Source organism: Streptomyces sp. NPDC004435 (assembly GCF_042873895.1).
Classification (GTDB): domain Bacteria; phylum Actinomycetota; class Actinomycetes; order Streptomycetales; family Streptomycetaceae; genus Streptomyces.
This window is the reverse complement of the sequence record NZ_JBIAMB010000019.1, coordinates 57,134-113,133: the sequence shown is the minus strand read 5'-3', so window position 1 is coordinate 113,133 and position 56,000 is coordinate 57,134. Positions and strand designations below refer to the sequence as shown.

At 72.1% G+C, this 56,000-nt stretch carries 52 protein-coding genes (2 of these 52 running past the window's edge); 15 read left to right on the top strand and 37 right to left on the bottom strand.

The window, feature by feature from the left end:
- Together ACFYT9_RS29790 and ACFYT9_RS29785 are read left to right on the top strand one after the other, a co-directional pair.
- A protein-coding gene (locus ACFYT9_RS29790; protein ID WP_376597160.1) for a hypothetical protein crosses the window boundary here: on the top strand, positions 1–234 show its 3' portion. The gene continues 6 nt to the left of window position 1, outside the view; 234 of the gene's 240 nt are visible here — the last part of the coding sequence; its start codon lies beyond the left edge, outside the window; its stop codon occupies positions 232–234.
- A gap of 45 nt (positions 235–279) precedes the next feature.
- Positions 280–1,530: a TerD family protein gene (locus ACFYT9_RS29785; protein WP_387280310.1), complete on the top strand. Its 1,251-nt coding sequence runs from the start codon at positions 280–282 to the stop codon at positions 1,528–1,530.
- 52 nt (positions 1,531–1,582) lie between these two features.
- On the opposite strand, the gene ACFYT9_RS29780 is transcribed toward ACFYT9_RS29785, so the two are convergent.
- The 4 genes from ACFYT9_RS29780 to ACFYT9_RS29765 all read right to left on the bottom strand — a co-directional run bounded on the left by ACFYT9_RS29780 (position 1,583) and on the right by ACFYT9_RS29765 (position 6,508).
- Positions 1,583–2,602, bottom strand: coding sequence for a 1-aminocyclopropane-1-carboxylate deaminase (locus ACFYT9_RS29780; RefSeq protein ID WP_376597163.1), 1,020 nt, complete (start codon positions 2,600–2,602; stop codon positions 1,583–1,585).
- Positions 2,603–2,642: 40 nt separating this feature from the next.
- The gene (locus ACFYT9_RS29775) at positions 2,643–3,338 is read right to left on the bottom strand and encodes a GntR family transcriptional regulator (protein WP_376597165.1); all 696 of its coding nucleotides are present in this window, start codon (positions 3,336–3,338) and stop codon (positions 2,643–2,645) included.
- A 122-nt stretch (positions 3,339–3,460) separates the two neighbouring features.
- Positions 3,461–4,912, bottom strand: a complete 1,452-nt coding sequence (locus tag ACFYT9_RS29770) for an alkaline phosphatase PhoX (RefSeq protein ID WP_387280304.1) — start codon at positions 4,910–4,912, stop codon at positions 3,461–3,463.
- Positions 4,913–5,059: 147 nt separating this feature from the next.
- Complete coding sequence (locus ACFYT9_RS29765; RefSeq protein ID WP_389168830.1) at positions 5,060–6,508, bottom strand: hypothetical protein; 1,449 nt, start codon at positions 6,506–6,508, stop codon at positions 5,060–5,062.
- Between the two features lie 240 nt (positions 6,509–6,748).
- Between ACFYT9_RS29765 and ACFYT9_RS29760 the strand changes: the two genes are divergently transcribed.
- Positions 6,749–8,587, top strand: coding sequence for an endonuclease/exonuclease/phosphatase family protein (locus tag ACFYT9_RS29760; RefSeq protein ID WP_389168828.1), 1,839 nt, complete (start codon positions 6,749–6,751; stop codon positions 8,585–8,587).
- Between the two features lie 14 nt (positions 8,588–8,601).
- On the opposite strand, the gene ACFYT9_RS29755 is transcribed toward ACFYT9_RS29760, so the two are convergent.
- Positions 8,602–9,315 (bottom strand): antibiotic biosynthesis monooxygenase, encoded by a 714-nt coding sequence (locus ACFYT9_RS29755; protein ID WP_389168826.1) that lies wholly within the window; start codon positions 9,313–9,315, stop codon positions 8,602–8,604.
- A gap of 93 nt (positions 9,316–9,408) precedes the next feature.
- On the opposite strand from ACFYT9_RS29755, the gene ACFYT9_RS29750 reads away from it, so the two are divergent.
- Complete coding sequence (locus ACFYT9_RS29750) at positions 9,409–9,852, top strand: GNAT family N-acetyltransferase (protein WP_389168824.1); 444 nt, start codon at positions 9,409–9,411, stop codon at positions 9,850–9,852.
- 84 nt (positions 9,853–9,936) lie between these two features.
- Positions 9,937–10,818: a 4-hydroxy-tetrahydrodipicolinate synthase gene (gene dapA / locus ACFYT9_RS29745; protein ID WP_389168822.1), complete on the top strand. Its 882-nt coding sequence runs from the start codon at positions 9,937–9,939 to the stop codon at positions 10,816–10,818.
- Here the strand turns inward: dapA and ACFYT9_RS29740 are convergent.
- From ACFYT9_RS29740 to ACFYT9_RS29685, 12 genes are all read right to left on the bottom strand, one after another.
- Complete coding sequence (locus ACFYT9_RS29740) at positions 10,810–11,028, bottom strand: hypothetical protein (protein WP_376595989.1); 219 nt, start codon at positions 11,026–11,028, stop codon at positions 10,810–10,812. The two genes, dapA and ACFYT9_RS29740, sit on opposite strands and share 9 nt — an antisense overlap.
- Before the next feature lie 193 nt (positions 11,029–11,221).
- Positions 11,222–12,208: a 2,3,4,5-tetrahydropyridine-2,6-dicarboxylate N-succinyltransferase gene (gene dapD / locus ACFYT9_RS29735; RefSeq protein WP_376595990.1), complete on the bottom strand. Its 987-nt coding sequence runs from the start codon at positions 12,206–12,208 to the stop codon at positions 11,222–11,224.
- A 44-nt stretch (positions 12,209–12,252) separates the two neighbouring features.
- Entirely contained in the window at positions 12,253–12,849 is a 597-nt protein-coding gene (locus tag ACFYT9_RS29730; protein WP_389168820.1) for a TetR/AcrR family transcriptional regulator, read from the bottom strand.
- A complete protein-coding gene (locus ACFYT9_RS29725; protein WP_360312850.1) occupies positions 12,849–13,169 on the bottom strand; it encodes a multidrug efflux SMR transporter in 321 nt (106 codons plus the stop codon). The genes ACFYT9_RS29730 and ACFYT9_RS29725 overlap by 1 nt, the downstream gene beginning before the upstream one ends.
- Before the next feature lie 133 nt (positions 13,170–13,302).
- Entirely contained in the window at positions 13,303–13,641 is a 339-nt protein-coding gene (locus ACFYT9_RS29720) for a metal-sulfur cluster assembly factor (protein ID WP_376595993.1), read from the bottom strand.
- Positions 13,638–14,111 (bottom strand): Fe-S cluster assembly sulfur transfer protein SufU, encoded by a 474-nt coding sequence (gene sufU, locus ACFYT9_RS29715; RefSeq protein ID WP_376595994.1) that lies wholly within the window; start codon positions 14,109–14,111, stop codon positions 13,638–13,640. Before sufU ends, ACFYT9_RS29720 begins: the two co-directional genes overlap by 4 nt.
- A gap of 12 nt (positions 14,112–14,123) precedes the next feature.
- On the bottom strand, positions 14,124–15,392 hold the full coding sequence (locus ACFYT9_RS29710; protein ID WP_169085948.1) for a cysteine desulfurase: 1,269 nt from the start codon (positions 15,390–15,392) through the stop codon (positions 14,124–14,126).
- Positions 15,389–16,153: a Fe-S cluster assembly ATPase SufC gene (sufC, locus tag ACFYT9_RS29705; RefSeq protein WP_376595995.1), complete on the bottom strand. Its 765-nt coding sequence runs from the start codon at positions 16,151–16,153 to the stop codon at positions 15,389–15,391. Before sufC ends, ACFYT9_RS29710 begins: the two co-directional genes overlap by 4 nt.
- Positions 16,154–16,160: 7 nt before the next feature.
- Complete coding sequence (locus ACFYT9_RS29700; RefSeq protein ID WP_030322524.1) at positions 16,161–16,478, bottom strand: bifunctional 3-phenylpropionate/cinnamic acid dioxygenase ferredoxin subunit; 318 nt, start codon at positions 16,476–16,478, stop codon at positions 16,161–16,163.
- Positions 16,478–17,659: a Fe-S cluster assembly protein SufD gene (gene sufD, locus ACFYT9_RS29695; protein WP_360312841.1), complete on the bottom strand. Its 1,182-nt coding sequence runs from the start codon at positions 17,657–17,659 to the stop codon at positions 16,478–16,480. Before sufD ends, ACFYT9_RS29700 begins: the two co-directional genes overlap by 1 nt.
- 68 nt (positions 17,660–17,727) lie before the next feature.
- Entirely contained in the window at positions 17,728–19,143 is a 1,416-nt protein-coding gene (gene sufB, locus ACFYT9_RS29690; protein ID WP_189850670.1) for a Fe-S cluster assembly protein SufB, read from the bottom strand.
- A complete protein-coding gene (locus ACFYT9_RS29685; protein WP_376595996.1) occupies positions 19,140–19,865 on the bottom strand; it encodes a helix-turn-helix transcriptional regulator in 726 nt (241 codons plus the stop codon). Before ACFYT9_RS29685 ends, sufB begins: the two co-directional genes overlap by 4 nt.
- 170 nt (positions 19,866–20,035) lie before the next feature.
- Between ACFYT9_RS29685 and ACFYT9_RS29680 the strand changes: the two genes are divergently transcribed.
- The 3 genes from ACFYT9_RS29680 to ACFYT9_RS29670 all read left to right on the top strand — a co-directional run bounded on the left by ACFYT9_RS29680 (position 20,036) and on the right by ACFYT9_RS29670 (position 22,875).
- Entirely contained in the window at positions 20,036–20,980 is a 945-nt protein-coding gene (locus ACFYT9_RS29680; RefSeq protein WP_389168816.1) for an ABC transporter ATP-binding protein, read from the top strand.
- Positions 20,981–21,068: 88 nt separating this feature from the next.
- Positions 21,069–21,833: an ABC transporter permease gene (locus ACFYT9_RS29675; protein ID WP_389168814.1), complete on the top strand. Its 765-nt coding sequence runs from the start codon at positions 21,069–21,071 to the stop codon at positions 21,831–21,833.
- Positions 21,834–21,906: 73 nt separating this feature from the next.
- The gene (locus ACFYT9_RS29670; RefSeq protein WP_376596013.1) at positions 21,907–22,875 is read left to right on the top strand and encodes a heme A synthase; all 969 of its coding nucleotides are present in this window, start codon (positions 21,907–21,909) and stop codon (positions 22,873–22,875) included.
- Positions 22,876–22,902: 27 nt separating this feature from the next.
- On the opposite strand, the gene ACFYT9_RS29665 is transcribed toward ACFYT9_RS29670, so the two are convergent.
- The 3 genes from ACFYT9_RS29665 to ACFYT9_RS29655 all read right to left on the bottom strand — a co-directional run bounded on the left by ACFYT9_RS29665 (position 22,903) and on the right by ACFYT9_RS29655 (position 25,601).
- Positions 22,903–23,982, bottom strand: coding sequence for an amidohydrolase family protein (locus ACFYT9_RS29665; RefSeq protein WP_389168812.1), 1,080 nt, complete (start codon positions 23,980–23,982; stop codon positions 22,903–22,905).
- Between the two features lie 230 nt (positions 23,983–24,212).
- Positions 24,213–24,557 carry a hypothetical protein gene (locus ACFYT9_RS29660; RefSeq protein WP_376596000.1) on the bottom strand — a complete coding sequence of 115 codons (345 nt, stop codon included), beginning with the start codon at positions 24,555–24,557 and terminating at the stop codon, positions 24,213–24,215.
- Between the two features lie 90 nt (positions 24,558–24,647).
- Positions 24,648–25,601: a heme o synthase gene (locus ACFYT9_RS29655; RefSeq protein ID WP_376596014.1), complete on the bottom strand. Its 954-nt coding sequence runs from the start codon at positions 25,599–25,601 to the stop codon at positions 24,648–24,650.
- Positions 25,602–25,944: 343 nt separating this feature from the next.
- Here ACFYT9_RS29655 and tkt point away from each other — a divergent pair, with 343 nt between their 5' ends.
- From tkt to pgl, 5 genes are read left to right on the top strand one after another with little or no spacing between them, the layout of a single operon-like run.
- A complete protein-coding gene (tkt, locus tag ACFYT9_RS29650; RefSeq protein ID WP_387275867.1) occupies positions 25,945–28,032 on the top strand; it encodes a transketolase in 2,088 nt (695 codons plus the stop codon).
- Between the two features lie 36 nt (positions 28,033–28,068).
- A complete protein-coding gene (tal, locus tag ACFYT9_RS29645) occupies positions 28,069–29,193 on the top strand; it encodes a transaldolase (RefSeq protein WP_387275869.1) in 1,125 nt (374 codons plus the stop codon).
- Between the two features lie 5 nt (positions 29,194–29,198).
- A complete protein-coding gene (gene zwf / locus ACFYT9_RS29640; RefSeq protein ID WP_376596003.1) occupies positions 29,199–30,731 on the top strand; it encodes a glucose-6-phosphate dehydrogenase in 1,533 nt (510 codons plus the stop codon).
- Positions 30,728–31,804 (top strand): glucose-6-phosphate dehydrogenase assembly protein OpcA, encoded by a 1,077-nt coding sequence (gene opcA / locus ACFYT9_RS29635; protein ID WP_389168809.1) that lies wholly within the window; start codon positions 30,728–30,730, stop codon positions 31,802–31,804. The genes zwf and opcA overlap by 4 nt, the downstream gene beginning before the upstream one ends.
- Entirely contained in the window at positions 31,801–32,583 is a 783-nt protein-coding gene (gene pgl, locus ACFYT9_RS29630; protein ID WP_376596005.1) for a 6-phosphogluconolactonase, read from the top strand. The genes opcA and pgl overlap by 4 nt, the downstream gene beginning before the upstream one ends.
- 33 nt (positions 32,584–32,616) lie before the next feature.
- Here pgl and ACFYT9_RS29625 read toward each other — a convergent pair whose 3' ends face one another.
- The 15 genes from ACFYT9_RS29625 to ACFYT9_RS29555 form a co-directional block, all read right to left on the bottom strand.
- Positions 32,617–34,167, bottom strand: coding sequence for a PH domain-containing protein (locus tag ACFYT9_RS29625; RefSeq protein ID WP_389168807.1), 1,551 nt, complete (start codon positions 34,165–34,167; stop codon positions 32,617–32,619).
- Positions 34,164–34,664: a PH domain-containing protein gene (locus ACFYT9_RS29620; RefSeq protein WP_387275876.1), complete on the bottom strand. Its 501-nt coding sequence runs from the start codon at positions 34,662–34,664 to the stop codon at positions 34,164–34,166. Before ACFYT9_RS29620 ends, ACFYT9_RS29625 begins: the two co-directional genes overlap by 4 nt.
- 3 nt (positions 34,665–34,667) lie before the next feature.
- Complete coding sequence (pgi, locus tag ACFYT9_RS29615; protein WP_389168805.1) at positions 34,668–36,332, bottom strand: glucose-6-phosphate isomerase; 1,665 nt, start codon at positions 36,330–36,332, stop codon at positions 34,668–34,670.
- 155 nt (positions 36,333–36,487) lie between these two features.
- Positions 36,488–36,823 (bottom strand): RNA polymerase-binding protein RbpA, encoded by a 336-nt coding sequence (locus ACFYT9_RS29610; protein ID WP_003957010.1) that lies wholly within the window; start codon positions 36,821–36,823, stop codon positions 36,488–36,490.
- 77 nt (positions 36,824–36,900) lie between these two features.
- Complete coding sequence (gene secG / locus ACFYT9_RS29605) at positions 36,901–37,131, bottom strand: preprotein translocase subunit SecG (RefSeq protein WP_017238647.1); 231 nt, start codon at positions 37,129–37,131, stop codon at positions 36,901–36,903.
- A gap of 107 nt (positions 37,132–37,238) precedes the next feature.
- Positions 37,239–38,015 carry a triose-phosphate isomerase gene (tpiA, locus tag ACFYT9_RS29600; protein WP_376596009.1) on the bottom strand — a complete coding sequence of 259 codons (777 nt, stop codon included), beginning with the start codon at positions 38,013–38,015 and terminating at the stop codon, positions 37,239–37,241.
- A gap of 7 nt (positions 38,016–38,022) precedes the next feature.
- Complete coding sequence (locus ACFYT9_RS29595) at positions 38,023–39,234, bottom strand: phosphoglycerate kinase (RefSeq protein WP_387275880.1); 1,212 nt, start codon at positions 39,232–39,234, stop codon at positions 38,023–38,025.
- A 116-nt stretch (positions 39,235–39,350) separates the two neighbouring features.
- Positions 39,351–40,361 (bottom strand): type I glyceraldehyde-3-phosphate dehydrogenase, encoded by a 1,011-nt coding sequence (gap, locus tag ACFYT9_RS29590; RefSeq protein WP_376596011.1) that lies wholly within the window; start codon positions 40,359–40,361, stop codon positions 39,351–39,353.
- A 221-nt stretch (positions 40,362–40,582) separates the two neighbouring features.
- The gene (locus tag ACFYT9_RS29585) at positions 40,583–43,537 is read right to left on the bottom strand and encodes a M14 family zinc carboxypeptidase (RefSeq protein ID WP_389168802.1); all 2,955 of its coding nucleotides are present in this window, start codon (positions 43,535–43,537) and stop codon (positions 40,583–40,585) included.
- Between the two features lie 220 nt (positions 43,538–43,757).
- Entirely contained in the window at positions 43,758–44,747 is a 990-nt protein-coding gene (gene whiA / locus ACFYT9_RS29580; protein ID WP_030746080.1) for a DNA-binding protein WhiA, read from the bottom strand.
- On the bottom strand, positions 44,738–45,778 hold the full coding sequence (gene yvcK, locus ACFYT9_RS29575; protein WP_376604332.1) for a uridine diphosphate-N-acetylglucosamine-binding protein YvcK: 1,041 nt from the start codon (positions 45,776–45,778) through the stop codon (positions 44,738–44,740). Before yvcK ends, whiA begins: the two co-directional genes overlap by 10 nt.
- Positions 45,775–46,791 (bottom strand): RNase adapter RapZ, encoded by a 1,017-nt coding sequence (rapZ, locus tag ACFYT9_RS29570; protein ID WP_376604330.1) that lies wholly within the window; start codon positions 46,789–46,791, stop codon positions 45,775–45,777. The genes yvcK and rapZ overlap by 4 nt, the downstream gene beginning before the upstream one ends.
- The gene (gene uvrC, locus ACFYT9_RS29565) at positions 46,788–48,770 is read right to left on the bottom strand and encodes an excinuclease ABC subunit UvrC (RefSeq protein ID WP_387275886.1); all 1,983 of its coding nucleotides are present in this window, start codon (positions 48,768–48,770) and stop codon (positions 46,788–46,790) included. The genes rapZ and uvrC overlap by 4 nt, the downstream gene beginning before the upstream one ends.
- Positions 48,771–48,937: 167 nt before the next feature.
- Positions 48,938–49,792, bottom strand: a complete 855-nt coding sequence (locus tag ACFYT9_RS29560) for a hypothetical protein (RefSeq protein ID WP_389168800.1) — start codon at positions 49,790–49,792, stop codon at positions 48,938–48,940.
- A gap of 2 nt (positions 49,793–49,794) precedes the next feature.
- Positions 49,795–50,418 (bottom strand): papain-like cysteine protease family protein, encoded by a 624-nt coding sequence (locus ACFYT9_RS29555; protein WP_389168798.1) that lies wholly within the window; start codon positions 50,416–50,418, stop codon positions 49,795–49,797.
- 244 nt (positions 50,419–50,662) lie between these two features.
- On the opposite strand from ACFYT9_RS29555, the gene ACFYT9_RS29550 reads away from it, so the two are divergent.
- Positions 50,663–51,592, top strand: a complete 930-nt coding sequence (locus ACFYT9_RS29550; protein ID WP_376605341.1) for a hypothetical protein — start codon at positions 50,663–50,665, stop codon at positions 51,590–51,592.
- A 14-nt stretch (positions 51,593–51,606) separates the two neighbouring features.
- Here the strand turns inward: ACFYT9_RS29550 and ACFYT9_RS29545 are convergent, their stop codons facing one another.
- Together ACFYT9_RS29545 and uvrA are read right to left on the bottom strand one after the other, a co-directional pair.
- The gene (locus tag ACFYT9_RS29545; protein WP_387275892.1) at positions 51,607–52,044 is read right to left on the bottom strand and encodes a Rieske (2Fe-2S) protein; all 438 of its coding nucleotides are present in this window, start codon (positions 52,042–52,044) and stop codon (positions 51,607–51,609) included.
- Positions 52,045–52,396: 352 nt separating this feature from the next.
- A complete protein-coding gene (uvrA, locus tag ACFYT9_RS29540; RefSeq protein ID WP_389168796.1) occupies positions 52,397–55,447 on the bottom strand; it encodes an excinuclease ABC subunit UvrA in 3,051 nt (1,016 codons plus the stop codon).
- 208 nt (positions 55,448–55,655) lie between these two features.
- Between uvrA and ACFYT9_RS29535 the strand changes: the two genes are divergently transcribed.
- Positions 55,656–56,000, top strand: the 5' portion of a protein-coding gene (locus tag ACFYT9_RS29535; protein WP_389168794.1) for a maleylpyruvate isomerase family mycothiol-dependent enzyme. It continues 345 nt past the right edge of the window; 345 of the gene's 690 nt are visible here — the first part of the coding sequence; it begins with the start codon at positions 55,656–55,658; its stop codon lies beyond the right edge, outside the window.

Genomic DNA, 56,000 nt, shown 5'->3' with positions numbered 1-56,000 from the left:
CGACCTCAGGGATTCAGCTACGAAGAGCGCAAGGACGGCTCGGTCGTCCTCACCCACCACGGCAGGCCCGCCGGGGTCCTGCGCGGGGCGAGGGCGGCGAAGTTCCTCGCCGAGGCGGAGTCCGGCGACCTCCAGCTGCTGATGGCCCGCTGGACCGGGGCGTACCGTTTCGGCAACGAGCGCCAGGCGCGGAACCACCCCCGTAACCAGGGTGGCGCAACCCGTCGTGGGTAAGGGAACGGCAAAGCGGCCCGGATCGTTGAGCCTGGCATGACCGCAATGACCCCCGGCTCGAACCTCCCGCTCACCGGCCCCCGTGTGGCGGTGGACGTCGCCGCCCCCGTGCGGCTCGACGTCTCGGGCCTGCTGCTCGGCGCCAACGGCAAGGTGCGCTCGGACGACGACTTCATCTTCTACAACCAGCCCGCGGGCCCCGGCGTCACCTACCGCTCCGGCGGCGGTGCCGCGCCGGACGCGATCCTGGTGGACACCGGCGGCCTGCCCGCCGGCATCGAGAGGATCGTGGTCACGGCCAGCCCCGACGCCGCAGGACAGACCTTCCAGGGCATCGAGCCCACCGCGACCGTCCGCGACGCCGACAGCGGCGCGGTCATCGCCACCTTCACCCCGCCGCAGCTGGCCACCGAGACGGCCCTGGTGGTCGTCGAGATCTACCAGCGCAACGGCGCCTGGAAGGTCCGCGCCGTCGGCCAGGGGTACGCGAACGGCCTGGCCGGCATCGCGACCGACTTCGGCGTCTCGGTGGAGGAGGAGCCCGCCGCCGCCCCCGCCGCCCCGGTCACCCCGGCCCCCGTCGCCCCGCCCGCGCAGTCCGGGCACACCCTGCCGTCCTTCACTCCCCCGCCGATGCCGCCGGCTCCCCCGGCGGACCCCCGGCTCGCCGCCGCGGCCCCGGCCGCCCCTGCCGCCCCCGCCGCCCCGGCTCCCACCGGAAAGATCAACCTCGACAAGGGCCGGGTCAACCTCCAGAAGAACCAGACGGTGTCGCTGGTCAAGGGCGGCCGGCCGCTGCTCTCCCAGGTGAAGATGGGCCTCGGCTGGGAGCCCGCCTACCGGGGCAAGGACATCGACCTGGACGCCTCGGTCATCGCGTACGGCCCCCAGCGCAACCACCTGGACAGCTGCTACTTCGGCAAGCTGACCATCCTGGGCGGTGCCGTCCGGCACTCCGGGGACAACCTGACGGGCGAGGGCGCGGGCGACGACGAGGTCATCACCGTCGACCTGGGCCGGCTGCCGGCCGACGCCACCGGCCTGGTCTTCACGGTGAACTCCTTCTCCGGACAGAAGTTCACCGAGGTCGCCAAGGCGTACTGCCGGCTGATGGACGCGGCGACCGGCGAGGAGCTGGTCCGCTTCGACCTGACCTCCGCCGAGCCGCAGACCGGCGTGATGATGGCCAAGCTCATCAAGCAGTTCTCCGGCGAGTGGGAGATGACCGCGATGGGCGAGTTCGTGAAGTCCCGGACGGTCCGGGGCATGGTGAAGCCGGCCGCCCAGGCACTCTGAGCGGCCGGCCGCGGCCGGCCGCGGCCGGCCCGCCGGGCGAAGGGCCGGCCCGCTAGGAGAACAGCGCGCTGTAGGCGTTGAGAGCGGGCTGGCCGCCGAGGTGGGCGTAGAGCACGGTCGCGTCGCGGCCGATCTCGCCGCGGTCCACCAGATCGATGAGGCCGGCCATCGACTTCCCCTCGTAGACGGGGTCGGTGACCATCCCCTCGGTGCGGGCGGCGAGCCGCATCGCGTCGAGGGTGGCCTCGTCCGGGACGCCGTAGACGCCGGCGTGGTAGCGGTCGTCCAGCTCCACGTCGGCGGCGGTGAGTTCGCGCTCGACGTCGATGAGGGCGGCGGTGCTCCGCGCGATCCGGGTGATCTGCTCGTGGGTCTCCGCGGGCTTCGCGGAGGCGTCGATCCCGATGATCCGGCGCGGCCGGCCGCCCTCCTCGGCGAGGGCGGCGAAACCGGCGACCATGCCGGCCTGGGTGGAGCCGGTCACCGAGCAGACCACCACCGTGTCGAAGAAGACCCCGAGCTCCCGCTCCTGCTCGGCCACCTCGTAGGCCCAGTTCGCGAAGCCGAGCCCGCCGAGCGGGTGGTCGGAGGCGCCGGCCGGGATGGCGTACGGCTTCCCGCCGCCCTCCTCGACCTCGCGCAGCGCCTGCTCCCAGCTCTCCTTGAAGCCGATCCCGAATCCGGCCCGCACCAGCCGCACGTCGGCCCCGGCGAGCCGGCTGATCAGGATGTTGCCGACCTTGTCGTAGACGGCGTCGGGCCACTCGACCCAGGACTCCTGCACCAGCACGCAGCGGAGCCCGGCGCGGGCGGCGACCGCGGCGACCTGGCGGGTGTGGTTGGACTGCACGCCGCCGATGGAGACGAGGGTGTCGCAGCCCTGTGCGAGGGCGTCCGCGACCAGGTACTCCAGCTTGCGGGTCTTGTTCCCGCCGTAGGCGACCCCTGAGTTGCAGTCCTCCCGCTTGGCCCAGAGCGTCGCGCCGCCGAGGTGGTGGCCGAGCCGTTCGAGGGGGTGGACCGGGGAGGGTCCGAAGAGGAGCGGATAGCGGTCGAAGTCGGTGATCGGCACGGGCGGCTCTCCCTGGGGTGGCGGACGGGGTCGAGGGGCCTTACGGCTCCGGCGGCGCGGGGATGCCCGTGACCTCGGCGACCTCGGTGGCGTCGTCGGCCAGCTGCTCCAGCGCGGCCCAGATCTCGCTGGTGATCCTGACCGCCTCGTCCGCGTCCCCGGCGGCGCAGGCGTCGATGAGGCGGGCGTGGAGCTCGGCGGAGGCGCAGCTGCCGGCGTCGCCGAAGAGCCGGCGCTCGATCCGGCGGATCAGCGGGGTGTAGCGGTCGATGGTGGCGGCGGCCGCGTGGTTGCCGCTGGCGCCGACGAGGACCTGGTGCAGTTCGTCGTCGGCGTCGAGGGCGGCCTCGACGTCGGAGGCGCGGACGGCGGCGGCGAAGCGCTCGTTGGCCTCGCGCATGGCGCGGATGGCCTCGGGTCCGAGCAGGGGCACGGCGGTGCGGGCGGCGAGTTCGTGCATCACCCGGACGACGGAGGCGGCGTCCCGGACGATCCGGCTGACCGGCCGGGTGACCCGGGTGTAGCTCTGCGGCTTGGTCTCGACGAGGCCCTCGACGGTGAGCCGGGCGAGGGCGTCGCGGACGGGGGCGCGGGAGAGCCCGAGCCGGTCGGCGAGGTCGGCGTCCTTGAGGAGGGCGCCGGGGGCGAGTTCGCCGCGCACGATCGCCTCGCGCAGCGACTCGTAGGCCCGGTCGCGCAACAGGGTCCGGCCCACCGGCATCAGAACGTCTTCCATGGACTGACAGGTTAGATGTCAGTCCACGGGGCGGACAGAGGATCTTGGAACCTGGCGGGAACCCGTCGCGAACCCGACGGGATTCCTCACAGTTCCCGTGAGGCCGGGGCCGCCGGCCGGGGTCAGCGGCGGGGCTGGCGGCGCCAGGGGCCGGTGATGGCGACCATGATGCCCGGGTTCTGGATGCTGGCGTAGAGGGTGTCGCCGTCGGGTGAGAAGACGACGCCGGTGAACTCGCTGTCGTTGAGGTCGTTGCGCGCGATCGGGTAGGTGCGGCCCGAGTCGGTGGCTCCGAAGAGGTGCGACACGCCCTCGCCGTCCTCGGCGAGGACGAGCCCGCCGTAGGGGGAGACGGTGATGTTGTCCGGGCCGTCGTAGGCCCCGTCCTGGTCCGGCGCGGTGTTGACGCCGAGCAGCACCTTGAGGGTGAGGGTCCGGCGCTTGGGGTCGTAGAACCAGACCTGGCCGTCGTGGGCGGCGCCGGGGCTCTCGTCCCGGGCGTAGGAGGAGACGACGTAGGCGCCGCCGTCGCCCCACCACATGCCCTCCAGCTTCCGGGCGCGGGTGACCCCGCCCTCGGCGAACTGCTTGCGCACGGGCGTGGTGCGGGCGTCGCGGTCGGGGACGTCCGCCCAGTCGACGCCGTAGACGGTGCCGATGCGGGTGGCGCGGGAGAGGTCGTCGACGAACCGGCCGCCGGAGTCGATGCAGCGGGCGGCCTGGAGGACGCCGGCGTCGTCGGCGAGCGGGCGGTACCGGCCGCGGCCGTGCTCGAAGCCGCGCGGGGGGACCCAGCGGAAGAGGAGGCCGTTGGGGTTGGAGGCGTCCTCGGTGAGGTAGGCGTGGCCCCGGCGGGGGTCGACGACGACGGCCTCGTGGTCGTAACGGCCGAAGAACTTGAGGGGCTTGGGGTCGAGGTTGGCCCGGTGGTCGCGGGGGTCCACCTCGAAGACGTACCCGTGGTCCTTGGTCATGCCGTTCTTGCCGGCGAGGTCGGAGTTCTCCTCGCAGGTCAGCCAGGTGCCCCAGGAGGTCCGGCCGCCGGCGCAGTTGGTGGAGGTGCCGGAGACGCCGACCCACTCGGCGGTGGTGCCGTCGCGCCGCACCTCGACGACGGTGCAGCCGCCGGCCGCGGCCGGGTCGTAGACGAGGCCCTCGGTGAGCGGGACGGGGTGGGCCCACTGGGAGCGGGCGCCCTTGAGCTCGTGGTTGTACACGATGTACGTGGTGCCGCGGGGGCCCGCGAAGGTGGCGGCGCCGTCGTGGTTGGAGGGGGTGAACTCGCCGCTCTCCAGGCGGGTGACGCCGGTGCGGGTGACGACGCGGTAGGCGAAGCCCTCGGGGAGGGCGAGGATGCCGTCGGGGTCGGCGGCCAGCGGGCCGTAGCCGAGGCGGTCGTGGCAGTGCCCGTGACCGCGGTCGTCGTCGTGGTCGTCGTCGCGGCCGGGGCCGCCGTGGGCGCGCTCGTCGCTCGCGAGGGCCTCGGGGGCGGTGGCGAGGACCCCGACGGCGCCGGTGAGGGCCAGACCGGCGACGGTGGACTTCTGGGTGAACTCTCTGCGGTTGAGCGCCATGGTGTGCGGACTCTCCCCAAGCTGAGGGCCGGATGTCGCGGACACCATCGCGCGCCCGCGGGAACGGCGGCTGAACGACGCGGGAACGGCCGCGGAGCGCCTTCCCCCGCTCCGGGGGAAGGCGCCGGGCGGCCGTCGCGGGAGGGGTCAGGCGGAGCCGGCGCGGGAGCGGGCCTTGAAGGCGGCCTTGCGGGCCTCCTTGGCGGCCGCCTTGTCGGGGTGGAGCCGGCCCATGGCGTCGAGGACGTCGGCGGTGGCGGGGTGCTCGACCCTCCAGGCGGTCTCCAGGAAGCCGGTGTGGCGGCTCGTCAGGCCCTCGACGAGTTCCTGGAGCTCGGCGAGGTCGCCGCCGGTGTCGAGCTGGGCGGCGATGGTGTCCACGGCGAGCCAGAAGATCATGGACTCCGGCGGCGGGGGCACGTCGGAGGCGCCGCGCTCGACGAGCCAGACGCGGGCGAGGCCGCCGAGCTCGGGGTCGTCGAGGACGGCGCGGACCACCGGCTCGGCGTCGGCGCCGACGAGGGCGAGGGCCTGCTGGCAGTGGAGGCGGCGGAGCGGGGACTCGGGGTCGGAGCCGCGGGCGGCGGCGAGGAGTTCGGCGGCGGCGGGCACCGGCTCGCGGCCGGCGAGCCACGCCTCGGTCTCGGCGCGGGCGGCGGACTCGGGGTAGCCGGTGAGGCCGGCGAGGAGGGCGTCGGCGTCCTTCTCCGCGAGGTCGCCGACGGCGGGGGCGTCGACGCCGGCCTCCAGCATGCGGGTGCGGACGCCGTAGAGGCCGAGCGGGGTGAGCCGGACCATGCCGTAGCGGGAGACGTCCTCGTCGTCGGCGGGCGGGGCGGGCTCCTCGCCCTCCTCGGCCATCAGGGCCTCGTCGACGGGCTGGTACTCGACGAGGCCGATCGGCTCCAGGAGCCGGAACTGCTCGTCGAGCCGCATCATCGCGTCGGAGACCTGCTCCAGGACGTCGTCGGTGGGCTCGCCCATGTCGTCGGGGACGACCATGGAGGCGGCGAGCGCGGGCAGCGGTACGGGGCCCTCGCCGGGGCCGCCCTCGCTGACGGTCAGCAGGTAGAGGTTGCCGAGGACGCCCTCCAGGAAGTCGGCCTCCGCCTCGGGGTCCCAGTCGAGGGTGTCGAGGTCGAGGCCGCCGTCCTCGTCGAGCAGCGGCTCCAGGTCGTCGAGGACGGGGGCCACGGCGTCGGCGAAGACGGCGTCGAAGGCGTCGAGCCAGATGCCGAGCACGTCCCGGGGTGCGCCGCCGGTGACGACGGCGAGGTTCTCGCCGGGGGCGGCGGTGCCGGGGGTGTCGTCGTCGGCGCCGTCCTCGACGTCGACCAGGCCGGTGTCGACGGCGAGCCGCCAGGCGTCGCCCGCCCAGTACTCGGCGTCCTCGTCGTCGCCGAGGCCGAGGACCGCGGCGGCGTCCGGCAGCTGCTCGTCGGCGAGTTCGCCGCCCGCGCCGACCCGGGTGTCGGGTCCGGCCCAGCGGGCGAGGCGGACGGCGTGGGAGAGGAGGGGGGCGGCCAGGGCTTCCCGAGCCAGCTCCGCGTCCGAGGGCAGCCGAACGGGGGGAAGGGTGGGGTGCTCCGCAGCCATGTGGGGGATCTCCTCGACGCGTGCGTGGATCGGTGGGGACGGGGTGCGGTCCGGAGTCGGACCGGTGGGGGCCGGCGGGCCGGCGTCCTCAGCGTAGACGCATCCGGGAGACCGTCCGCGGGTTCATGGAGCCGTCAGCCTTCGTACACCCGTCGACCCTTGACAAGTGGGGCGCTCTCACAAGAGATTGACGCGCGTAGATCTCTCTGCCGTTCCTCCAAGCAACCTCGGAGCCTCCTGATGTCTTCCTCCATACCGAGAACCGCCGCCGTCTCCGCGGTGGTCGCGGCCGCGCTCGCGGCCGGATTGCTCGCCGGCTCGCAGAGCGCCGCGGCCGAGGACACCGCCCCGGTCCGCATCCACGACGTCCAGGGCACCACCCGGGTCTCGCCGCTGGCCGGCCGGCAGGTCACCGGTGTGACGGGCGTCGTCACCGGCGTCCGCGGCTACGGCTCCTCGCGCGGCTTCTGGATGCAGGACCCGCGGGGTGACGGCGACCCGGCCACCAGCGAGGGCCTGTTCGTCTTCACGAGCTCCGCCCCCACGGTGGCGGTCGGTGACGCGGTGAGCGTCGACGGCACGGTCACCGAGTACGTCCCCGGCGGCGTGAACTCCGGCAACCAGTCGCTGACCCAGCTCTCCCGCCCGAAGGTCACCGTGGTCTCGCAGGGCAACGCGCTGCCCGCCCCGGTCACCATCGCGCCCTGGTCGGTGCCGGACGCGTACGCCCCCGAGGGCGACCCGGCGAACGGCGGCTCGATCAACGCCCTGCCGCTGGAGCCCGACGCGTACGCCCTGGACTACTACGAGTCGCTGGAGGGCACCAACGTCCGCGTCTCCTCCTCGCGGGTGGTCGGCGCCACCGACCCGTACTCCGAGCTGTGGGTCACGGTGAAGCCGTGGGAGAACCGCAACTGGCGCGGCGGCACGGTCTACGGCTCGTACGAGTCCCAGAACACCGGCCGGCTCCAGATCCAGTCGCTGATCCCGCTCGCCCAGCAGCCGTTCCCGAAGGCGAACGTGGGTGACTGGCTGGTCGGTTCGACCGAGGGCCCGCTCGACTTCAACCAGTTCGGCGGCTACACCCTGACCGCCCGCACCCTCGGCAAGGTCGTGGACCTCGGCCTGAAGCGCGAGGTCACGCAGAAGCAGCACAAGAACGAGCTGGCCGTGGCCACGTACAACGTGGAGAACCTCGACCCGACCGACCCGCAGGAGAAGTTCGACGCGCTCGCGAAGGCGGTCGTCGAGAACCTCGCCGCGCCGGACGTCCTGGCCCTGGAGGAGATCCAGGACGACAACGGCGCCAAGAACGACGGCACGGTCTCGGCCGAGCAGACGCTGAAGAAGTTCACGGACGCGATCGTGGCGGCCGGCGGCCCGGCGTACGCGTGGCGCTCGATCGACCCGGAGAACAACAAGGACGGCGGCGAGCCCGGCGGCAACATCCGTCAGGTCTTCCTCTACAACCCCGAGCGGGTCTCCTTCGTGGACCGCGCGGGCGGCGACGCGACCACCGCGACCGGTGTCACGGGCTCGAAGGGCCGCGCCGCCCTCACCCTCTCCCCCGGCCGGATCGACCCGGCGAACGCGGCCTGGGAGGCCAGCCGCAAGCCGCTCGCGGGCGAGTTCAGCTTCCGCGGCCGCACGGTCTTCGTCATCGCCAACCACTTCGGCTCGAAGGGCGGCGACGAGTCCCTCGTCTCCCACCACCAGCCGCCGAACCGTTCCTCCGAGGCCAAGCGCCTCCTCCAGGCGCAGGCTGTCAACGCCTTCGTGAAGGAGATCACGGCGGTCGACAAGCACGCGGACGTGCTCGTCGTCGGCGACATCAACGACTTCGAGTTCTCGGCGACCACCGAGGCGCTCACCGACGGCGACGTGCTCTACCCGGCCGTGGAGTCGCTGCCCCGCTCCGAGCGCTACTCGTACGTCTACCAGGGCAACAGCCAGGTTCTCGACCAGATCCTGACCAGCCCCGGGGTGCGCCGCTTCGAGTACGACAGCGTGCACATCAACGCCGAGTTCGCGGACCAGAACAGCGACCACGACCCGCAGGTGCTGCGCTTCCGCCCGTAGTCCGGCAGGCCCCGCTACGCGCCCGCGCTCAGGCTGAGCGCGGGCGCGTACCTGCGCACCCGGCCGCCGGCGAGCGCCGGGTGGTGGTGCACCCGCGCCCACGCCTCGCTCAGCGGGGCCTCGTCCGCCAGCCACTCCTCGTGGGCCCGCTCGCTCTCCCACTCGGCGTAGTTGAGGACCCGGCCGCCGTCGGTGGAGAGGTGGAACCGGCCGCTGATCCCGCCGGGCACGGGCCGCCTCACCGCGTCCTCCTCCAGGGCCTCGAACACCCGGTCCACCCACTCCTCCCGGCGCCCCGCGTCGGACGGGTCGAAGTCGGCCTCGACGATGACGACGACCCCGGGCAGCCTCTCCGCGTCCGGCCCGCTCCGGACGGTGGAGCGGTGGATCGGCCCGTAGCGGCGGAGCTCGACCCGCTCGATGTCCGGCACGGCGGCCTCGATCTCGGCGTTCCGGTCGTCGCGGTAGGTGCGGACGTAGTCGTCGTACGCCTGCTGCCCGGTCCACTGCGAGTAGTGCAACAGCGTCTCCCCGTCGGTCCCGGCGAGGACGCTGTACGAGAGCAGCCCGAGGTCCGGCCACGCGCGGCTCTCCCACGCCTTCCGGATGGCCTCGACGGCCGCGCGCTGGCGCTCGGGGGTGCCGACCCTCCAGGTGCTGACGAGGACGGCGCCGACCCCGGGACGGTCGAGGTCGGGGCGGGCATCGGGGTGTGCGACGGCGTTCATGGGGTGTCTCCTCCTGCTCGGTGCGGACGGTTCGACCCTCCACCCTCAACCTTGGTCGAGGTCAAGGGGGTCCGCCGTGGAAGACTGCGCGCCATGATCCTTCGCCCCGCCACCCGCGCCGAACTGCCCGCCGTCCTCGCCCTGCTCGCCGACGAGGACCGGGTGGTGGACCCCGCCTCGGTCCCCGTCACCGAGGCGTACGAGCGGGCCTTCGCGGCCGTCGACGCCGACCCGCGCAACGAGATGCTGGTCCTGGTCGACGACGGCCTGGTCCTCGGCTGCCTCCAGGCCACCTACGTCCCGGGCCTCGGCAGGGGCGGCGCCGAGCGGGCCCTGATCGAGGCGGTCCGGATCCGGGCCGACCGGCGGGGCGGCGGCCTGGGCCGCCTGCTGATGGACCTGGCGGCGGACCGCGCCCGGGCGCGCGGCTGCACCCTCGTTCAGCTGACCAGCGGAAAGGCCCGCGCCGACGCCCACCGCTTCTACGCCTCGCTGGGGTACGCCCGCAGCCACGAGGGGTTCAAGCTCGCCCTCTGACCGGGGTCCGTTCACTCGAACTGAACGTTCCGCCCAAGAAGATCTAAGTGGACCTGAACGATGGCGTCCGCCCAGACTTCCCCCATGAGCACTCCAGGAACGCACCGCCCGTTCGGCCGCAGCCTCTGCGCGATGGTCACCCCCTTCACCGACTCCGGCGCCCTCGACCTCGACGCGGCCGGGAAGCTGGCCGCCCGGCTGGTCGGGGAGGGGTGCGACGGACTGGTCCTCAACGGCACCACCGGGGAGTCCCCGACCACCTCGGACGCCGAGAAGACGGCGCTGGTCCGGGCGGTCCGGGAGGCGGTCGGCCCGGCGCCCGCCCTGGTCGCCGGCGTGGGCACGGCGGACACCCGGCACACCGTGGAGCTGGCCCGCCGGGCGGAGGCGGCCGGGGCCGACGGGCTGCTCGTCGTCACCCCGTACTACAGCCGCCCGCCGCAGGACGCGGTCGCCGCCCACTTCCTGAAGGTCGCGGACGGCACCGGACTCCCCGTGATGGTCTACGACATCCCCGGCCGCACCGGCACCCGCGTCGAGCCCGACACCATGCGCCGGCTCGCCGCGCACCCGCGGATCACGGCCGTCAAGGACTGCTCGTACGACCTGCTCGCCGCGGCCCGGCTGATCGCCGAGACCCCGCTCGCCTACTACTCCGGCAGCGAGGAGCTGAACCTGCCGCTGTACGCGGTCGGCGGCGCCGGCTTCGTGAGCACGGTCGCCAACGTGGCGCCGCGTCAGACGGCCGCCGTCCTCGACGCGTACGACGCGGGCGACACCGCCCTGGCGGCCCGGCTGCACGCCCGCACGCTCCCGCTCGTCGAGCGGATGATGGCGGCCGGCCTGCCGGGCACCGTCACCGTGAAGGCGCTGCTCGGCGGCCCGGTGAGGGAACCGCTGCGGCCCGCCGGCCGGGAGACGGCCGACGAGCTGCGCGCGCTCCTGGAGGAGCTGGTATCAGCCTGAGTCGACGGTGGAGGTGCGGCCGAGGATCGCCGCGTGCTCCAGCACGTCCTCCAGCGGGTCGTCGATCTGACCGGTGTGCAGGCTGAGGCTGGGACCGTTGGTCACGGTCGGCCCGTTGTGCGTGTGCGTCTCGTCGGCCCGGGCGGCCCCCGCCGGCAGCAGCACAGCCGCCGCGGTGAGCACCCCCGCGACCATCGGCTTCGTCCTCATGTCCACTCCTCGCCTCGTCTCTCGGCGGAGCACCACGCTCCGTAGTGACAACGCTCCGTGACCGGAAGGGTTGTCGTCCGGTCGCGGGCGTTCCGGAGGACGGGCCCCGAGGCACGCCCTCGCGGGCGCTCCACGGGGAGCGGCCGACCGTCCTCCCGGCCGGCCGGGCCTGGCCGGGAGGACGGCCGGGCCGTCAGTTGTGGCTGTGCAGGATGTCGTTGAGGCCGCCCCAGACCGCGTTGTTCGGGCGGGCCTCGACGGCGCCGGTGACCGAGTTGCGGCGGAAGAGGATGTTCGAGGCGCCGGAGAGGTCACGGGCCTTGACGACCTGGCCGTCGGGCATGGTGACCCGGGTGCCGGCGGTGACGTACAGACCGGCCTCGACGACGCACTCGTCGCCCAGCGCGATGCCGACGCCCGCCTCGGCGCCGACGAGGCAGCGCTCGCCGATGGAGATGACGACGTTGCCGCCGCCGGAGAGGGTGCCCATGGTGGAGGCGCCGCCGCCGATGTCGGAGCCGTCGCCGACGACGACGCCGGCGGAGATGCGGCCCTCGACCATGGAGGTGCCGAGGGTGCCGGCGTTGAAGTTGACGAAGCCCTCGTGCATGACGGTGGTGCCGGCGGCGAGGTGGGCGCCGAGGCGGACCCGGTCGGCGTCGGCGATGCGGACGCCGGCGGGCGCGACGTAGTCGGTCATGCGGGGGAACTTGTCGATCGAGGTCACCTGGAGGTGCAGGCCCTCGGCGCGGGCGTTGAGCCGCACCTTCTCGATGTCGTCGACGGCCACGGGGCCGAGCGAGGTCCAGGCGACGTTGGCGAGCAGGCCGAAGACGCCGTCCAGGCTCTGGCCGTGCGGCTTCACCAGGCGGTGGCTCAGCAGGTGGAGGCGGAGGTAGGCGTCGTGGGCGTCGAGCGGCTTCTCGTCGAGCGAGGCGATGGCGGTGCGGACGGCGACCACCTCGACGCCGCGGCGGGCGTCCACGCCGAGGGCCTTGGCGGCGCCCTCGCCGAGGGCGTTCACCGCCTCGTCCGGGGAGAGCCGCGTGGTGCCGGCCGGGCCGGGCTCGTCGGTGAGCTCGGGGGCGGGGAACCAGGTGTCGAGGACGGTGCCGTCACCGGCGATGGTGGCGAGGCCGGCGGCGACGGCGCCGGTGGTGCGAGGAGCAGTGGTGGTCATGACGGAAAACCTAACGTCCGGGGCACCGCGCGGGCCAACCGGTCTCAGGGGCCGGTCGGGCGGACCGGAGCTTCCGACGAGTCCCGGACCGGCTCGTCCGTGCCTTCGTTCAGGATCCGCGCGATCATCTCGCGCGTGTACGCCTCGTCGTACGGCGTGTCGGTGAGCAGCGCCTGGAGGCCGATGCCGTCGATGAGGGCGACGAGGGCGCGGGCGGTCGCCCGTCCGGTGTGCGGGGCGAGGACGGTGACGACCTCCTCGGCCCATTCGGCGGCGACGGGGCGCAGGGCGGGGCGGCGCAGGGCGGCGAGGTAGATCTCGTACTCCAGCTCCACCTGGCCCCGGTCGGCCCCGAGCCACCCGCCGAGCAGCCGGGCGATCCCGGCGGGGAGCTCCTCCCCCGCGCGCAGGGTCGCGCCGCGCAGTTCGGCGGCCCAGCTCGTGTTGAGCTTCCGCAGGGCGGCGACGAGGAGTTCGTCGAGGGAGCCGAAGTGGTACGTGGTGGAGCCGAGCGGCACGTCGGCCTCGGCGGCGACGGCGCGGTGGCTCAGCCCCGCGATCCCGTCCCGCCGGACCACCCGCAGGGCGGCGTCCACGATCCTCTCCCGGCGCTCGGGGTCGTAGCGGCGGGCCCGGGCCATCAGTGCGCCCCGCCCAGGTTGAGCACGGCGACCCCGGCGACGATGAGGACGATCCCGGCGATCTTGGCGAGGCTCAGGGTCTCGCCGAGGAAGAGGATCCCGATGCCGGCGACGGCGGCCGTGCCCACGCCGGACCAGATCGCGTAGGCGGTGCCGACCTGGAGGGTCTTGAGGGCCTGGGCGAGCAGCGCGAAGGCGATGACGTACCCGGTACCCGTGAGGAGCGAGGGCCAGAGCCTGGTGAAGCCCTCGCTGTACTTCATGGAGGTGGTGGCGATGATCTCGGCCGCGATGGCCCCGGCGAGCAGTCCGTAACCCATGTGTACGAGGGTACACATCATTGTGTACAGGTGTACACAACGATCGCGGGCGGCCTGGTCCGGCAGCCGGGGCGAGCGGACGCGAAGAGGCCCCCGGCGCGATGCCGGGGGCCTCTCCTCGTACCGTCGTCGATCAGACGTTGAAGCCGAGCGCGCGCAGCTGCTCGCGACCGTCGTCGGTGATCTTGTCCGGGCCCCACGGGGGCATCCAGACCCAGTTGATCCGCAGCTCGTTGACGATGCCGTCGGTGGCCGCGCGGGCCTGGTCCTCGATGACGTCGGTCAGCGGACAGGCCGCCGAGGTCAGCGTCATGTCGAGCGTCGCGATGTTCGCGTCGTCGATGTGGATCCCGTAGATCAGGCCCAGGTTGACGACGTCGATGCCCAGCTCGGGGTCGACGACGTCGTACAGCGCCTCGCGGACTTCTTCCTCGGAGGCCGGCTTCATCGTGGCCTCGATGTTCTCGGTCATGCCGACTTCCTCACAGACTTCTGGTCGTCTCCGCCCAGGGCCTGGGCGGTCGCGTCCTTCCACGCCATCCAGCTGAGCAGCGCGCACTTCACCCGGGCCGGGTACTTGGAGACGCCGGCGAACGCGACCGCGTCCTCCAGGATCTCCTCCATGGCGTCGTCCGGCTCGATCTGGCCCTTGGACTGCATCAGCTCCAGGAAGGTGCCCTGGATCTTCTGCGCCTCGGCCAGCTCCTTGCCGACCAGCAGCTCGTTGAGGACGGAGGCCGAGGCCTGGCTGATGGAGCAGCCCTGACCCTCGTACGACACGTCCTCGATCCGCTCGCCGTCGTACTTCACGCGGAGCGTGATCTCGTCGCCGCACGTCGGGTTGACGTGGTGCACCTCGGCGTCGCCGTCCCGCAAGCCCCGCCCGTGCGGGTGCTTGTAGTGGTCCAGGATGACGTCCTGGTACATCGAATCCAGCTTCACAGCTCAGCCGCCCTATCCGAAGAAGTTACGGACGTGCTCCAGCCCCTCGACCAGGGCGTCGACCTCGGCCGGAGTGGAGTACAGGTAGAACGACGCCCGCGTGGTCGCAGGAATTCCGTACCGCAGGCAGACCGGCCGCGCGCAGTGGTGGCCGACTCGGACCGCGATGCCCTGCTCGTCGAGGACCTGGCCCACGTCGTGCGGGTGGATGTCGCCGAGCGTGAAGGAGATCGCCGCGCCGCGGTCCTCGGCCGTGGTGGGGCCGATGATCCGCAGGTCCGGGACCTCCTGGAGGCGGCGGACGGCGTACTCGGTGATCGCGTGCTCGTGACGCGCGATGTTCTCCATGCCGATCGCCGACAGGTAGTCCACGGCCGCGCCGAGGCCGACGGCCTGGGCGATCGGGGGCGTACCCGCCTCGAACTTGTGCGGGGCCGGCGCGTAGGTGGAGGAGTGCATCGAGACGGTCTCGATCATCTCGCCGCCGCCGAGGAAGGGCGGCAGGTCCTCCAGGAGCTCCTGCCGTCCCCACAGCACGCCGATGCCGGTCGGGCCGCACATCTTGTGGCCGGTGAAGGCCACGAAGTCGGCCTGGAGCGCCTGCACGTCGAGGACCTGGTGCGGGGCCGCCTGGGAGGCGTCGATGCAGACGAGCGCACCGACCTCCTGGGCGCGCCGGACGATGGTCTCGACCGGGTTCTGGGTGCCGAGCAGGTTGGAGACCAGCGTGAAGGAGACGATCTTCGTCTTCTCCGTGATGACCTCTTCGATGTTCGACAGGTCGAGACGGCCGTCGTCGGTGAGGCCGAACCACTTCAGCTTCGCGCCGGTGCGCTGCGAGAGCAGCTGCCACGGGACGATGTTGGAGTGGTGCTCCATCTCCGTGATGGCGATCTCGGTCTCGTGGTCCACGCGGTAGGGCTCGTCGGCCCAGCCCAGCATGTTGGCCACGAGGTTGAGCGACTCGGAGGCGTTCTTGGTGAAGATCACCTCGTTGCGGCTCGGCGCGTTGATGAAGGCGGCGACCTTGTCGCGGGCGCCCTCGTACAGCGCGGTGGCCTCCTCGGCGACCGTGTAGACGCCGCGGTGGACGTTGGCGTTGTGACGCTCGTAGTAGGCGTTGAGCGCGTCGAGGACCTGCCGCGGCTTCTGCGAGGTGGCCGCGGAGTCCAGGTACACGATCTTCTTGCCGTCGTGGACCGTGCGATCCAGGAGCGGGAAGTCCTTGCGGATCGCCTCGGTGTCGAGGAGGCCGGTCAGCCCCTGATGGGCGGAAGTCACGCGGATGCGCCACCCTTCACGTACTTGTCGTAGCCCTCGTTCTCCAGCTGGTCGGCGAGCTCGGCACCGCCGGACTCGACAATGCGGCCGTTCGCGAACACGTGCACGAAGTCGGGCTTGATGTAGCGCAGGATGCGCGTGTAGTGGGTGATGAGGAGGGTGCCGACCTCGCCCGTCTCGCGGACGCGGTTGACGCCCTCGGAGACGATGCGCAGGGCGTCGACGTCGAGGCCGGAGTCGGTCTCGTCGAGGATCGCGATCTTCGGCTTGAGCAGTTCGAGCTGAAGGATCTCGTGGCGCTTCTTCTCGCCGCCGGAGAAGCCCTCGTTCACGTTGCGCTCGGCGAAGGCCGGGTCCATGGAGAGCTTCTCCATGGCCTCGCGGACCTCCTTGACCCAGGTGCGCAGCTTGGGGGCCTCGCCGCGGATGGCGGTGGCGGAGGTGCGCAGGAAGTTGGAGACCGAGACGCCGGGGACCTCGACCGGGTACTGCATGGCGAGGAAGACGCCGGCGCGGGCGCGCTCGTCGACGGACATCTCCAGGACGTCCTCACCGTCGAGGGTGACGGTGCCGCCGGTGATCGTGTACTTGGGGTGGCCCGCCAGGGAGTACGCCAGGGTCGACTTGCCGGAGCCGTTGGGGCCCATGACCGCGTGGGTCTCACCCTGCTTGATGGTCAGGTCGACGCCCTTGAGGATCTCGCGGGGGCCGTTCTCCGCCTCGACGGAGACGTGCAGGTCGTGGATTTCGAGCGTTGCCATGGGTGACTCAGGACTCCTGGGTGACGGAGACGAGCACATCGTCCCCTTCGATCTTTACGGGGTACACGGGGACGGGGCGCGTCGCGGGAAGGCCGGACGGCTTGCCGGTACGGAGGTCGAAGCTGGAACCGTGCAGCCAGCACTCGATGGCGCAGTCCTCGACCTCGCCCTCCGAGAGGGAGACGTTCGCGTGCGAGCAGATGTCGTTGATCGCGAACACCTCGCCCTCGGTGTGGACGACCGACACCGGCGTGCCGTCGACCTCGACCCGCTTCGGGGTGTCGGCCTCCAGCTCGCTCAGTGCGCAGACTCGGACGAAGGCCATCAGACGGAGGCCTCCAGCTCGGCCTCGACCTTGGCGATCAGGCGCTCCTCGACGTCCGGCAGGCCGATCTGCTGGACCAGCTCGGCGAAGAAGCCGCGGACGACGAGGCGGCGGGCCTCGGTCTCCGGGATGCCGCGGGCCATCAGGTAGAAGAGCTGCTCGTCGTCGAAGCGGCCGGTGGCGGAGGCGTGGCCGGCGCCGGCGATCTCGCCGGTCTCGATCTCCAGGTTCGGCACGGAGTCGACCCGGGCGCCGTCGGTGAGGACGAGGTTCCGGTTGAGCTCGTAGGTGTCGGTGCCCTCGGCGGCGGCCTGGATGAGGACGTCGCCGATCCAGACCGCGTGCGCGTCCTGGCCCTGGAGCGCGCCCTTGTAGGCGACGTTCGAGGTGCAGTGCGGGGTGTTGTGGTCGACCAGGAGGCGGTGCTCCTGGTGCTGGCCGGCGTCGGTGAAGTACAGGCCGAAGAGCTCGGCCGTACCGCCGGGGGCGGCGTAGCTGACGCGCGGGTGGAGACGGACGACGTCACCGCCGAAGGTGACGACGACCGACTTGAAGGAGGCGTCCCGGCCGAGCAGCGCGTTGTGCTGCGCGACGTGGACGGCGTCCTTCTCCCAGTCCTGCACGGAGACGACGGTGAGCTTGGCGCCGTCGCCGAGCACGAAGTCGACGTTGGCGGCGAGCACCGCGTCACCGGTGTGGTCGATGACGACGACGGCCTCGGCGAAGGCTCCGAGCTCGATCACCTGGTGGCCGAAGGCGGTGCCGCCCTGGCCGTGCACGGCGATCCGGATCGGCTCGGCGAGGACGGCCTCCTTGGCGACGGTGACGACCGACGCCTTCTCGAAGGAGGAGTACGCCTGGGCGGCGACGCGGTCGACGGGCTTGCCGGCCTTGCCGAGGCGCTCGTCGTCGCGGCCGACGGTCTCCACGGTGACGCCCTCGGGGGCCTCGATCTCGACCCGGACGCCCTCGCCGGTGGCGACGGCGGTGCCGTCGTGCAGACCGCGGAGGCGGGCCAGCGGGGTGAAGCGCCACTCCTCCTCGCGGCCGTGCGGGATCGGGAAGTCCGCGACGTCGAAGGACGGCGGGGCGCTCATGCGGGTGGCGACGGTGGACTCGGCGGCCACCGCGATCGAGCCGGCGGTGGTGGAGCCCGCCGGGATGTTCTGAGCCTCAGCCATGGCTGTCGTGTTGCTCTCTTCCTGCGTAAAGAATCAGTCGCTGCGGTACGGGCGGGGCGGTGGCGGTACTAGCCGACCGCGCCCTCCATCTGCAGCTCGATCAGCCGGTTCAGCTCCAGCGCGTACTCCATGGGCAGCTCCTTGGCGATCGGCTCGACGAAGCCGCGCACGATCATCGCCATGGCCTCCTGCTCGGTGAGACCGCGCTGCATCAGGTAGAAGAGCTGGTCCTCGGAGACCTTGGAGACGGTGGCCTCGTGGCCCATGGTCACGTCGTCCTCGCGCACGTCCACGTAGGGGTACGTGTCGGAGCGGGAGATCGTGTCGACGAGCAGCGCGTCGCAGAGGACGTTGGACTTGGCGCCGGGGGCGCCCTCGCCGATCTCGATGAGGCCGCGGTAGGAGGTGCGGCCGCCGCCGCGCGCCACCGACTTGGAGACGATGGACGACGAGGTGTTCGGGGCCATGTGGACCATCTTGGCGCCGGCGTCCTGGTGCTGGCCCTCGCCCGCGAAGGCGATGGAGAGGGTCTCGCCCTTGGCGTGCTCGCCCATCAGGTAGACGGCCGGGTACTTCATGGTGACCTTGGAGCCGATGTTGCCGTCGACCCACTCCATGGTGGCGCCCTCGTAGGCGACGGCGCGCTTGGTCACCAGGTTGTAGACGTTGTTCGACCAGTTCTGGATGGTCGTGTAGCGGCAGCGGCCGCCCTTCTTCACGATGATCTCGACGACCGCGGAGTGCAGCGAGTCGGAGGAGTAGATCGGGGCGGTGCAGCCCTCGACGTAGTGGACGTAGGCGTCCTCGTCGACGATGATCAGCGTCCGCTCGAACTGGCCCATGTTCTCCGTGTTGATCCGGAAGTAGGCCTGGAGCGGGATCTCGACGTGCACGCCCTTCGGCACGTAGATGAACGATCCGCCGGACCAGACGGCCGTGTTCAGCGAGGCGAACTTGTTGTCGCCCACCGGGATGACGGTGCCGAAGTACTCCTTGAAGAGCTCCTCGTGCTCCTTCAGCGCGGTGTCGGTGTCGACGAAGATGACGCCCTGCTCCTCCAGGTCCTCGCGGATCTGGTGGTAGACGACCTCGGACTCGTACTGGGCCGCGACACCGGCGACGAGGCGCTGCTTCTCCGCCTCCGGGATGCCGAGCTTGTCGTACGTGTTCTTGATGTCCTCCGGCAGTTCCTCCCAGGAAGCGGCCTGCTTCTCGGTGGACCGCACGAAGTACTTGATGTTGTCGAAGTCGATGCCGCCGAGGTCGGAGCCCCAGGTCGGCATGGGCTTCTTGTCGAAGAGGCGCAGACCCTTGAGACGCAGCTTCAGCATCCACTCGGGCTCGTTCTTCTTCGAGGAGATGTCGCGGACGACTTCCTCGCCCAGACCGCGCTTGGCAGTGGCGCCGGCCGCGTCCGAGTCGGCCCAGCCGTACTCGTACCGACCCAGGCCCTCGAGCTCGGGGTGGCTGATCTCGGTGGTCATGCGGGGTTCCTCCCGGCCGTGCTTGCGGATGCTGATTCGTCGGTCTGTGGGGCGCTGTGCGGGATGAACGTGGTGCAGACGCCGTCACCGTGGGCGATGGTGGCCAGGCGCTGGACGTGCGTTCCCAAGAGGCGGGAGAAGATCTCCGTTTCCGCCTCGCACAGCTGGGGGTACTGCTCGGCGACGTGGGCCACCGGGCAGTGGTGCTGGCAGAGCTGCTCGCCGACCGGCGCGTTACGCGCAGTGGCAGCGTACCCGTCCGCCGTCAGGGCCTTGGCAAGCGCCTCGGCCCGCCGCTCCGGCTCGACCGACTCGACGGCCTCGCGGTAAGACTCCGCCTGGGCCTCGAAGCGGTCACGGGCGAAGGCGGCCACGGCGGCCTCCCCGCCGGCGTTCTGCTCGATCCAGCGGAGCGCCTCGACGGCGAGGGAGTCGTAGGACTGGTCGAAGGCGTCCCGGCCGCAGTCGGTGAGCGCGAAGACCTTGGCGGGACGGCCGCGGGTGCGGGCGCCGTAGACGCGCTTCTCGCGGGCCTCGACGACCTGCTCCGCGACGAGCGCGTCGAGGTGCCGGCGGACGGCGGCCTGGGTGAGGCCCAGCCGCTCCGCGAGGTCGGCGACGGTGGACGGCCCGTGATCCAGGATGGACCGCGCGACCCGGTTGCGTGTGGACCGCTCTCGGGTCGCGAGTTCCTCCACCGGAGCCGCGCCAAGGTTTTTCACAACGCCATTGTTGCGTAATTAATCAGGCAGTGACAAGCGCCACCGGGAGCGGCGGCGATGGCGTGCGTCACTCAGGTAAGGCTTACCTGACCTGCGGAAACGATCATTCGTGGGATGAATCGAGCCCCCGGGCCGACCCGCCCACCAGCACCTCTCCTAGACTTCCCGGCATGCGAAACGAGCCCGACGGCACCGCCGACACCGCCGTCCGCGTCCGCGGCCTGGTCAAGCGGTACGGCACCAAGACCGCCGTCGACGGTCTCGACCTCGACGTGCGCACCGGCACCGTCACCGCGGTCCTCGGCCCCAACGGAGCCGGCAAGACCACCACCGTCGAGACCTGCGAGGGCTACCGGAGGCCGGACGCCGGCACCGTCCGCGTCCTCGGCCTCGACCCGGTCGCCGACGCCGCCGCCCTGCGCCCCCGCGTCGGCGTGATGCTCCAGTCCGGCGGCGTCTACTCCGGCGCCCGCGCCGACGAGATGCTCCGCCACATGGCGAAGCTGCACGCCCACCCGCTCGACGTCGACGCCCTGATCGAGCGGCTCGGCCTCGGCTCCTGCGGCCGGACGAGCTACCGGAGGCTCTCCGGCGGCCAGCAGCAGCGGCTCGCCCTCGCCATGGCCGTCGTCGGCCGCCCCGAACTCGTCTTCCTCGACGAGCCCACCGCGGGACTCGACCCGCAGGCCCGCCGGGCCACCTGGGACCTCGTCCGCGAACTGCGCGCCGACGGCGTCACGACCGTGCTCACCACGCACTTCATGCAGGAGGCCGAGGAGCTGGCCGACGACGTCGCGATCGTCGACGCCGGGCGGCTCGCCGCCCAGGGCAGCCCCGAACAGCTCTGCCGCGGCGGCGCCGAGAACACCCTCCGCTTCAGCGGCCGCCCCGGCCTCGACCTCGGCTCCCTGCTCAAGGCGCTCCCGGACGGCACCGAGGCCGCCGAGCCGCTCCCCGGCTCGTACCGGATCACCGGCGCCGTCGACCCCCAGCTGCTCGCCACGGTCACCACCTGGTGCGCCCAGCACGGCGTCATGCCCGACCGCATCTCGGTCGAGCGCCACACCCTCGAAGACGTGTTCCTGGAACTGACCGGCAAGGAGCTGAGGTCATGACGGCGGGCAGGACCGGGATCTGCCGGGGGTCCGGGGGGCGTCCCCCGGGAAAGCACAGCATGGAACCGACGGGCAAGGAGCTCCGGTCGTGAGCGCAGGCATCTACTCCCCGAAGCCGGGGGCCGCCCCCGTCGGACGGATGATCGCGGCCCAGACCGCCCTGGAGACCCGGATGCTGCTCCGCAACGGCGAGCAGCTCCTCCTCACGGTGATCATCCCCTCCCTCCTCCTCGTGCTCTTCTCGACGGTGGACGTCGTCGACACGGGCGCCGGCGAGGCCGTCGACTTCCTCGCCCCGGGCGTGCTCGCGCTCGCCGTGATGTCCACCGCCTTCACCGGCCAGGCCATCGCCACCGGCTTCGAGCGCCGCTACGGCGTCCTCAAGCGGCTCGGCGCCTCCCCGCTGCCCCGCTGGGCCCTGATGACCGCCAAGACGCTCTCCGTGCTGGTCACCGAGGTCCTCCAGATCGCCCTGCTGACCGCCATCGCGCTCGGCCTGGGCTGGTCGCCGCAGGGCGGTCCGCTCTCCGTGCTGCTCCTGCTGGTCCTCGGCACGGCCGCCTTCTCCGGGCTCGGGCTGCTCATGGCCGGCACGCTCAAGGCCGAGGCCACCCTCGCCGCCGCCAACCTGGTCTTCCTGCTGCTCCTGGTCGGCGGCGGGGTGATCGTCCCGCTGGAGAAGTTCGGCGCGGCCGGCGACGTCCTGGCGCTGCTGCCCATCTCCGCCCTCTCCGACGGCCTCAGGGACGTCCTCCAGGGCGGCGCGGGCATGCCGTGGGCCGACGCCGGGATCCTCGCCGTCTGGGCGGTCCTGGGGCTCGGCGCGGCGGCGCGGTTCTTCCGCTGGGAGTAGCGGGTTCCCCTCAGAGGGTGACGTTTCCCGACAAGGCACCCCTCGTGAAAGCGTGCACAAGCCCCCGCCTACGATAGGGCCCGTGCAGACCCCCCTCGCCTTCATCGCCCAGCGCTGGACGCCGTCCCCCCGGATCCTCCGGCGCGCCGCGCTCTCCGCCGTCGTGATGAGCGTGCTCATCATCGTCACGGGCGGCGCGGTCCGGCTGACCGGTTCCGGCCTCGGCTGCGACACGTGGCCCAAGTGCACCGACGACAGCCTCATCGTGACGCCCGAGCAGGGCTACCGCGGCCTGATCGAGTTCGGCAACCGGATGCTGACGTACGTCCTGTCGGCCGCCGTCGGCTGGGCGATCATCGCCGCCCGGTCGACCAAGCCGTGGCGGCGGAACCTCACCCGCTGGGGCTGGGCACAGTTCTGGATCGTGATGAGCAACGCCGTCCTCGGCGGCATCACCGTCTGGATGGGCCTCAACCCCTGGACCGTGGCCGGCCACTTCCTCGCCGCGAACGCGCTGCTGACGGTCGCCCTGATCACCTGGCACCGGGCCGGCGAGGGCGACACGCCCGCGCGCCCGCGCGTGCCCGGGCCGGTGCGGAAGCTGTCCTGGGCGATCACGATCGCCTCGGGTCTGCTCATCGCGCTCGGCACCACGGTGACCGGCGCGGGCAAGCACGCGGGCGACAGCAGCGACGTGCCCCGCATGCCGTGGGACTGGACGGCCGCGGCCCACCTGCACGCCATCGCCGCCTGGGTCGTCTGCGCCCTCGCCGTCGCGATGTGGCTGGTCCTGCGCGTGGTCGACGCCCCGGACGACACCCGCGCCCGCGCCCGCGAGCTGCTGATCGTGCTGCTGCTCCAGGGCGGCATCGGCTACGTGCAGTACTTCACCGGCGTCCCGGAACTCCTGGTGGCCGTCCACATGCTCGGCTCCTCGCTGATGTGGATCGCCGTCCTGCGCCTGGCCCTGAGCCTGCGCGAGCGTCCGCTGCCGACGGCGGACATCCCGGCCCAGGCCGAGCCGGTGCCGGCGACGGCCTGACGTACCCCCCGACGCGGGTCCACCGGCTCACCCGAGCCGGTAGACCCGCGTCGCGTTGTCCGCGGCCAGCATCGAGGCGACCCGCTGCGCGTCCGTACCGGACCAGGCCCCGTCCATGACCCAGGCGCCCAGCACCCGGCCGAGGGCGGTCCGGAAGGCGCTGGCGGCGACCACGTGCAGCTCGGGCAGACCGCGCGCGCCGCTGGAGTAGAGCAGCTTGCCGAACGGTGCCAGCTCCAGGACCTCGGCGAGGACGTCCGCCGCACGGGCCCCGGTGTGGGCCAGGGCGGCACCGAGGTCGGCGTAGACGTGCGGGAAGGCCGCCGCCATCCGCGCGGCCGTACGGTGGTGCGGCGCGCCGTGCAGCAGGACGAGGTCCGCGCCGAGCCCCGCGGTGGCCGTGGCGAAGCCGGCCAGGCCGCCCGGGTCCCGGTCCCCGGTGTGCAGCTGGAGCGGCCGGCCCGCGCCGACCGCGATCCACAGCAGGTGGCGCAGCAGCGACGGCGAGTCGAGGGGGCCGCCGGCGGGCCGGTCGGCGAGCCAGCGCCCGGCCGCCCTGCGGACCTCGGCGCGCCCCGGAGGGGCCGCGCCGGCCGCGAGACCGCAGCGCGCGGCGGAGGCGGAGGAGAAGGCCACCGAGTGCACGGCGGCGCCCTGGACGGCCTCGGTGAGGTTGGCGAGGAAGGCGTCGACGGTCCCCGAGGTGTCGGCGACCTGCTCGGCGAGGGGTTCGAGGCGGACGATCTCGTGGGCCCTGGCCCCTCCGGCGTCGGCGAGCTCGGCGGGCCCGGTGAGGTCCCCGGAGAGGCCGGTGTCGACGAGGTACGTGGCGATGCCGGCGCCCCGCAGCAGCCGGCGGCCGGTCTCGGCGACGCCGAGCTCGCGGCGGCGGGCGAGATAGCGGGCGGGCGGGCAGTGCGGGTCGAGGCCGAGGAGCGGCGGGCACCAGCGGCGTACGGCGAAGCCCGTCTGGGTGTCGAAGAAGGTGGTGCCGGAGGCGGGCAGGACGGCTGCCGGGCCGAGGTGGGCCTCGAAGGTGCCGAGGCCCAGCTCCGTCCGGAGCACCCCGTGGCAGTACTGGTCCACCAGGCGCGGCGTGTCGATCATCTCGGGGGGCTCCCTGCGTGGGCGTGTCTCCACACGTCCTAACGGGTGAGCCCGGCACGAGGTTGTTGCCTCCCGCCGATGACGACGTCCGACGACGGCGCCCGGTGACGGCGTCCGGTCACGGCCACCGGTCGGTCACGGCCACCGGTCGGTCACGGCCGACGCTCGGTCACGGCCACCGGTCGCTCGCGGCGTCCGGTCACCCGCGGGCGACCGGTGCCGTCGCGGGATCAGGCGTTGGAGGGGCCGCCGAGCTGGATGCCGGCCATCCGGGTCCACTCGTACGGGCCGGTGACGACCTTGGCGGCGAACTCGCCGTCGAACTCGTCGTGCAGGGTGAGCCCGGCCTTCTCGGCGGCCTGCTGGGCGATCGCGTAGGTGGGGGCCACCAGGTCGCCCCAGCCGCCGTCCTCGCCGACGAGGACGATCCGGGTGCCGGCCTGGCCGATGTGGGCGAGCTGGCCCTCGGCGCCGCCGTGCTCCTTGCCGAAGGCGCGGATCTCCTTGGCCAGCTTGGCCGCCTTGCGCTCGGCGCGCGGGGAGACGGCCGTGGTGTCTTCCGTGGTGTCTGCCATGGAAAGGATGCTACCGAGCGGTAGATCGACTGACGACGGCCGGGCCGCGTGGGACAGCCCACACGACCCGGCCGTCGTAGCCGGAAGGGTTCAGCGGAGGAAGGGGTCCACCGCGACCGCCACGAAGAGCAGCGACACGTAGGTGATGGACCAGTGGAAGAGGCGCATCTCCTTGAGCTTCGCGCCGGTGACCTCCGCCTTGGCGCGGTTCAGGAGGCCGTGCGCCTCCCAGAGCCACCAGCCGCCGGTGGCCAGGGCGACGGCCGTGTAGAACCAGCCGGTGTAGCCCAGCGGGGTGAGCAGCAGCGAGACCGCGACCATGACCCAGCTGTAGAGGACGATCTGCTTGGCGACGACCTTGTTGGAGGCGACCACGGGGAGCATCGGGACCCCCACGCGCGCGTAGTCGTCCTTCACCTTCATCGACAGCGGCCAGTAGTGCGGCGGCGTCCAGAAGAAGATGACCATGAAGAGGATGACGGCGGCCCAGGACATCGAGTTCGTGACCGAGGACCAGCCGATGAGGACGGGCATGCAGCCGGCGATGCCGCCCCAGACGATGTTCTGCGCGGTGCGCCGCTTCAGGAGCATCGTGTAGACCACGACGTAGAAGAGGAGCGCGCCGAGGGAGAGCCAGGCGGAGAGCCAGTTGACGAGCAGGCCGAACCAGAGGGTGGAGACGACGGCGAGGGTGAGGCCGAAGACCAGGCCCTCCCGCGGCGAGACCACGCCGGTGACCAGCGGGCGCTGCGCGGTGCGGTCCATCAGCGCGTCGATGTCGCGGTCGATGTACATGTTGAGCGCGTTGGCGCCGCCCGCCGAGAGGTAGCCGCCGAAGCAGGTGGCGAGCACCAGCCACAGGTCGGGCACGCCCTGTTCGGCGAGGAACATCACCGGAACGGTGGTGATGAGCAGCAGCTCGATGATCCGAGGCTTGGTCAGCGCCACGAACGCCTTGACGAGGGCCCCGAACGGCCGATGGCCCCCCGGGCCGGTAGCCAAGACGACCCCTGCGGGTCGGGACTCGACGGCCGTCACGCACACCCCTGACAGAGAAATTCCCAGCAAGTTCCCCGGATAAAGGCGGGGTGAAACTTGCGCGTACCACGCCACTCTAGACGTTGCCCAGACAGCGATCTTCGCGGGGGTGGGGTCGTGTTGGCGGGCCTCACTCGTAGGCGTGCGTCCCTCCCCGTACCAAGGGGCGGACACCCTTCGGCGCGCCGTTCGGGAGGCGAAGCGCCATGGGCACCGGCACTCTTGCTCCGTCCGCTCATTTGAGGGGCATGAACACGAAAAGAGGGGGCTTTTTCGGGGGTAGGCTCGACAGCGCCGGTACACCCTCAGTCACCGGCTACAGACATGTGGAGAGGAGCCCTGACCCAGGGTGAGCACTAAGCCGACCACCACAGACCTCCAGTGGACCGAATTGGACCAGCGGGCCGTCGACACCGCCCGCATCCTGGCCGCGGACGCCGTACAGAAGGTCGGCAACGGCCATCCCGGTACGGCGATGAGCCTCGCGCCGGCCGCGTACACCCTCTTCCAGAAGGTGATGCGCCACGACCCGTCCGACCCCGAGTGGGTCGGACGCGACCGGTTCGTGCTCTCCGCGGGCCACTCCTCCCTGACCCTCTACACCCAGCTGTACCTGGGTGGCTTCGGTCTGGAGCTGGACGACCTCAAGGCGTTCCGCACCTGGGGCTCGAAGACCCCGGGCCACCCCGAGTACGGCCACACGGCCGGCGTCGAGACCACCACCGGCCCGCTGGGCCAGGGTGTGGCGAACGCGGTGGGCATGGCGATGGCCGCCCGCTACGAGCGCGGCCTCTTCGACCCGGAGGCGGCCCCCGGCACCTCCCCCTTCGACCACCGCGTCTACGCGATCGCCGGCGACGGCTGCCTCCAGGAGGGCATCTCCGCCGAGGCGTCCTCGCTCGCGGGCCACCAGAAGCTCGGCAACCTGATCCTGCTGTGGGACGACAACCACATCTCGATCGAGGGCGACACCGAGACGGCCGTGTCCGAGGACACGCTGAAGCGGTACGAGGCGTACGGCTGGCACGTGCAGCGCGTGGAGCCGCAGGCCAACGGCGACCTCGACCCGGCGGGCCTGTACGCGGCGATCCGCGCGGCCGAGGCCGAGACGGAGCGCCCGTCCTTCATCGCGATGCGCTCGATCATCGCCTGGCCGGCGCCGAACGCGCAGAACACCGAGGCGGCGCACGGCTCGGCGCTCGGCGCCGAGGAGGTCGCGGCCACCAAGCGCGTGCTGGGCTTCGACCCGGAGCAGAGCTTCGAGGTCACCGACGAGGTCATCGGCCACACCCGTGAGCTCGGCGACCGCGGCCGCGAGGCCCGCGCCGCCTGGGAGAAGCAGCTCTCCGAGTGGCGTACGGCCAACCCGGAGCGGGCCGCCGAGTTCGACCGGATCCAGGCGAACGAGCTGCCGGCCGGCTGGGAGGGGAAGCTCCCGGTCTTCGAGGCGGGCAAGAGCGTCGCCACCCGTGCCGCCTCGGGCAAGGTGCTCCAGGCGCTGGGCGAGGTCGTCCCGGAGCTGTGGGGCGGCTCGGCCGACCTCGCGGGCTCGAACAACACGACGATCGACAAGTCGTCCTCCTTCCTCCCCGAGGGCAACCCGCTGCCCGAGGCGAACCCGTACGGCCGCACGATCCACTTCGGCATCCGCGAGCACGCCATGGCAGCGGAGATGAACGGCATCGCGCTGCACGGCAACACCCGCATCTACGGCGGCACCTTCCTGGTCTTCTCGGACTACATGCGCAATGCGGTGCGCCTGTCGGCCCTGATGCACCTGCCGGTGACCTACGTGTGGACGCACGACTCGATCGGCCTCGGCGAGGACGGCCCGACCCACCAGCCGGTGGAGCACCTGGCCGCGCTGCGCGCGATCCCGGGCCTGAACGTGGTGCGTCCGGCCGACGCCAACGAGACGGCGATCGCCTGGCGCGAGATCATGAAGCGGCACACCCGTGAGTACCTGAAGGGCGCGCCGCACGGTCTGGCGCTGACCCGTCAGGGCGTGCCGACCTACGCGCCGAACGAGGACGCGGCCAAGGGCGGCTACGTGCTGTTCGACGCCGAGGGCGGCGAGGCGCAGGTCGTGATCATCGCGACCGGCTCCGAGGTGCACCTGGCCGTCGAGGCCCGGGACCGGCTCCAGGCCGAGGGCGTCCCGACCCGTGTGGTCTCGATGCCGTCCGTGGAGTGGTTCGAGGAGCAGGACCAGGCGTACAAGGACTCCGTCCTGCCGCCGTCGGTGAAGGCGCGTGTCGCGGTGGAGGCCGGTGTCGGCCTGACCTGGCACAAGTACGTCGGCGACGCCGGCCGGATCGTCTCGCTGGAGCACTTCGGTGCCTCGGCCGACGCCAAGGTCCTCTTCCGTGAGTTCGGTTTCACGCCGGAGGCCGTGGCCGCCGCCGCCCGGGAATCGATCGCCGCCGCCGCGCGCTGACGCGGATACGTACGACTTTTTGGAGATGCAACTCTCATGACAGACGCTCTCAAGCGCCTCTCCGACGAAGGCGTCGCGATCTGGCTGGACGACCTGTCCCGCCGGCGGATCACCTCCGGCAACCTGGCCGAGCTGATCGACCAGTCGCACGTGGTCGGTGTGACCACCAACCCGTCGATCTTCCAGAAGGCGATCACCTCGGGTGACGGTTACGAGCAGCAGCTCGCCGACCTGGCCGCCCGCAAGGTGACCGTGGACGAGGCCATCCGCATGATCACGACGGCGGACGTCCGCGACGCCGCCGACATCCTGCGCCCGGTCTTCGACTCGACGGACGGCCAGGACGGCCGGGTCTCCATCGAGGTCGACCCGCGGCTCGCCCACGAGACGGTCGCGACGATCGCCGAGGCGAAGCAGCTGGCGTGGCTGGTGGACCGGCCGAACACGCTCATCAAGATCCCGGCGACCAAGGCCGGCCTGCCGGCGATCACCGAGGTCATCGGCCTCGGCATCAGCGTGAACGTGACGCTGATCTTCTCGCTGGAGCGCTACCGCGCGGTGATGGACGCCTACCTGGCGGGCCTGGAGAAGGCCCGCGAGCGCGGCCTCGACCTGGCGAAGATCCACTCGGTGGCGTCCTTCTTCGTGTCCCGCGTGGACACCGAGATCGACAAGCGCCTGGACGGCATCGGCACCGACGAGGCCAAGGCGCTCAAGGGCAAGTCCGCCCTGGCCAACGCGCGCCTCGCCTACGAGGCGTACGAGGAGGTCTTCTCGGACTCCTCGGAGCGCTGGGCGGCCCTGGACAAGGCGCAGGCCAACAAGCAGCGTCCGCTGTGGGCCTCGACCGGCGTCAAGGACCCGGCGTACAAGGACACCCTCTACGTGGTGGACCTGGTCGCCCCGGGCACCGTCAACACCATGCCGGAGGCGACCCTGGAGGCCACCGCCGACCACGGCGAGGTCGCGGGCGACACCATCCGCGGCACGTACGACTCCTCCCGCGAGGTCCTGGCGGCCGTCGCCAAGCTGGGCATCAGCTACGACGACGTGGTCCAGCTCCTGGAGGACGAGGGCGTCGAGAAGTTCGAGGCGTCCTGGAACGACCTGCTCAGCTCGACCGAGGCGGAGCTCGCGCGCCGCGTCCCTTCGGAGGCCTGACCACCTTGAGCACCGTCGACGGAGCCAACCCGCTCCGTGACGCCGCAGACCGACGGCTCCCGCGCATCGCGGGGCCGTCGGGCCTGGTCATCTTCGGCGTCACGGGCGATTTGTCCCGTAAGAAGCTGATGCCCGCCGTCTACGACCTGGCCAACCGCGGCCTGCTGCCGCCGGGCTTCTCGCTCGTCGGCTTCGCCCGCCGGGAGTGGCAGGACGAGGACTTCGCGCAGGAGGTCCACGACGCCGTCAAGCAGCACGCCCGCACCCCCTTCCGCGAGGAGGTCTGGCAGCAGCTCATCCAGGGCATGCGGTTCGTCCAGGGCGACTTCGACAGCGACGAGGCCTTCGAGCAGCTGAAGGACACCATCCAGGAGCTGGACAAGGCGCAGGGCACCGGGGGCAACTTCGCCTTCTACCTGTCCGTGCCGCCGAAGTTCTTCCCGCTGGTCGTCCAGCAGCTGAAGAAGCACGGCCTGGCCGACCAGAAGAACGGCTCCTGGCGCCGCGCCGTCATCGAGAAGCCCTTCGGCCACGACCTGACCTCCGCCAAGGAGCTCAACGAGGTCGTCCACGAGGTCTTCCCGCCCGAGGCGGTCTTCCGCATCGACCACTACCTCGGCAAGGAGACCGTCCAGAACATCCTGGCGCTCCGCTTCGCCAACACCCTCTTCGAGCCGATCTGGAACCGGTCGTACGTCGACCACGTGCAGATCACCATGGCCGAGGACATCGGCATCGGCGGCCGCGCCGGCTACTACGACGGCATCGGCGCCGCCCGTGACGTCATCCAGAACCACCTGCTCCAGCTGCTCGCGCTGACCGCGATGGAGGAGCCCGCCTCCTTCGACGCCGACGCGCTCGCCGCGGAGAAGACCAAGGTGCTGGGCGCCGTCCGGCTCCCCAAGGACCTGGCGAAGACCACCGTCCGCGGCCAGTACGGCGCGGGCTGGCAGGGCGGCGCGAAGGCCGTCGGCTACCTCCAGGAAGAGGGCATCGACCCCCAGTCGAAGACCGACACCTACGCGGCGGTCAAGCTGGAGATCGACAACCGCCGCTGGGCGGGCGTCCCCTTCTACCTGCGCACCGGCAAGCGGCTCGGCCGCCGGGTCACCGAGATCGCGGTGGTCTTCCAGCGCGCCCCGCACTCCCCCTTCGACCACACGTCGACGGAGGAGCTGGGCCGCAACGCCATCGTCATCCGGGTCCAGCCGGACGAGGGCGTCACCGTCCGCTTCGGCTCCAAGGTGCCCGGCACCCAGATGGAGATCCGGGACGTGTCGATGGACTTCGCCTACGGCGAGTCCTTCACCGAGTCCAGCCCCGAGGCGTACGAGCGGCTCATCCTGGACGTCCTCCTCGGCGACTCCAACCTCTTCCCGCGCGTGGAGGAGGTCGAGCTGTCCTGGAAGATCCTCGACCCGATCGAGCAGTACTGGGACGCGCACGGCAAGCCCGCCCAGTACGAGTCCGGGACCTGGGGCCCGGTCGAGGCGGACGAGATGCTCGCACGAGACGGCAGGAGCTGGCGCCGGCCATGAAGACCGACCTGACGGACACCACGTCCTCCAAGATCAACAAGGCGCTGGTGCTCGGGCGGCGGGCAATCGGCACCCCGGCGGTCGGCATGGTGCTCACCCTCGTGATCGTCACCGACGAGGAGAACGCCTACGACGCCCTGAAGGCGGCCAACGAGGCGTCCCGCGAGCACCCCTCGCGGACCCTCGTGGTCGTCAAGCGGGTCTCGCGCTCGCCGCGGGACCGGGCCAACACCCGGCTCGACGCCGAGGTCCGCCTCGGCGCCGACGCCGGCTCCGGGGAGACGGTCGTCCTCCGGCTGTACGGCGAGGTCGTCGACCACGCCCAGTCGGTGGTGCTGCCGCTGCTCCTCCCGGACGCCCCCGTCGTCGTCTGGTGGCCGGTGAACGCGCCGACCGACCCGGCGAACGACCCGCTGGGCGCCCTCGCCCAGCGCCGGGTGACCGACACGTACGCCGCCGAGCAGCCCATCGAGGAGCTGACCGCGCGCGCGGACACCTACACCCCCGGCGACACGGACCTCTCGTGGACCCGGATCACCCCGTGGCGCTCGATGCTGGCCGCCGCGCTCGACCAGGTCCACTGCAAGGTGACCTCGGCCGTCGTGGAGGGCGAGGAGTTCAACCCGAGCGTCGAACTCCTCGCGATGTGGCTGGCCGAGCGGCTGAAGGTGCCGGTGCGGCGTTCGACCTCGGGCGGCCCCGGCCTCACCTCGGTGCGGCTGGAGACCAGCGCGGGACCGATCGTCCTCGACCGGCCCGACGGCTCGCTCGCGACCCTCTCCATAGAGGGCCAGCCCGACCGCGCGGTGGCGCTCAAGCGGCGCGAGACGGCCGAGCTGATCGCCGAGGAGCTGCGCCGGCTGGACCCGGACGACACCTATGCGGCGTCGCTCAAGTTCGGTCTGGAGCGGCTCGACGACGAGGCGGGCGTGACCGCCCCCGCGCCGGAGGAGCCCGCCGCGGACGCCACCGCCGCGCCGGAGTCCGCCGCGGAGTCCGCGGGATCCGCCGCCGAGCCGGCGAAGAAGGCCCCGGCCAAGAAGGCCCCGGCGAAGAAGGCGGCGGCCAAGTGAGCGCCCCGCAGCTGGTGGTCCACCGCGACAAGGAGCTGATGGCCGAGGCCGCGGCGGCCCGGCTGATCACCCGGATCGTGGACGCCCAGTCCTCCCGGGGCTCCGCCTCGATCGTGCTGACCGGCGGCCGCAACGGCAACGGGCTGCTCGCCGCGCTCGGCACCGCCCCCGCCCGGGACGCGATCGACTGGTCGCGGCTCGACCTGTGGTGGGGCGACGAGCGGTTCCTGCCCGAGGGCGACCCCGAGCGGAACGTCACCCAGGCCCGCGAGGCGCTGCTGGACCGGGTCCCGCTGGACCCGGCCCGGGTGCACGCCATGCCGGCCTCGGACGGTCCTCACGGGAACGACGCCGACGCCGCCGCCGCGGGGTACGCGGCCGAGCTGGCCGCCGCGGCCGGCCCGACCGAGCGGGGCGGGGTGCCCGCCTTCGACGTGCTGATGCTGGGCGTCGGCCCGGACACCCACGTGGCCTCGCTCTTCCCGGAGCTGCCCGCGGTCCGGGAGACCGAGCGGACGGTCGTCGGCGTGCACGGCGCGCCCAAGCCGCCGCCCACCCGGATCTCCCTGACCCTCCCGGCGATCCGGGCGGCGAAGGAGGTCTGGCTGCTCGCGGCCGGTGAGGACAAGGCGAAGGCCGCGGCCGTCGCGCTCTCCGGCGCCGGCGAGGTGCAGGCCCCGGCGGCCGGTGCCTACGGGCGCTCGCGCACGCTGTGGCTGATGGACGCGGCGGCGGCCTCGGAGCTGCCGAGGAGCCTGTATCCGCCGGCCTCGGCCTGACGGACGCTCACGCGGACTCCGCGGAGGCCCGGTTCACCCCTCGGTGGACCGGGCCTCCGCCGTTCGCTCCGTCTCGGCCCGCCCGGCCGGCTCCAGGAAGGGCGTGAGGAGCCCCGGTACGGCCTCGGCGGCGAAGGCCAGGCCCTCGCTCCCGTCCGCGTCGAGGACGTCGTAGGCGCGCTCGCCCGCCGCCGTGGTGGCGGTCAGCGTGAGGAGGCCGGCGCGCCGCTGGAAGTAGGACTGCTTGACCGTCCAGCCGATGATCCCGGACCGCTGGAGGGCGACCGTGGCCCGCCGTCCCGTGCCCGAGCGGGTCACCAGGTACCCGCCGCCGAGGGCGTGGCCGAGCGAGCGGTACGCGTCCAGGGCGAGGGCGACCGCGAGCGGCGTGAGCACCACGGTCCAGCCGGCCGCGACGTACAGCAGGACCGGGGTGAGGAGCGCGCCGAGCAGGGCCAGGACGGCGGCGGGGAGCAGCACGGCGGAGAGGGCCCACCTCAGTCTGCGGCCGCGGGCGGCGCGCGGGTGGGGGGTGAGGGGGACGGAGAACGGGTCGGCCGGGTCGCGCAGGACCTCGGCGGCGATCCGGGCGGCGACGGTCCGGGGCGCCGCCGGGAGGAGCGTCTTGAGGTCGGTGTGCTTCTCGTCGTCCTCGGCGAGGCCGCCGGCGACCGCGTCGACGCGTGCGGCGCCGGCGAGGCGGACGCCGAGGGGTTCGACCAGCTCGACCCCGCGCACCCGCTCCTCCTCCAGGGTGACCGAGCGGGTGCTGAGCAGCCCGCGGCGGACCCGGAGGGTGCCGCCGGGTTCGCGTTCGAGCCGGTGGTTCCACCACATCTCGACCCAGAGCCCCAGCGAACCGAGCGCGCCGGCCAGGGCGGCGAGGAGGGCGAGGGAGACGATCATCCACGGCAGGGAGACGTCCTGGAAGCGGTCCCCTATCCAGTCGATGACCTCGGACTGGACGCCGAACCACTCGCTGACCTGCATGACCGCTCCGGCGGCGGCGCCGCCGAGCAGACCGGTGACGAAGGAGACGGGGGCGTAGCGGATCCAGCGGGGGTCGAGGACGGCGAGGGTGCCGTCGTGGTCGGGGGCCGGCTCGGGGGCGGCGGCGCGGGTGAGGAGTTCCCGGCGGAGCCGTTCGCCCTCGGCCCGGGTGACGAATTCGAGTTCCAGGGTGGACTCGCCGCCGCCGGTGGACTCCCCGGTGCCGATGCGGACCTTGACCAGGCCGAGGACCCGCTGGAGGGGGTTGGCGGTGAGGTCCACGCTGCGGATCCGCTCGCGGGCCAGGGAGCGCCGTTTGAGGAGCAGCAGGCCGGAGTGGAGCTCGATCTGGTCGCCGCCGATCCGGTAGCGGGTGTGGCGCAGTCGGACGTGTTCGGCGACGGTGCCGCCGCCGATCAGCAGGGCGGCGCCGGCGAGGACCCAGGCGAGCGCCTGCCAGAGGGGCCGGGAGCCGGCGAGGCCCGCGGTGACGGGGACTCCGGCGCCGGCCGCGACGCCGCAGAGGACGGCGGCGGTGACGAGGGAGGTACGCCGGTCGAGGCGCCGCCACTCCCCCTCGTCGCCGGGGGTCACGTGGCGTCCCCGGGGGTCGCCTGGGTGATCCGGGTCAGCCGTTCGGCGAGCTCCGCGGCGAGTTCGTGGTCGAGTCCCTCGACGCGGAGGGCGCCCTTGGAGGAGGCGGTGGTGACGGTGACGGTGGCGAGCCCGAAGAGCTGCTCCAGCGGGCCGCGTACGGTGTCGACGGTCTGGATCCGCGACATGGGGGCGATCCGCCACTCCTGCCACAGGGCGCCGGTACGGGTGTACACCGCCTCGTCGGTGACCTCCCAGCGGTGCACCCGGTACCACCAGGCGGGGAAGAACGCGGTACAGGCCAGTCCGATCGCGGCCAGCACGGCGGCCGGCAGCAGCAGCCAGAACCGGGCCGGTTCGATCAGGAGGCCGAGGACGCCGAGCACCACGACCGGGACGGCGGTGCCGATGAGGCACTGGGCGCGCCACCAGCCGACGGCCCTGCGGTCCACGGCGTTCCTGGGCGGACGCAGCCGTATCACGTTCTCCCCCGCCATCGGTCAGCTCCGGTCGCGCAGGGCGCGGTAGGCGGAGACGAGGGCCGCGGTGGAGCTGTCGAGCCCCTCGGCGGTCGCCTCGCCGGTCAGGACGGGTTCGATCCGCTTGGCGAGGACCTTGCCGAGCTCGACGCCCCACTGGTCGAAGGAGTCGATGTTCCAGACGGCGCCCTGGACGAAGACCTTGTGCTCGTAGAGCGCCACCAGCTGGCCGAGGACCGAGGGGGTGAGGGCGTCGGCGAGGATCGTGGTGGTGGGGTGGTCGCCCCGGAAGGTCTTGTGCGGGACCAGTTCCTCCGGCACGCCCTCGGCGCGCACCTCCTCGGGCGTCTTGCCGAAGGCGAGGGCCTGGGTCTGGGCGAAGAAGTTGGCCATCAGCAGGTCGTGCTGGGCGACGAGGCCGGGGAGCAGATCGCCGACCGGCTTCGCGAAGCCGATGAAGTCGGCGGGGATCAGCTTGGTGCCCTGGTGGATCAACTGGTAGTAGGCGTGCTGGCCGTTGGTGCCGGGGGTGCCCCAGACGACCGGGCCGGTCTGCCAGTCGACCGGCTCGCCCTGGCGGTCCACGGACTTGCCGTTGGACTCCATGTCGAGCTGCTGGAGGTAGGCGGTGAACTTGGACAGGTAGTGGGAGTACGGCAGGACGGCGTGCGACTGGGCGTCGAAGAAGCCGCCGTACCAGACGCCGAGGAGGCCGAGCAGGAGCGGCGCGTTCTCCTCTGCGGGGGCGGTGCGGAAGTGCTCGTCGACGAGGTGGAAGCCGTCGAGCATCTCGCGGAAGTGGTCCGGCCCGATGGCGATCATCAGGGAGAGGCCGATGGCGGAGTCGTACGAGTAGCGGCCGCCGACCCAGTCCCAGAACTCGAACATGTTGGCCGTGTCGATGCCGAAGTCCTGGACCTTCTCGGCGTTGGTCGACAGGGCCACGAAGTGCTTGGCGACGGCCTCCTGGCCGGCCCCGAGACCGCCGAGGAGCCAGTCGCGCGCGGAGGTCGCGTTGGTGACCGTCTCGATGGTGGTGAAGGTCTTCGAGGCGACGACGAAGAGGGTCTCGGCCGGGTCGAGGTCGCGGACGGCCTCGTGGAGGTCGGCGCCGTCGACGTTGGAGACGAAACGGAGCGTCAGGTCCCGTCGGGTGTAGGCGCGCAGGACCTCGTAGGCCATGGCGGGGCCGAGGTCGGAGCCGCCGATGCCGATGTTGACGATGTTCTTGACCGGCTTGCCGGTGTGGCCGGTCCAGGCGCCGGAGCGGACCTTGTCGGCGAAGCCGGCCATCTTGTCGAGGACGGCGTGGACCTTGGGGACGACGTTCTCGCCGTCGACCTCGATCACGGCCCCGCGGGGGGCGCGCAGCGCGGTGTGGAGGACGGCCCGGTCCTCGGTGGTGTTGATCTTCTCGCCGCGGAACATGGCGTCGCGCAGGCCGGCGACGTCGGTGGCGGCGGCCAGCTCGCGCAGCAGCTCCAGGGTCTCGTCGGTGACGAGGTGCTTGGAGTAGTCCAGGTGGAGATCGCCGACCCGCAGGGTGTAGCCGGTGCCGCGCTCCGGGTCGGCCGCGAACAGCTCGCGCAGGCGGGTGCCGTCCAGCTGCTCCCGGTGCTTGCCGAGGGCCGCCCACTCGGGCAGCCGGTTGAGCCTGATGCGTCCTTCAGTGGTCATTTCGGACATCGCCCACTTCTTCTCGTACGTGTCTGCCCCGCTGCTCCTCCAACCTAGTTGATCGAACGGGGCGATCCGTGCCACCGGCACCGGACACGACGAAGGGCCCCGTCCGCGAACCGAGTTCACGGGCGGAGCCCTTTCCACCGATGTTCAGTTGTCGTTCAGATCTCGCCCCGGAGCTTGGCGAGCGCCTCGGCGAGGATGGCCTCGCCGTCGGCGTCGCTGCGCCGCTCGCGGACGTAGGCGAGGTGGGTCTTGTACGGCTCGGTGCGCGGGGGGTCCGGCGGGTTGTCCCGGTCCTGGCCCGCCGGGAAACCGCAGCGGGGGCAGTCCCAGGTGTCCGGGACCTGCGCGTCGCTCGCGAAACTCGGCTGGGTCTCGTGCCCGTTCGAGCACCAGAAGGAGATGCGGAGGCGCGGCGCCGACTCGCCCCGCTCGGCCTCACCCATCGGCCCCGCTCCGACCCGGCTTCCCCGGATCGCGTTGCCACTTGCCACGGTCGTAACTCCCTGCGTGATGGTGCTCGCTGATGCCCCAGTCTACGGAAGGCCCAACGCGCGTCCAGTGTGCGGAGTTACCCGTCCAGCTTCATGAGCAGACCAAGCACCACAATGCAGGCGAACCAGAGCAGTCCGACCACGACCGTGATCCGGTCGAGGTTGCGCTCGGCGACCGAGGAGCCGCCGACGGAGGACTGCATGCCGCCACCGAACATGTCGGAGAGGCCGCCGCCCTTCCCCTTGTGCATCAGCACCAGCAGCATCAGCAGGCCGCTGAAGACGATCAGGGCGATCGAGAACCCCATAACCACGGCTGGACCAACTTCCTCGGAGCTTGAAAAGGGACGGGGGCCGGGCGCACCGGCCCGACCCCCGCAAGGGTACGACGGATCGCCTCCGCCGCTCTACATCGTCACTGGTCGCGGAAGCGGACGATCTTGACGAACTCGTCCGCGTCCAGCGAGGCACCGCCGACCAGGGCGCCGTCGATGTCGGGCTGCGCCATGATCTCGGCGACGTTGGAGCCCTTGACGGAGCCGCCGTACTGGATGCGGATCTTGTCGGCGACGTCCTGCGAGTACAGCTCGGCGAGCTTGCCGCGGATCGCCCCGCAGACCTCCTGGGCGTCGGCGGCGCCGCAGACCTTGCCGGTGCCGATGGCCCAGACCGGCTCGTACGCGATGACGATCGTCTCGGCCTGCTCGGCCGGGACGTCCTTCAGGCCGCCCTCGACCTGGGCGAGGGTGTGCGGGACGGCGTTGCCAGCCTCGCGCACGTCCAGCTCTTCGCCGACGCAGAGGATCGGGGTGATGCCGTGGGCGAAGGCAGCCTTCACCTTGGCGTTGCACAGCTCGTCCGACTCGGCGTGGTACTGGCGGCGCTCGGAGTGGCCGACGGCGACGAAGCCGGTGTTCAGCTTGGCGAGCATGGCGCCGGAGATCTCCCCGGTGTACGCGCCGGACTCGTGGGCCGACAGGTCCTGGGCGCCGTACTTGATCTTGAGCTTGTCGCCGTCGATCAGGGTCTGCACCGAGCGCAGGTCGGTGAAGGGGACGAGGACGGCGACCTCGACGGCGTCGTAGTCCTTGTCGGTGAGCGTGAAGGCGAGCTTCTGGACGTGGGCGATGGCCTCCAGGTGGTTGAGGTTCATCTTCCAGTTGCCCGCCATCAGCGGGGTGCGGGTGGTCATAAGGGGGTCAGTCCTCCAGTGCGACGAGGCCGGGGAGCTGCTTGCCCTCGAGGTATTCGAGGGAGGCGCCGCCACCGGTCGAGATGTGTCCGAACGCGTTCTCGTCGAAGCCCAGGATGCGGACCGCGGCGGCGGAGTCGCCACCGCCGACGACGGAGAAGGCCGGGGAGTCGACGAGCGCCTGGGCGACGGCCTTGGTGCCCTCGGCGTAGTCGGGGTGCTCGAAGACGCCCATCGGACCGTTCCAGAAGACGGTGGCCGCGTCGGCGAGCTTCGAGGCGTACAGCTTGCGGGTCTCCGGACCGATGTCCAGGCCCTCCTGGTCGGCCGGGATGGCGTCCGCGGCGACCGTGGTGGGGTGGGCCGGGGCCTTGGTCTTGAGGTCCGGGAACTCGGTGGCGACCAGGACGTCGACGGGGAGGACGAACTCCACGCCGCGGTCCTGGGCGCGCTTCAGGTACTCCTGGACGGCCGGGATCTGGTCCTCCTGGAGGAGGGAGATGCCGACCTCGTGGCCCTGGGCCTTGAGGAAGGTGTAGGCCATGCCGCCGCCGACGAGGATGCGGTCGGCCTTCTCCAGGAGGTGGTCGATCACGCCGAGCTTGTCAGAGACCTTGGCGCCGCCGAGGACGACCACGTACGGCCGCTGGACGTCCTCGGTCAGCTTCTTCAGGACCCCGACCTCGGTGGCGATCAGGTAGCCGGCCGCGTGCGGCAGCTTGCCCGGGAGGTCGTACACCGAGGCGTGCTTGCGGTGCACGGCGCCGAAGCCGTCGCCGACGTAGAGGTCGGCGAGGGCGGCCAGCTGCTCCGCGAAGGCGGCGCGCTCGGCGTCGTCCTTCGAGGTCTCGCCGGCGTTGAAGCGCAGGTTCTCGATGACGGCCACCCCGCCGTCGGCCAGGCCCGCGACGGTGGCCCGCGCGGACTCGCCGACGGTGTCGGTGGCGAAGGCCACCTCGGCGCCGAGCAGTTCCCCGAGCCGGGCGGCGGCGGGGGCGAGGGAGAACGCCGGGTCCGGGGCACCCTTGGGGCGGCCCAGGTGGGAGGCGACCACGACCCGGGCGCCGGCGTCGGCGAGCGCCTTGACCGTGGGGACGACGGCGCGGATGCGTCCGTCGTCGGTGATGGTGGTGCCGTCGAGCGGCACGTTGAGATCGGCGCGGACGAACACCCGCTTGCCCTCGACGCCCTCGCCGAGAAGCTCGTCGATCGTCTTCATCTGTTCACTGACTCCTTGGTACGCGGTGGAGCACACGACACAGGGCCCGCGCAGCGCATCGTCGCGCTGCCCGAGCCCTGCCACATCGAAAGCCTGCCCTGCTGAACCCTAGTACGTCAGAGCTGGTCGCCGACGAAGGTGGTGAGGTCCACGAGACGGTTGGAGTAGCCCCACTCGTTGTCGTACCAGCCGAGGATCTTGACGTTGTTGCCGTCCTGGACCATGGTCAGCGAGGAGTCGAAGGTGCACGACGCCGGGTCGCTGACGATGTCCGAGGACACGATCGGGTCCTCGGTGTAGAAGAGGATGCCCTTGAGCGGGCCGTCCTCGGCCGCCTTCTTGAAGGCGGCGTTGACCTCGTCCTTCGTGACCTCGCGGTCCAGGGTGACGACCAGGTCGGTGGCGGAGCCGGTGGGGACCGGGACGCGCATGGCGATGCCGTCCAGCTTGCCCTTGAGCTGCGGGAGGACCAGGGCGGTGGCCTTGGCGGCACCGGTCGTGGTCGGGATGATGTTCTCCGCGGCGGCGCGGGCGCGGCGCAGGTCCTTGTGCGGGAAGTCCAGGATCCGCTGGTCGTTGGTGTACGCGTGCACCGTCGTCATGAGGCCGCGGACGATGCCGAAGTTCTCGTCGAGGACCTTGGCCATCGGGGCGACGCAGTTGGTGGTGCAGGACGCGTTGGAGATGACGTCGTGCTTCGCCGGGTCGTACTTCTCCTGGTTGACGCCCATCACGATGGTGATGTCCTCGTCCTTGGCCGGAGCCGAGATGAGGACCTTCTTGGCGCCGCCGGCGAGGTGCTTGGCGGCGTCCTCGCGCTTGGTGAAGATGCCGGTGGACTCGATGACGATGTCGACGCCGAGGTCACCCCACGGGATGTCGGCGGGGTCGCGCTCGGACAGCACCTTGATGGTGTGGCCGTCGACGGTGATGGTGTCGGCGGTGTGGGACACCTCGGCCTTGAGGCGGCCCAGGATGGTGTCGTACTTCAGCAGGTGGGCCGTGGTCGCGGTGTCGCCCAGGTCGTTGACGGCCACGACCTCGATGTCGGCACCCTGCTCAAGGAGCGCGCGGAAGTAGTTGCGACCGATACGGCCGAAGCCGTTGATGCCTACGCGGATCGTCACGAACCGATCTCCTCGTTAGGAATGCCGGGTGATATGTCACACCGGCTAGCTCTTGATTTTTCGGGATGTCCCTGACCGCTTCCGACCCTACCTCCACGCGCGCCCCCGAGTGACATCGAGCGCAGCCGTCCGCGCCCGAAAAGTCCCCGGAAAACGGCCGACGGCCCGTACCTTTCAACAGGTACGGGCCGTCTTGGGACCTTCGGCCCCACTACTCTCCGTCAGCGGCGGAGTGCGGTGAGGGCTCGGGTGAGCAGCCGCTGCCGTTCGGCGGCGGAGCCGACGTGCTCCAGGCCGAAGCCGAGGAGGACGGTGTCGCGGGTGGTGACGGCGGCGACGGAGTGGAACAGGGCCGGCGAGCGGGTCCAGTCGGCGGTGTTGCCGGGGCTGCCGGCCGGGGCGCCGGGGACGGTCCAGGCGCCGAAGGAGCTCTCGAAGCCCTCTCGCTCGGTGCCGGCCGCGGTGACGAGCCGGACGTCGTCGACGAAGGCGCCGGTCTCACCGGTGCCGGGGTCGGAGACGTACGAGAGGGAGAGCTCGACCCGCTTGCCCGCGTAGGCGGAGAGGTCGACGGACGCCTGCCGCCAGCCGTTGGAGGGGCCGGTGAAGGCGTTCCAGGCGCCGGTGGTGCCGGTGGGCGCGCAGCCGTCCTCGCCGAGGGTGAGGTAGCGGCCGAGGGCGGGGTGGAGCTTCAGGTAGTAGCCCTCGCCGCAGTCGGCGGGCGGTTCGGCCGAGGTGCCGCCGTTGCGGTCGGGGAGGGTGGTCCAGTCGTCCTGGCCTGCGGTACGGGCCTCGACGACGAGGTTGTCGTAGCCGGGCTCGGTGTCGTGGCTGACCTGGAAGTCGAGCCGGGGGCCGTCGGCGGCGGTCGTGCCGGTGAGGTCGACGGTCCGGGTGAGCCGGGCCCAGGTGTCGTCGGCGTGCTTGACGGCGGCGAAGGTGCTGCCCTCGGCCGGTTCGAAGGGGGTGCGCATGCCCGGGTAGTCGCCGGCCGGGGCGCTGGAGGCGAACTGCGGGAACTTCTTCGGGTCGAGGGTGTCGGAGGTGACGGTGTAGGCGCCCGCGTGGTCGAGCGGGTTGCCCTCCGCGGCGCCGAGCCCGGTCGGCGGTCCCGCGAGGCGGCCGGCTCCGGCGAAGGAGGACGGGCCGTTCAGCCCGGCGCGGTGGTAGGCGCCGAGGTAGTACTGGGCGAAGTCGTTGGTCTCGGCCCGGCCGACCCGGGTGAGTCCGCCGGTCTTCTCGCCGGCGTTGACCAGCTTGCCGCCCTCGTTGAGGTAGGAGCGGACGGCGAGCTGGACGGCCCCGGTGGGGCGCTCGGCGCCGGTGTACCAGACGACGGTGCGGAAGTGGGAGAGGGCGCCGAGGGCGTGCGGGGCACCCTGGGTGGCGACGTCCCAGACGGCCGCCCCGCGGCCGGTCGCGGCGAGTGCCTTCACGTACGTGTCGGCGTGCCGTGCGGCGCTCGTACCGCCCTCCTCGGCGAGGACGAGGACGTCCCCGCGGGCGCGGTCGGCGACCTCGTACGTGAAGGGGGTGGTGGCGGTGGTCCTGCCGTCGCGGCCGCGGGCGGTGAACCAGACCTCGACGGAGTCGCCGGGCCGGGCGCCCCGCACCTCGCCCCGGTACTGGTCGTAGTACAGGTTGTCCTCGCCGCCGTAGGTCTCGCCGCCGTCCCACGCCTCGATCCCGGAGCGGTGGGTGCGGCCGCCGTTGATCCGGTAGTGGAGGGTCTTGGCGCGCAGCGACTTGCGGGCGGTGACGGCGACCTGCTGCTCCTCGCCGGCGGCGGCGTAGGAGGTGGTGAAGGTGTCGGGGGTCAGGGCCGGGGCCGGGGCGCCGACCGGGGAGACCGGGTCGTCGGGGCGGGCGGCGGACTCGGCGACGGCGAGCGCGAAGGGGATGTTCTTGGCGAACTCGGCCTGGATCAGCTTCTCGTCGTCGGGGAAGGTGAAGACGGAGGCGCAGTCGGCGGCCTCCCAGGCGTCGTCCGGGTCGACCCGGGAGGCGGTGGCGCAGGTGGACATCTCCGGCGTGAACATCTGCATGCCGTTGACGTTGGCGGCGTGTCCGTCGGCCTCGCCGTTGGTGATGTACAGCTCGGAGGAGACCTGCGGCCGGTAGCCGGGGACGGCGGACTTCTCCGGGGTCCCTGCGAGCGCCTTCAGCGCGGTGTCGTCGGGGGTGTCGGTGGCGACCTGCCAGCCGACGCCGTACAGCAGCAGCTGGGCGGCGGAGTGGTAGTTGATGCCGTACGAGAAGCCGATGCGCTTCTGGAAGGCGTCCAGGGCCCGGGTCTCCGGCTCGGACATGGGGCCCTTGCCGCGGAAGGTCTCGTCGGCCGGGTCGGGGGACGAACCCTCGTCGTCGTAGCCCCACTTGTAGGCGAAGTTCCGGTTGAGGTCGACGCCGTCGCCGGTGCCGACCGTGCCGTCGCCGTCGTTGTCGCGGAGGTTCTTGCGCCACTGGCGGTTGGCCGGGTCGGCGTGGGTGAAGTCGTAGCCGTCGGGGTTGGCCGAGAGCACGAACCACAGCTCGGTGCGGTCGACGATCCGGGTGATCCGCTCGTCGGTTCCGTAGTTGTCGAGGTAGTGGTGGAGCAGCCGCCGCGTCATCTCCGGGGTGATCCACTCGCGGGCGTGCTGGTTGGAGAGGTACAGCGTGGCCGGCCTGCTGCCGTCCTTCGCCGTGCGGGCGCCCTTGCTGACCTTCACGGCGAGGATGTCCTGGCCCTTGAGGGTCTTGCCGATCGAGACGACCTTGGTGAGGCCGGGGTGGGCGGCGGCGGTGGCGAGGAGCTCCGCCTTGAGGCCGCCGGAGCCTCCGTAGGGGCGGAAGACCCCGTCCCCGGCGGCGGCCGACCGCCGGGCGGCGGCCGGGCCGGGGTCGTGCTCGGCGACCGGGACGCCCTGGTCGCGCAGCGCCCCGGCCTGCGCCTCGGTGAGGTACAGCTCGACGGTGGCGGTGCCGCGTTCGGGCACCTGCTCGGTCAGTTCGTGCCCGTCGGTGCCGGCCTCCAGGAGGAGCGGTACCTGCTCCTTGGTGACCGTGGCCCGCCATACGGAGAGGGCGTCGCCGCCCTCCGGGTCGGCCGGCCGCGCTCCGGCGGCGGGTGTCGCCGCGAGCCCGGCGATCAGCAGTGAAGCGGCGGCGAGGATCGCGCGCGCCCTTCGTCTCATGGTGAGCCCCCCTCGATGTGATCCGTCACGAAGAAGAACGGATGCCAGGCTCATGGGCGCCCATGGGCCTGTCAAGGGCGCCTCGCGGTGGGGAGCGTGTGCCACACGAATGCCGATGGGGCGTCAGAAGTGTCCGGCCGCACCGGAGTTCACGCCTCCGGTGGGACGCGGACGGCCCCCGCCTCAAGAGGGCGGGGGCCGTGCGGACCGTGTGCCGGGCTCAGCCGACCAGGCTCTCGTCCAGCTCCTCCGTCAGGTTCGACTCGGTGCCGGGGATGCCCAGGTCCTGCGCCCGCTTGTCGGCCATGGCGAGCAGCCGGCGGATCCGGCCGGCCACCGCGTCCTTGGTGAGCGGCGGGTCGGCGAGCGCGCCCAGCTCCTCCAGGGACGCCTGCTTGTGCTCCATGCGCAGCCGGCCGGCGGCGGCGAGGTGCTCCGGCACCTCCTCGCCCAGGATCTCCAGGGCGCGCTGCACGCGGGCGCCGGCCGCGACGGCGGCACGGGCCGAGCGGCGCAGGTTGGCGTCGTCGAAGTTGGCCAGCCGGTTGGCGGTGGCGCGGACCTCGCGGCGCATCCGCCGCTCCTCCCAGGCCAGCACCGACTCGTGCGCGCCGAGCCGGGTGAGCAGGGCGCCGATGGCGTCGCCGTCCCGGACCACGACCCGGTCCACGCCGCGGACCTCGCGGGCCTTCGCGGCGATGGAGAGCCGGCGGGCGGCGCCGACCAGGGCGAGCGCGGCCTCGGGGCCCGGGCAGGTGACCTCCAGGGAGGAGGAGCGGCCCGGCTCGGTCAGCGAGCCGTGGGCGAGGAAGGCACCCCGCCAGGCCGCCTCCGCGTCACAGGTGGCCCCGGAGACGACCTGCGGGGGAAGGCCCCGAATGGGCCGGCCCCGGCCGTCGACCAGGCCCGTCTGGCGGGCCAGCTGGTCGCCGCCGGCCACCACGCGCACGACGAAGCGGGAGCCGCGCCGCAGCCCGCCGGGGGCCATCACGATCAGTTCCGAGCTGTGCCCGAAGATCTCCAGGATGTCCCGCTTCAGCCGCCGGGCCGCCATCGCCGTGTCGAGCTCCGCCTCGATCACGATCCGGCCGCTGACCAGGTGCAGACCGCCCGCGAACCGCAGGATCGAGGAGACCTCCGACTTCCTGCAGCAGGTCCGGGTGACGGGAAGCCGGGAGATCTCGTCCTTCACCGCTGCCGTCATCGCCATGGGCCGATCCTTCCATGCATCCGAAAAATACGGTCGTACGCGGCGGCCAGGCGCTCCGGGTCGTGCTTCGGAGAGCCGTCGGCGCGGGCCACCGGCGCCAGCTCCAGCGCGGCGCCGAGCCGCTTGGCGGCGTCGACGAGGGGTTCCCTGGCTGACACGTCGGGCACGGCGGCCTCGTCGGCCAGCACCACGTCCAGGGCGAGTTTAGGGGCGTGTCGTCCCAAAACCTCCAAATGACGCTGCGGGGAGAAGCCCTCTGTTTCTCCGGGCTGGGGCGCGAGGTTCAGCGAGAGCACCTTCCGGGCCTTCGTCTCGACCAGCGCGTCGAGCAGTTCGGGCACGAGCAGGTGCGGGATCACGGAGGAGAACCAGGAGCCCGGGCCGAGGACGACCCAGTCCGCGTCGAGGACCGCGGCGACGGCCTCCGGCACGGCCGGCGGGTCGTGCGGCACCAGGTGCACGGACTGCACCTCGCCCGGGGTGAGCGCCACGGTGGCCTGGCCGCGGACGGTGTCCACGTCGTCCGGGCGCTCCGGGTCGTGCCCCTTGACCAGGGCCTGGAGCTCCAGCGGAACGGCGGACATGGGCAGCACCCGGCCCTGGGCGCCGAGCAGCCGGCCGACCAGGTCGAGGGCCTGCACGGGGTCGCCGCCCAGCTGCTCCCAGAGGGCGACGATCAGCAGGTTGCCGACGGCGTGGCCGCCCATCTCGCCCTGGGACCGGAAGCGGTGCTGGATGACCCGGGCCCAGGTCTGGCCCCAGTCGTCGTCGCCGCAGAGCGCGGCGAGCGCCTTGCGCAGGTCGCCCGGGGGCAGCACGCCCAGCTCCTCCCGGAGCCGGCCGCTGGAGCCCCCGTCGTCGGCGACGGTGACGACGGCCGTCAGGTCGCCGGTGATCCGCCGCAGCGAGGCGAGGGAGGCGGAGAGGCCCATGCCGCCGCCGAGGGCGACGACCTTCGGCTGGGCGCCGCGCCTGCGGAGCGTCCGCCGCACCGAGAGGGTGGAGGAGGAGCGCCGGCGGTACGGCTTCACTCGCGCCCCATGTCCCGGTGGACGACCACGGTCTCGACGCCCTCGGCGGCGATGCGGGCGGCGAGCTTCTCGGCGGTGGCGACGGAGCGGTGCTTGCCGCCGGTGCAGCCGACGGCGATGGTGACGTACCGCTTGCCCTCGCGGCGGTATCCGGCGGCGATCAGCTGGAGCAGCTCGGTGTAGCGGTCCAGGAACTCCTTGGCGCCGGGCTGGTTGTAGACGTAGTTCGCCACCTCCTCGTTGAGGCCGGTGTACGGGCGCAGCTCGGGGACCCAGTGCGGGTTGGGCAGGAAGCGCATGTCGACGACGAGGTCGGCGTCGACCGGCAGGCCGTACTTGAAGCCGAAGGACATGACGGTGGCCCGCAGCTCGGGCTCCTCCTCGCCGGCGAACTGGGCGTCCATCTTGGCGCGCAGCTCGTGGACGTTGAGGCTGGAGGTGTCGATGACCAGGTCGGCGTCGCCGCGCAGCTCGCGCAGCAGGTCGCGCTCGGCGGCGATGCCGTCGACGATGCGGCCGTCGCCCTGGAGCGGGTGGGGGCGGCGGACCGACTCGAAGCGGCGGACGAGGGCCTCGTCGGAGGACTCCAGGAAGACGATCCGGCGGGTGACCTGCTTGGCGTCGAGGTCGGCCAGGGACTCCCGGAGCGCGTCGAAGAACTGCCGGCCGCGGACGTCGACGACGACCGCGATCCTGGCGACGTTGCCCTGGGAGCGGGCGCCGAGCTCCACCATGGTGGGGATCAGCGCGGGAGGCAGGTTGTCCACGACGAACCAGCCGAGGTCCTCCAGACACTTCGCCGCGGTGGACCGACCGGCTCCGGACATGCCGGAGATGATCACCAGCTCGGGGATGGCCGCCTCGGCGCCGTTGTCGCCCGCCGTCTCCTTCGTGCCCGTACTCACGTGTCCTGCTCCGTCTTCTCGGTGGTGCCCGTCGTGCTCGTGGTGCCCGTCGCGCGGGTGGTGCGTGTCGTGCTGTCGGTGCCCGTCGCCGGGGTGGCGCTCGGTCATGCGGTGGTGCCCCCGTCGTCTTCCATGATCTCTCCTGTGGCCGTGTTGACGGCGGGTGCGGCGGGGGCCGCCCGGGCCAGCGCCACGGCGACCGCCTCCGCGGTCTTCCGGCCGAAGCCGGGGACCTCACAGATCTGCTCGATTGTCGCCTGCTTCAGCCGCTTCACCGAGCCGAAATGCTTGATCAGGGCCTGTTTGCGCGTGTCGCCGAGGCCGGGGACGGCGTCGAGGGGGCTGCTCCGGAGCCGTTTGGTCCGCTTGGAGCGCTGGTAGCGGATGGCGAAATCGTGAGCCGTGTCACGGACCCGCTGGAGGAGGTAGAGGCCCTCGCTGGAACGGGGCAGGACCACCGGGTCGTCGTCGCCGGGCAGCCAGACCTCCTCCAGGCGCTTGGCGAGGCCGCAGACGGCGACGTCGTCGATGCCGAGCTCGTCGAGGGCCCGGCGGGCGGCGGCGACCTGGGGCTGTCCGCCGTCGACGACGACGAGCTGCGGCGGGTAGGCGAAGCGCTTGGGCCTGCCGTCGTCGCCCGCCTCGTCCACGGCGACCTCGCCCTCCTCGCCCCACTCGCCCGTCTTCTCCTTCTCGGCGAGGTAGCGGCGGAAGCGGCGGCCGATGACCTCGTGCATGGAGCGGACGTCGTCCTGGCCCTCGAAGCCCTTGATCTGGAAGCGGCGGTACTCGCTCTTGCGGGGCAGCCCGTCCTCGAAGACGACCATGGAGGCGACGACGTCCTCGCCCTGGAGGTGGGAGATGTCGAAGCACTCGATGCGCAGCGGCGCCGACTCCAGGTCCAGGGCCTCGGCGATCTCCTCCAGGGCGCGGGAGCGGGTGGTGAGGTCGCTGGCGCGCTTGGTCTTGTGGAGGACCAGGGCCTGCTGGGCGTTGCGGGCGACGGTCGCCATGAGGTCCTTCTTGTCGCCGCGCTGCGGGATGCGCAGGGAGACGTTGGACCCCCGGCGGCCGCTCAGCCACTGCGTGACGGCCTCGGCGTCGTCGGGCAGCGCCGGGACCAGGACCTCCCTGGGGACGGAGTCGCCGCTCTCCTCGCCGTAGAGCTGCTGGAGGGCGTGCTCGACGAGGCCGGAGGTGGAGACGGCCTCGACCTTGTCGGTGACCCAGCCGCGCTGGCCGCGGACGCGTCCGCCGCGGACGTGGAAGATCTGGACGGCGGCCTCCAGCTCGTCCTCGGCGAGGGCGATGAGGTCGGCGTCGGTGGCGTCGGCGAGGACGACGGCGCTCTTCTCCATGGCGCGGCGCAGCGCCTCTATGTCGTCGCGGAGCCGGGCCGCCTTCTCGTACTCCATGTCCTCCGCCGCCACCATCATCTGCTTCTCCAGGCGGCGGATGTAGGTGCCGGTGCGGCCGGCCATGAAGTCGCAGAACTCGTCGGCCAGTTCCCGGTGCTCCTCGGGCGTGACCCGGCCGACGCAGGGGGCCGAGCACTTGCCGATGTAGCCGAGGAGGCAGGGCCGGCCGGCCGAGGCGGCGTTCCGGAAGACGCCGGCCGAGCAGGTCCGCACGGGGAAGACCCGCAGCATCAGGTCGACGGTCTCGCGGATCGCCCACGCGTGCGCGTACGGCCCGAAGTACCGGACGCCCTTCTTCTTGTGGCCGCGCATGACCTGGACGCGCGGGAACTCCTCGTTCAGGGTGACCGCGAGGTAGGGGTAGCTCTTGTCGTCCCGGTACTTCACGTTGAACCGGGGGTCGTACTCCTTGATCCAGGTGTACTCCAGCTGGAGCGCCTCGACCTCGGTCGAGACCACCGTCCACTCCACGGACGCGGCCGTGGTCACCATGGTGGCGGTCCGCGGGTGGAGGCTCACGATCGGCTGGAAGTAGTTGGCCAGCCGCTGCTTCAGCGACTTCGCCTTCCCGACGTAGATCACCCGCCGGTGCTCGTCCCGGAACTTGTAGACACCCGGCGAGTCCGGGATCTGACCCGGCTTGGGGCGGTAGCTGGAGGGGTCGGCCATGGCCCCCACCCTACTGGCGGGGACCGACACGGAGGGCGGGCGCACGGGGGTGCCCGGTGCTGTCCCGGACGCCTCGCCCGACGGCCCGGGCCGCCTCGTGGGCGTCCCGGGCCGCCGCTGCCGGCGGGCGGCCTCGTGGGCCGGGCGGAAGGGGCCGCGGGCCGCGGTCAGCAGCCCTGGGTACGGCGGGCGGTCGCGCGGCGGCGGAGGGCCGCCGCGGCGGTCAGGGCGAGGGCGGTCACGGCGCCGAGGGCGGCGATCGTGGAGGCGGCGGTGGCCGCGGCGGGCTGGTGGTGGGGGGCCTGCGCGGCGGTGGCCGACGGGCGGTGCGCGGGGGCCGGTGCCGGGGCCCCGGCGGGTGCGGGGACCGGTGCCTCGGGGGCGTAGCCGCCGGCCGCGCCCTTGCGGGCGTAGGCGGAGCCGGGGAGCTTGTCGGCGTACGCGCGCCTGACCCGGTCGCGGTAGGCGGTGAGGGTCGTCCCGTTCTTCCCGACGGCCGTGACCGCGTCCTCGTCCAGCGGCAGCACCTTCGCGCCCTTCTGGACGAACCAGGCGTCGATCTGCGGTTCGCGGAAGACGAGGCCCCCGGGGAGTCTTCGGGCCCCTTCGCGCGCGTACCGGATCTCGTCGTCACCGGTGGCGATGTTCACCACCTGCCAGCCGCCGGAGCGCCTCACCGTCCACAGGGACGCCTTCTGCCCGTCGGCGGCGACGGCGAGGCTGGCCCGGTACTCCTCGCGGGCCACGGGCGCGCCCGCCGTGCCGGCGACGAAGTCCGCGGCGAGGATCCGTACCGGGACGGACGCGCCGGATATCCGGGGTTCCGCGGCGGTACGGGCGAGCGCCCCGTCGCGGGCGAAGAAGCGGCCCAGGGTGGCCAGCGTCTCCGGCGCCGCGGCGGCCTGCTCGGCGGTCGGCGCGGCCGGCAGCGGGTCGGTGCCGGGGGCGGCCGCGGCGGCGGGGGCCGCGAGGCCGAGGGCGAGGAGCGCGGCGGCCCCGGTCGCGAGTGCCGTGGTGGTCATGATCACGCCCCGATCCGGTAGAGGGAGTGGGTCCAGGAGAAGGAGGCGTTGTTGACGTACCACGCGTGGGAGGCCCAGTTGTAGCGATCGCTGGAAACCCACGGATCTCCCCAGTACACCCAGCTGTTGGCGTCGTCGTAGCCGTACACCACGTGCATGTGCCCGCCGCCGCTGGACCACTGGATGCGGGTCTCGATCGGCCGGTCGGCGTTGATCTCGGTCTGCACGGTGGCGTAGCGCAGCCAGCCGTCGACGTACGAGCCGGGGCGGATGCCCGCCCAGGAGAGGCCGGTCTGGACGTTGGCGAGGGTGGCCTGCCAGTTGGGGCAGTCGTAGCCCTGCTGCCGCTGGAAGGCGGCGTTGCAGAACTGGTTCTGGCTGTAGCCGCGGCCGAACCAGGTGGCGATGGTGTTCCCGCCCGCCGCCCAGCACCAGTTGGTCTTCTGCTGGGCCTGCATGGTGATGTTCAGGCGCTTGGAGGCGAGGGCGGCGGTGGCCCCGGCGGGTGCGGCGGCCGGGGCGGCGGTGGTGTCGGCGGATGCCGAGGCCGCGGTGGGGACGAGGAGAAGCGCGGCGGCGGCGAACGCCACGAGGCCCCTCTTCCCGTTCTGGAGTCGTCTGCGCATGGGGGTTCCTCCCATTGCGGGGGTGGGGATGGGTGGGGGGTGTGGGGGGTGGGGGTGGCGTCCGGACACCGCTTGGAGCATCGGTCGTTGTCGGGAGCGGGTCAACACGCTTCAATGCGGGGTGACATCGGGCTGTGAACGGTGTGGCGCGGGTGTGAACGCGCGGCCGCCGCCGACCAGCCCGCCCGCCGCCCGGGCCGCGCCGGTCCGCGCTCCGGGCGTGAACATTCACCGAGGAGCCCGTGTGAGCCACACCGAGGCCGATCTGGTGCAGCTGCTGCACACCGGCCCCTTCCACCTGGCCCTGCGCACCGCGCTGGCCGTGCGCGGGCTGCCGCTCCAGCGGGTCCAGCACCATCTCGCCCACCGGGGCGTGAAGGTCGGGGTGACCTCCCTGAGCTACTGGCAGCAGGGCGCCCGCAGGCCGCAGCGGCCGGAGTCGCTGAAGGCGGTCCGGGCCCTGGAGGAGGTGCTCCAGCTGCCGGGGAACTCGCTGCTGCGGCTGCTGACGGAGGACGCGGCGGCCCGGGAGGGCGTGGAGCGGCCGGCGGCCCGCTCGTACCGCTCGCTGGTGGAGGCGTCGGGGGCGGTGGAGGAGCTGTTCGCGGAGCTGGAGTCACCGGCCGACGGCGGGCTGCACACGGTCGGCCACCACGAGCGGGTGCGCGTCGGGCCGGCCAGGGAGCTGGTGGGGCGCGAGTCCCAGCACGTGGTGCGCGCGCACCGGGACGGCGTGGACCGCTACCTCGCGATCCACCACGGCGACCCCGGCTGCGATCCGTCCCGCGTGCGCGTGCGTGCGGTGGAGAACTGCCGTACGGGGCGGGTGCGGTGGCACGGGGAGACGGGGGTGCTCGTCGCCGAACTCCTCTTCGACGCACGGCTGCGGGCCGGCGACACGCATCTCTTCTCGTACGGCTTCGAGGACGGGACGGCCGGTCCGAGCGGCGAGTACGTGCGCGGCTTCAGCTTCGCGGGCGGGCAGTACGTGCTCCAGGTCGCCTTCGACGAGGCGGCGCTGCCGGTACGGTGCCGGCGCTTCGCCCAGGCGTCGGCGGGTGCGCCGCGCGGTGGCCGTACGGAGCTGACGCTCGGCGGCCGGCACCGCACGGTGCACCTCGTGGAGCAGGGGGTGCGTCCCGGGATCCTGGGGATCGACTGGGACTGGGACTGACGCCCCGGGGCCGGTCAGGCGGTGGGAGCCGTCTTCGGGCCGGCGACCAGCCTGCCGCCCTCGACGCGGATCTCGACGGCGGGGAGCGGGACGGTGGCGGGGCCCTTGAGGGCCTTGCCGGTGGTGACGTCGAAGCGGCTGCCGTGGCAGGGGCAGTTGCCCTCGTTGTCCTCGATCTTGTCGAGGACGCAGCCGGCGTGGGTGCACTGGGCGCTGAACGCCTTGTACTCGCCCTTGGCGGGGCAGCTCACCAGGACCTTCTGCTCGCGGTAGAGCTTGGCGCCGCCGACCGGGACCTCGTCCGGTGAGCCGAGGGGGACCGGCGCGGTGGGCGTCGGCACCCCGGCGTGGCCCAGCTTGGACTCGGTGGAGCAGGCGGCGACTCCCAGCCCGGCGGCACCGGCGAGAGCGGCACCCTTCAGGACGGTGCGGCGGGTGGACTGGCCGGACATGAGCGCTCCACGGGACGGCGACGGGGTGGTCCCCCGACGATACCCGCGCCCTTTCGGCCGGTTTCGACCCGGGACCCGGATAGGGGCCCGTCCCGGCGCGGGCCCACCCCCGACGCCCCCCGCACGCCGGCCCCCGGGCCGGCGCGAACCCCGGCACGACGCCCCTCGGAGCCGTACCCCCGGATCCCCGACCACCGCCCTCGGGGCCGTACCCCCGGATCCCCGACCACCGCCCTCGGGGCCGTACCCCGAATCCCCGACCACCGCCCTCGGGGACGCGCGTCCAGCTCCTCGACCGACGCCGGCCCGCCCCGGTCCCGTGTGAGCGGGGCCGGGGCGGGCCGGGTGGGCGTCAGGCCTTGCGGGCTCGGGTGGTCGTCGCCTTCTTCGCGGTCTTGGCCGTCTTCGCGGTCTTGGCCGTCTTCGCAGCCTTCGCGGGCGCCGCTTCCGCGGCCTTGGCCGTCTTCTTCGCGGCGGCCGCCTTCCTGGCCGGGGCCTTCTTCGCCGCCGCCTTCCTCGCCGTCCCGCGCGACGCGGGCACACCCGCGTCGCTGATCCGGTCGGCGCCGAGGATCTCGCGGAGGAACTTGCCGGTGTGGCTGGCCGGCTCCGACGCGACCTCCTCGGGCGTGCCCTCGGCGACGACGATGCCGCCGCCGCTGCCGCCCTCGGGGCCCATGTCGATGATCCAGTCGGCGGTCTTGATGACGTCGAGGTTGTGCTCGATGACGATCACCGAGTTGCCCTTGTCGACCAGGCCCGACAGCACCGTGATCAGCTTCGAGATGTCCTCGAAGTGGAGACCGGTGGTCGGCTCGTCCAGCACGTAGACCGTGCGGCCGGTCGAGCGCTTCTGGAGCTCGGAGGCGAGCTTGACGCGCTGCGCCTCGCCACCGGAGAGCGTCGGCGCCGACTGCCCGAGCCGGACGTAGCCGAGTCCGACCTCGTTGAGCGTCCGCAGGTGGCGGGCGATCGTGGGGACGGCCTCGAAGAAGCCCAGGGCCTCCTCGATCGGCATGTCCAGCACCTCGGCGATGGACTTGCCCTTGTAGTGGACCTCCAGGGTCTCCCGGTTGTACCGGGCCCCGTGGCAGACCTCGCACGGCACGTACACGTCCGGGAGGAAGTTCATCTCGATCTTGATGGTGCCGTCGCCGGAGCAGTTCTCGCAGCGGCCGCCCTTGACGTTGAAGGAGAAGCGGCCGGGCAGGTAGCCCCTGACCTTGGCCTCCATCGTCTCCGCGAAGAGCTTGCGGACGTGGTCGAAGACGCCGGTGTACGTCGCCGGGTTGGAGCGCGGGGTGCGCCCGATCGGCGACTGGTCGACGTGCACCACCTTGTCGACGAGGTCGTCCCCGTCCACACGCGTGTGCCGGCCGGGCACCGTCTTGGCGCCGTTCAGCTCGCGCGCGAGGTGGGTGTAGAGGATGTCGTTGACCAGCGTCGACTTGCCGGAGCCGGAGACACCGGTGACGGCGGTGAGGACGCCCAGCGGGAAGGAGACGTCGATGTCCCGCAGGTTGTTCTCCCGGGCGCCGTGCACGGTGAGCAGCCGGCCGGGGTCGATCGGGCGGCGGACGTCCGGCGTGGTGATCGCCCGGCGGCCGGACAGGTACTGCCCGGTCATCGACTCCTCGTTGGCCAGGAGCTCCTTCAAGGTGCCGGAGTGGACGACCTTGCCGCCGTGTTCGCCGGCGCCGGGGCCGATGTCCACCACCCAGTCGGCGACCTTGATGGTGTCCTCGTCGTGCTCGACGACGATGAGCGTGTTGCCCATGTCGCGGAGGCGGACCAGGGTCTCGATCAGACGGTGGTTGTCGCGCTGGTGGAGGCCGATGGACGGCTCGTCGAGGACGTAGAGCACGCCGACCAGGCCGGAGCCGATCTGCGTGGCGAGCCGGATGCGCTGGGCCTCGCCGCCGGAGAGCGTGCCGGCCGCGCGGTTGAGCGAGAGGTAGTCGAGGCCGACGTCCACGAGGAAGCGCAGCCGCTCGTTGACCTCCTTGAGGACCCGCTCGGCGATCTGCTTGTCGCGGGCGTTGAGCCTCAGGCGGGAGAGGAACTCGGCGCAGTCGCTGATGGACATGGCGGAGACCTCGGCGATGGACCGCTCCATCACGGTGACCGCGAGCACGATCGGCTTGAGCCGGGTGCCGTGGCAGGTGGGGCAGGGCACCTCGCGCATGTAGCCCTCGAAGCGCTCCCGGCTGGAGTCGCTCTCCGCCTCGCTGTGGCGCCGCTTCACGAAGGAGACGGCGCCCTCGAAGGCGGGGCTGGTCCACGCGCGCTCGCGCCCGTACCTGTTCCGGTAGCGGACCTCGATCTGCGTCTTGTGGCCGTGCATGAGGGCCTTCTTGGCCCGCTGCGGGAGGCCCGCGTAGGGGATGTCGGTGCGGAAGCCGAGGGCCTGGGAGAGCCCGTCGATCATCCGGCCGAAGTACTCCTTGGTGTGGCCGTGGGACCACGGGTGGATCGCGCCCTCGTCGAGGGACTTCTCCTCGTCCGGGACGACCAGCTCGGGGTCGACCTCCATGCGGGTGCCGATGCCGGTGCAGTCCGGGCAGGCACCGAAGGGCGAGTTGAAGGAGAAGGAGCGGGGCTCCAGCTCCTCGAAGGAGAGGTCGTCGTAGGGGCAGTAGAGGTGCTCCGAGTACATCTTCTCGCGCTCGGGGTCGTCCTCGGGGAGGTCGACGAAGTCGAGCACGACCATGCCGCCGGAGAGCCCGAGGGCGGTCTCGACGGAGTCGGTGAGGCGGCGCTTGGCGCTGTCCTTCACGGTGAGGCGGTCGACGACCACCTCGATGGTGTGCTTCTCCTGCTTCTTGAGCGCCGGCGGCTCGCTGAGCTGGATCGTCGCCCCGTCCACCCGGGCGCGGCTGTAGCCCTTGGTCTGGAGGTCGGCGAAGAGGTCGACGAACTCGCCCTTGCGCTCGCGCACCAGCGGCGACAGCACCTGGAAGCGGCTGCCCTCGGGGAGGGCCAGGACCTTGTCGACGATGGCCTGCGGCGACTGGCGGGAGATCGGCCGGCGGCACTCGGGACAGTGCGGCTTGCCGATGCGGGCGAAGAGGAGGCGGAGGTAGTCGTAGACCTCGGTGATGGTGCCGACCGTGGAGCGCGGGTTGCGCGAGGTCGACTTCTGGTCGATGGAGACCGCGGGCGAGAGGCCCTCGATGAAGTCCACGTCCGGCTTGTCCATCTGGCCGAGGAACTGCCGGGCGTACGAGGAGAGCGACTCGACGTACCGGCGCTGCCCCTCGGCGAAGATCGTGTCGAACGCGAGGGAGGACTTGCCCGACCCCGAGAGCCCGGTGAAGACGATGAGGGAGTCACGGGGAAGGTCGAGCGAGACGTTCTTGAGGTTGTGCTCGCGCGCGCCACGGACGATGAGACGGTCGGCCACGCCGGTCCGCACCTTTCTTGAGAGAGCGGATGGAGAGCGGGTGTGCCTGAGCTGTTCGCCCGAGCACCCGAAGCACTCAACAACCAAGGATGCCCGATGCTTCCTCGGCCGTCGGTTGCCGCCAACGAGCTTATAGCACGTACATTCGATTTCCGGGCTCAGTCCGCCTGCTTCACCCGATCGAGTGGTCGGCGCTAGGGTCGGCGCCATGATCGACCACGAGCGCGACCTCGCCTCCCTGAGCGAGGCGACCGAGCGACTGCTGACCGAAGCCGCCTCCTGGGACAACGCCTCCGTCGCCGAGCCGTCACGGCTTCCCGGCTGGACGCGCGGCCACGTCCTCGCCCACCTGGCCCGGAACGCCGACGCCCTGGTGAACGTCATCGAGGGCCGGCCCATGTACGCGAGCGCCGAGACGCGCGAGGCGGACATCGAGCGCGACGCCCCCCGCCCCCTCGACGCCCAGCTCGCCGACCTCCGCGAGACGGCCGAGCGCTTCCGCGCGGCCGCGGCCGCCGTCCCCGACTGGAGCCGCACCGTCGAGCTGCGCAAC

Bases quoted from the DNA above. Each gene is read 5' to 3' on its own strand.
- pgi (WP_389168805.1), bottom strand. From the start codon at position 36,332: ATGTCCGAAATGACCACTGAAGGACGCATCAGGCTCAACCGGCTGCCC.
- ACFYT9_RS29665 (WP_389168812.1), bottom strand. From the start codon at position 23,982: ATGATCGACACGCCGCGCCTGGTGGACCAGTACTGCCACGGGGTGCTC.
- ACFYT9_RS29700 (WP_030322524.1), bottom strand. From the start codon at position 16,478: ATGGCCTTCGTCCGAGTCTGCGCACTGAGCGAGCTGGAGGCCGACACC.
- ACFYT9_RS29765 (WP_389168830.1), bottom strand. From the start codon at position 6,508: ATGGCTGCGGAGCACCCCACCCTTCCCCCCGTTCGGCTGCCCTCGGAC.
- sufC (WP_376595995.1), bottom strand. From the start codon at position 16,153: ATGGCAACGCTCGAAATCCACGACCTGCACGTCTCCGTCGAGGCGGAG.
- sufD (WP_360312841.1), bottom strand. From the start codon at position 17,659: ATGGCTGAGGCTCAGAACATCCCGGCGGGCTCCACCACCGCCGGCTCG.
- ACFYT9_RS29725 (WP_360312850.1), bottom strand. From the start codon at position 13,169: ATGGGTTACGGACTGCTCGCCGGGGCCATCGCGGCCGAGATCATCGCC.
- uvrC (WP_387275886.1), bottom strand. From the start codon at position 48,770: ATGGCCGACCCCTCCAGCTACCGCCCCAAGCCGGGTCAGATCCCGGAC.
- dapA (WP_389168822.1), top strand. From the start codon at position 9,937: ATGAGCACTCCAGGAACGCACCGCCCGTTCGGCCGCAGCCTCTGCGCG.
- ACFYT9_RS29680 (WP_389168816.1), top strand. From the start codon at position 20,036: ATGCGAAACGAGCCCGACGGCACCGCCGACACCGCCGTCCGCGTCCGC.
- ACFYT9_RS29755 (WP_389168826.1), bottom strand. From the start codon at position 9,315: ATGAACGCCGTCGCACACCCCGATGCCCGCCCCGACCTCGACCGTCCC.
- ACFYT9_RS29660 (WP_376596000.1), bottom strand. From the start codon at position 24,557: ATGGCAGACACCACGGAAGACACCACGGCCGTCTCCCCGCGCGCCGAG.
- dapD (WP_376595990.1), bottom strand. From the start codon at position 12,208: ATGACCACCACTGCTCCTCGCACCACCGGCGCCGTCGCCGCCGGCCTC.
- whiA (WP_030746080.1), bottom strand. From the start codon at position 44,747: ATGGCGATGACGGCAGCGGTGAAGGACGAGATCTCCCGGCTTCCCGTC.
- ACFYT9_RS29785 (WP_387280310.1), top strand. From the start codon at position 280: ATGACCCCCGGCTCGAACCTCCCGCTCACCGGCCCCCGTGTGGCGGTG.
- ACFYT9_RS29730 (WP_389168820.1), bottom strand. From the start codon at position 12,849: ATGGCCCGGGCCCGCCGCTACGACCCCGAGCGCCGGGAGAGGATCGTG.
- sufB (WP_189850670.1), bottom strand. From the start codon at position 19,143: ATGACCACCGAGATCAGCCACCCCGAGCTCGAGGGCCTGGGTCGGTAC.
- ACFYT9_RS29560 (WP_389168800.1), bottom strand. From the start codon at position 49,792: ATGACCACCACGGCACTCGCGACCGGGGCCGCCGCGCTCCTCGCCCTC.
- ACFYT9_RS29620 (WP_387275876.1), bottom strand. From the start codon at position 34,664: ATGGCGGGGGAGAACGTGATACGGCTGCGTCCGCCCAGGAACGCCGTG.
- tpiA (WP_376596009.1), bottom strand. From the start codon at position 38,015: ATGACCACCCGCACCCCGCTGATGGCGGGCAACTGGAAGATGAACCTC.
- ACFYT9_RS29750 (WP_389168824.1), top strand. From the start codon at position 9,409: ATGATCCTTCGCCCCGCCACCCGCGCCGAACTGCCCGCCGTCCTCGCC.
- ACFYT9_RS29545 (WP_387275892.1), bottom strand. From the start codon at position 52,044: ATGTCCGGCCAGTCCACCCGCCGCACCGTCCTGAAGGGTGCCGCTCTC.
- ACFYT9_RS29760 (WP_389168828.1), top strand. From the start codon at position 6,749: ATGTCTTCCTCCATACCGAGAACCGCCGCCGTCTCCGCGGTGGTCGCG.
- ACFYT9_RS29595 (WP_387275880.1), bottom strand. From the start codon at position 39,234: ATGAAGACGATCGACGAGCTTCTCGGCGAGGGCGTCGAGGGCAAGCGG.
- ACFYT9_RS29720 (WP_376595993.1), bottom strand. From the start codon at position 13,641: ATGACCGAGAACATCGAGGCCACGATGAAGCCGGCCTCCGAGGAAGAA.
- opcA (WP_389168809.1), top strand. From the start codon at position 30,728: ATGAAGACCGACCTGACGGACACCACGTCCTCCAAGATCAACAAGGCG.
- ACFYT9_RS29555 (WP_389168798.1), bottom strand. From the start codon at position 50,418: ATGCGCAGACGACTCCAGAACGGGAAGAGGGGCCTCGTGGCGTTCGCC.
- secG (WP_017238647.1), bottom strand. From the start codon at position 37,131: ATGGGGTTCTCGATCGCCCTGATCGTCTTCAGCGGCCTGCTGATGCTG.
- ACFYT9_RS29740 (WP_376595989.1), bottom strand. From the start codon at position 11,028: ATGAGGACGAAGCCGATGGTCGCGGGGGTGCTCACCGCGGCGGCTGTG.
- ACFYT9_RS29775 (WP_376597165.1), bottom strand. From the start codon at position 3,338: ATGGAAGACGTTCTGATGCCGGTGGGCCGGACCCTGTTGCGCGACCGG.
- rapZ (WP_376604330.1), bottom strand. From the start codon at position 46,791: ATGACCGAGCGCCACCCCGGCGACGGGCACCGACAGCACGACACGCAC.
- tal (WP_387275869.1), top strand. From the start codon at position 28,069: ATGACAGACGCTCTCAAGCGCCTCTCCGACGAAGGCGTCGCGATCTGG.
- ACFYT9_RS29770 (WP_387280304.1), bottom strand. From the start codon at position 4,912: ATGGCGCTCAACCGCAGAGAGTTCACCCAGAAGTCCACCGTCGCCGGT.
- ACFYT9_RS29585 (WP_389168802.1), bottom strand. From the start codon at position 43,537: ATGAGACGAAGGGCGCGCGCGATCCTCGCCGCCGCTTCACTGCTGATC.